This is a genomic window from Acidobacteriota bacterium (genome assembly GCA_016196035.1).
Lineage (GTDB): Bacteria > Acidobacteriota > Blastocatellia > RBC074 > RBC074 > JACPYM01.
Window position 1 is genome coordinate 1 of record JACPYM010000031.1, and the last position, 57,671, is coordinate 57,671.

General features: G+C 58.7%; 36 protein-coding genes and 4 tRNA genes (1 of these 40 running past the window's edge). 16 read left to right on the plus strand and 24 right to left on the minus strand.

Annotated features, from left to right (window positions below; translation table 11 throughout):
• The 9 genes from tuf to hrcA all read right to left on the minus strand — a co-directional run.
• The coding region (gene tuf / locus HY011_10605; GenBank protein ID MBI3423379.1) for an elongation factor Tu at positions 1-141 on the minus strand (141 nt) is incomplete at its 3' end.
• Between the two features lie 49 nt (positions 142-190).
• Positions 191-263 (minus strand) — tRNA-Thr (locus tag HY011_10610).
• Positions 264-273: 10 nt separating this feature from the next.
• A tRNA-Gly gene (locus HY011_10615) sits at positions 274-348 on the minus strand.
• A 44-nt stretch (positions 349-392) separates the two neighbouring features.
• Positions 393-477: transfer RNA gene (locus HY011_10620), tRNA-Tyr, on the minus strand.
• Positions 478-491: 14 nt separating this feature from the next.
• A tRNA-Thr gene (locus HY011_10625) sits at positions 492-564 on the minus strand.
• Positions 565-679: 115 nt separating this feature from the next.
• A complete protein-coding gene (gene nrdR, locus HY011_10630) occupies positions 680-1,138 on the minus strand; it encodes a transcriptional repressor NrdR (GenBank protein MBI3423380.1) in 459 nt (152 codons plus the stop codon).
• Positions 1,135-2,193: a flippase-like domain-containing protein gene (locus HY011_10635; protein ID MBI3423381.1), complete on the minus strand. Its 1,059-nt coding sequence runs from the start codon at positions 2,191-2,193 to the stop codon at positions 1,135-1,137. The genes nrdR and HY011_10635 overlap by 4 nt, the downstream gene beginning before the upstream one ends.
• 161 nt (positions 2,194-2,354) lie before the next feature.
• Complete coding sequence (gene dnaJ / locus HY011_10640) at positions 2,355-3,482, minus strand: molecular chaperone DnaJ (protein ID MBI3423382.1); 1,128 nt, start codon at positions 3,480-3,482, stop codon at positions 2,355-2,357.
• 214 nt (positions 3,483-3,696) lie between these two features.
• A complete protein-coding gene (gene hrcA, locus HY011_10645) occupies positions 3,697-4,773 on the minus strand; it encodes a heat-inducible transcription repressor HrcA (GenBank protein MBI3423383.1) in 1,077 nt (358 codons plus the stop codon).
• A 380-nt stretch (positions 4,774-5,153) separates the two neighbouring features.
• On the opposite strand from hrcA, the gene HY011_10650 reads away from it, so the two are divergent.
• The 10 genes from HY011_10650 (at position 5,154) to HY011_10695 (ending at position 22,328) form a co-directional block, all read left to right on the plus strand.
• Positions 5,154-5,528 (plus strand): BlaI/MecI/CopY family transcriptional regulator, encoded by a 375-nt coding sequence (locus HY011_10650; protein MBI3423384.1) that lies wholly within the window; start codon positions 5,154-5,156, stop codon positions 5,526-5,528.
• Between the two features lie 76 nt (positions 5,529-5,604).
• Positions 5,605-8,316, plus strand: coding sequence for a HEAT repeat domain-containing protein (locus HY011_10655; protein MBI3423385.1), 2,712 nt, complete (start codon positions 5,605-5,607; stop codon positions 8,314-8,316).
• A gap of 309 nt (positions 8,317-8,625) precedes the next feature.
• Positions 8,626-9,849: a HEAT repeat domain-containing protein gene (locus tag HY011_10660; GenBank protein ID MBI3423386.1), complete on the plus strand. Its 1,224-nt coding sequence runs from the start codon at positions 8,626-8,628 to the stop codon at positions 9,847-9,849.
• Between the two features lie 518 nt (positions 9,850-10,367).
• The gene (locus HY011_10665; protein MBI3423387.1) at positions 10,368-12,794 is read left to right on the plus strand and encodes an ABC transporter permease; all 2,427 of its coding nucleotides are present in this window, start codon (positions 10,368-10,370) and stop codon (positions 12,792-12,794) included.
• Between the two features lie 220 nt (positions 12,795-13,014).
• Positions 13,015-14,877, plus strand: coding sequence for a CocE/NonD family hydrolase (locus HY011_10670; protein MBI3423388.1), 1,863 nt, complete (start codon positions 13,015-13,017; stop codon positions 14,875-14,877).
• An 87-nt stretch (positions 14,878-14,964) separates the two neighbouring features.
• Positions 14,965-15,837 (plus strand): PIG-L family deacetylase, encoded by an 873-nt coding sequence (locus HY011_10675; GenBank protein MBI3423389.1) that lies wholly within the window; start codon positions 14,965-14,967, stop codon positions 15,835-15,837.
• Between the two features lie 144 nt (positions 15,838-15,981).
• Entirely contained in the window at positions 15,982-16,806 is an 825-nt protein-coding gene (locus HY011_10680) for an SDR family oxidoreductase (protein MBI3423390.1), read from the plus strand.
• Between the two features lie 355 nt (positions 16,807-17,161).
• Positions 17,162-17,923: a Uma2 family endonuclease gene (locus HY011_10685; protein ID MBI3423391.1), complete on the plus strand. Its 762-nt coding sequence runs from the start codon at positions 17,162-17,164 to the stop codon at positions 17,921-17,923.
• A 62-nt stretch (positions 17,924-17,985) separates the two neighbouring features.
• Entirely contained in the window at positions 17,986-21,144 is a 3,159-nt protein-coding gene (locus HY011_10690) for a glycosyl hydrolase (GenBank protein MBI3423392.1), read from the plus strand.
• A gap of 275 nt (positions 21,145-21,419) precedes the next feature.
• The gene (locus HY011_10695; GenBank protein MBI3423393.1) at positions 21,420-22,328 is read left to right on the plus strand and encodes a hypothetical protein; all 909 of its coding nucleotides are present in this window, start codon (positions 21,420-21,422) and stop codon (positions 22,326-22,328) included.
• 258 nt (positions 22,329-22,586) lie between these two features.
• Here the strand turns inward: HY011_10695 and HY011_10700 are convergent, their stop codons facing one another.
• From HY011_10700 to HY011_10765, 14 genes are all read right to left on the minus strand, one after another.
• On the minus strand, positions 22,587-23,858 hold the full coding sequence (locus HY011_10700) for an acetylornithine deacetylase/succinyl-diaminopimelate desuccinylase family protein (GenBank protein ID MBI3423394.1): 1,272 nt from the start codon (positions 23,856-23,858) through the stop codon (positions 22,587-22,589).
• 168 nt (positions 23,859-24,026) lie between these two features.
• Positions 24,027-24,806 carry an SDR family oxidoreductase gene (locus HY011_10705; protein MBI3423395.1) on the minus strand — a complete coding sequence of 260 codons (780 nt, stop codon included), beginning with the start codon at positions 24,804-24,806 and terminating at the stop codon, positions 24,027-24,029.
• Positions 24,807-24,944: 138 nt separating this feature from the next.
• The gene (locus HY011_10710) at positions 24,945-31,976 is read right to left on the minus strand and encodes a tandem-95 repeat protein (GenBank protein ID MBI3423396.1); all 7,032 of its coding nucleotides are present in this window, start codon (positions 31,974-31,976) and stop codon (positions 24,945-24,947) included.
• 733 nt (positions 31,977-32,709) lie between these two features.
• Positions 32,710-33,543 carry an SGNH/GDSL hydrolase family protein gene (locus HY011_10715; GenBank protein MBI3423397.1) on the minus strand — a complete coding sequence of 278 codons (834 nt, stop codon included), beginning with the start codon at positions 33,541-33,543 and terminating at the stop codon, positions 32,710-32,712.
• A gap of 4 nt (positions 33,544-33,547) precedes the next feature.
• Positions 33,548-34,360: a DNA alkylation repair protein gene (locus HY011_10720; GenBank protein MBI3423398.1), complete on the minus strand. Its 813-nt coding sequence runs from the start codon at positions 34,358-34,360 to the stop codon at positions 33,548-33,550.
• Positions 34,361-34,605: 245 nt separating this feature from the next.
• Positions 34,606-37,074: a leucine-rich repeat domain-containing protein gene (locus HY011_10725; protein MBI3423399.1), complete on the minus strand. Its 2,469-nt coding sequence runs from the start codon at positions 37,072-37,074 to the stop codon at positions 34,606-34,608.
• A gap of 135 nt (positions 37,075-37,209) precedes the next feature.
• Complete coding sequence (locus HY011_10730) at positions 37,210-37,626, minus strand: hypothetical protein (protein ID MBI3423400.1); 417 nt, start codon at positions 37,624-37,626, stop codon at positions 37,210-37,212.
• The gene (locus HY011_10735) at positions 37,623-37,907 is read right to left on the minus strand and encodes a DUF433 domain-containing protein (protein MBI3423401.1); all 285 of its coding nucleotides are present in this window, start codon (positions 37,905-37,907) and stop codon (positions 37,623-37,625) included. Before HY011_10735 ends, HY011_10730 begins: the two co-directional genes overlap by 4 nt.
• A gap of 59 nt (positions 37,908-37,966) precedes the next feature.
• Positions 37,967-39,388, minus strand: a complete 1,422-nt coding sequence (locus HY011_10740) for a DUF1501 domain-containing protein (protein MBI3423402.1) — start codon at positions 39,386-39,388, stop codon at positions 37,967-37,969.
• 146 nt (positions 39,389-39,534) lie between these two features.
• A complete protein-coding gene (locus tag HY011_10745; GenBank protein MBI3423403.1) occupies positions 39,535-40,161 on the minus strand; it encodes a GNAT family N-acetyltransferase in 627 nt (208 codons plus the stop codon).
• A 5-nt stretch (positions 40,162-40,166) separates the two neighbouring features.
• On the minus strand, positions 40,167-40,730 hold the full coding sequence (locus HY011_10750; protein MBI3423404.1) for a lysophospholipid acyltransferase family protein: 564 nt from the start codon (positions 40,728-40,730) through the stop codon (positions 40,167-40,169).
• The gene (locus HY011_10755) at positions 40,730-41,554 is read right to left on the minus strand and encodes a DUF1080 domain-containing protein (protein MBI3423405.1); all 825 of its coding nucleotides are present in this window, start codon (positions 41,552-41,554) and stop codon (positions 40,730-40,732) included. Before HY011_10755 ends, HY011_10750 begins: the two co-directional genes overlap by 1 nt.
• Positions 41,555-41,718: 164 nt before the next feature.
• Positions 41,719-44,898 (minus strand): PSD1 domain-containing protein, encoded by a 3,180-nt coding sequence (locus tag HY011_10760; protein ID MBI3423406.1) that lies wholly within the window; start codon positions 44,896-44,898, stop codon positions 41,719-41,721.
• 300 nt (positions 44,899-45,198) lie between these two features.
• Positions 45,199-45,888, minus strand: a complete 690-nt coding sequence (locus tag HY011_10765; GenBank protein MBI3423407.1) for an ABC transporter ATP-binding protein — start codon at positions 45,886-45,888, stop codon at positions 45,199-45,201.
• A 244-nt stretch (positions 45,889-46,132) separates the two neighbouring features.
• Between HY011_10765 and HY011_10770 the strand changes: the two genes are divergently transcribed.
• Positions 46,133-49,015, plus strand: a complete 2,883-nt coding sequence (locus HY011_10770; GenBank protein MBI3423408.1) for a hypothetical protein — start codon at positions 46,133-46,135, stop codon at positions 49,013-49,015.
• Between the two features lie 126 nt (positions 49,016-49,141).
• Here HY011_10770 and HY011_10775 read toward each other — a convergent pair whose 3' ends face one another.
• Positions 49,142-50,755: an amidohydrolase family protein gene (locus tag HY011_10775; protein ID MBI3423409.1), complete on the minus strand. Its 1,614-nt coding sequence runs from the start codon at positions 50,753-50,755 to the stop codon at positions 49,142-49,144.
• Between the two features lie 530 nt (positions 50,756-51,285).
• On the opposite strand from HY011_10775, the gene HY011_10780 reads away from it, so the two are divergent.
• The 5 genes from HY011_10780 to HY011_10800 form a co-directional block, all read left to right on the plus strand.
• Positions 51,286-51,519, plus strand: coding sequence for a hypothetical protein (locus HY011_10780; GenBank protein MBI3423410.1), 234 nt, complete (start codon positions 51,286-51,288; stop codon positions 51,517-51,519).
• Positions 51,520-51,934: 415 nt separating this feature from the next.
• Positions 51,935-54,793 carry a PSD1 domain-containing protein gene (locus HY011_10785; protein MBI3423411.1) on the plus strand — a complete coding sequence of 953 codons (2,859 nt, stop codon included), beginning with the start codon at positions 51,935-51,937 and terminating at the stop codon, positions 54,791-54,793.
• A gap of 103 nt (positions 54,794-54,896) precedes the next feature.
• On the plus strand, positions 54,897-55,355 hold the full coding sequence (locus HY011_10790) for a DUF1569 domain-containing protein (protein ID MBI3423412.1): 459 nt from the start codon (positions 54,897-54,899) through the stop codon (positions 55,353-55,355).
• A gap of 22 nt (positions 55,356-55,377) precedes the next feature.
• Positions 55,378-56,457 (plus strand): DUF4351 domain-containing protein, encoded by a 1,080-nt coding sequence (locus tag HY011_10795; GenBank protein MBI3423413.1) that lies wholly within the window; start codon positions 55,378-55,380, stop codon positions 56,455-56,457.
• A protein-coding gene (locus tag HY011_10800; GenBank protein MBI3423414.1) for a DUF1501 domain-containing protein crosses the window boundary here: on the plus strand, positions 56,454-57,671 show its 5' portion. The gene runs 273 nt beyond the window's last position; only the first 1,218 of its 1,491 coding nucleotides appear in the window; it begins with the start codon at positions 56,454-56,456; its stop codon lies off the right edge, out of view. Before HY011_10795 ends, HY011_10800 begins: the two co-directional genes overlap by 4 nt.

Consider the following 57,671-nt stretch of genomic DNA (forward strand, 5'->3'; position numbering starts at 1 on the left):
GCTGCGAAACGCAATCTTCGGATTGTGCTTGGCCAGCGTCTTGGTGATCGCCGCCGTCAGCGTCGTCTTGCCGTGATCCACGTGGCCGATCGTCCCCACGTTCACGTGCGGTTTACTGCGGTCGAATTTCTCTTTCGCCATAACGAAATCCTCTTAAAAGTAATCTGTGGATACGCTTTATGAAAGCTGAAGCCCACAACCGGACTTGAACCGGTGACCTCGTCCTTACCAAGGACGCGCTCTACCAACTGAGCTATGTGGGCTTAACCTGTTTGGAGCGGGCGACGGGACTCGAACCCGCAACACCTAGCTTGGAAGGCTAGTGCGCTACCATTGCGCTACGCCCGCTCACTTCGGAATTTCAAAGCTCGCAGCGGAGCCTAACTGCAAAATGCAGGGGGTAGGATTCGAACCTACGTACGGCGTTAGCCGGCCGGGTTTACAGCCCGGTGCCATTAACCACTCGACCACCCCTGCGCAAAGTATTTCAGAGCCGGTGATAGGACTCGAACCTACGACCCTCTGATTACAAATCAGATGCTCTACCAACTGAGCTACACCGGCTTGAATTATTGCCTAGCTGTCAAAAGAGCCTCTTCAGCAAAGCGGGGATAATAACGGCGAGGGTTTGGTTTGGCAAGCCGCTCTGACAATTTTCCTAGTCACGTTTCGATTTCGCTCACTTACGGGCACGAATCAGCCCTTTCAACTCGTCCATAAACTCCGACACATCCTGAAACTCAAGATAGACCGACGCGAAACGCACATACGCCACCTTATCTAGCTCCTTCAGCTTGCGCATGATCATCTCGCCAATCTTGGAGGTCGCGCGCTCGCGTTCCGTCGAATTCTGGACGTAGGTTTCAATCGCGTCCACAATCGCTTCCAGCTTCGCCGTCGGCACGGGCCGTTTCTCGCAGGCGCGCAACAGTCCGGCCATCACTTTGTCACGACTGAACGGTTCACGCCGCTCGTCTTTTTTGACGACCATATACGGGATTTCGTCAATGCGTTCGTAGCTGGTGAAGCGCCGCTCGCACTTCAAGCATTCGCGGCGCCGGCGAATGACATCGCCCTCGCGCGATTCGCGCGAATCCACAACCTTATCTTCCAGGTGACCACAGAAGGGACATTTCATAACTTGTTATCTTGAATTACTGCTTGGGGGGTTGCAGTGGATGCTTGCGCTGTCATTTCTTGCGCCAGCATCGCGCGCAATTGACTAATGCGGACGCCGTCACGCATTAGATAAAACAGGCCAACCAGCAGCGGGGAACCGAAGGCAATCAGGTGATAAACAATCGCGATTGCCGCCGCCAGATTGTGTTCCAGTCCTAAAAATTCAAATCCTTTTGCTGCGGTGGCATGAAATGCGCCTGCCGCGCCGCCTGGCGTTGGCACTAACGAACCAATCAGACCAAAGCCCAAGACAAAGATCACTTGCGAAAGCGCGAAGTGTTGTCCGAAGGCATACAGCACCAACCAAGTGCCTGAGGTTACCAGCGTCCAGACGCAGCCGGTATAAAACAGGCTCAGTGCCAGCGCGCGCAAACTGACCAACACAGAAAGGCCGTCAGCAAGATGCTTAACGAGATTCAGCACAGGTTGGAACCAGCGATAGGTCAAATGCGCTTCCAGCCAGCCAATAATTTGTGGGGCTTTTAAGCGTAATAACGCCAGGGTCGCGATGCCCAAGACCAGCCCAATCAACAGGAACAACCCAATGCCGCGAATCGCCGCCAGTTGACGCACGCGCTCGCTGTCCGGGGTCGGCAAGGTGAAAAAAAGCAGATTGAAAGCAAAAAGTGAGACGACTGCCGCCGTGTCATAAATGCGCTCGATCAGGATCGTGGCCAGCGTTGCGCTCGGCTTCAGATTCTCGCGCATACTCAGCACCAAGGGGCGAATAATTTCGCTGGCGCGTCCGACGACGAAAAGGCTGCCGAAGCCAATCGCGGTTGCGGCCATCGCGTTATCTAATTTGATCGGTGCAATGGGAGCCAACAGCACCTGCCAGCGCAAACTGCGCGCCAGCATGGTCAGATTGATAACGATGAATCCTAACGCCAAGGGCCAAAGTTTGACGCCACTCAAATACTTTCCGACCAACGCCCATTCTGAACTCTTCAGAAACCAGTAAGTAAGACCCGCTGCCAGCAGGATCACGACGAACGCGCGTAACTTCTTAGCCACTTTCCCCCTTGCTAAAGCACCTTGCCACAAGATGTTGTATCTGCCCCGCACACTACGACAAAATCCGCGATGGCGCAAGATTCGTTGCCGCGCCAGCGGTGCCCAACAAAAAGGGCAAGCCCTGGCTTGCCCTTTTGCGGTCAGTTTGTTTGCAACCTGAGTTAGCCAAAGATGTCTTTGACTTTACTGCTGAAACTCTTGCTTTGCTCTTTCTGCTTTTCTTCAAGCTGCGCGAACTGCTCCAGCAGGCGGCGCTGCTCACGCGAGAGCCGCGTCGGCGTCACAATGCTGGTGACGACAAACAGGTCGCCGCGTCCAGGCCCTTGCAGCGAGACAATCCCCTTGCCTTTGATGCGGAAGATCGAGCCGGTTTGCGTGCCTTCGGGAATCGAGAGGGCCTCTTCGCCATCCAGTGTCGGCACCGTGATTTCCGCCCCCAGCGCGGCTTGGGCAAAGGTGATCGGCACGTTGACGTAAAGATTGTTGCCCTGGCGCTCAAAGATTTCGTGCTCTTTGACGTTGACGACGACGTAAAGATCGCCGTGCCCGCCGCCATTCATACCCGCTTCGCCTTCGCCGGCAATGCGCAAACGCGCGCCGGTCTCGACGCCCGCCGGAATTTTGATCTCGATGACCTGCTCGCGATTGACGCGGCCCTGCCCGTGGCAGGTTTTACATTGATTGACGATGACGCGGCCCGTGCCACGGCATTGGTGACAGGTGCGGCTAACCGAGAAGAAACCCTGTTGGAAGCGCACCTGGCCGACACCTGCACAGACATTGCAAACCTGCGCGGACGTGCCGGGGGCGGCGCCGGTGCCTTTACACGGTTCGCAGCTTTCCAGGCGCGGGATATTGATCTGCGTTTTGTAGCCCGCCGCCGCCTGTTCGAGAGTGATTTCCAGATCGAAGCGCAGGTCGGAGCCGCGTTGCGATCCGCCGCGCCGTTGACTGCGTCCGCCAAACAGATCGCCAAAAATGTCGCCTAGAATGTCCTCGAAACCACCAAAATCGCCCGGCGGCCAACCGCCATCCGAGGCAGCAGAAGTACCCACGCCCGCATGGCCAAAGCGGTCATAACGCGAACGGCTTTCGGTATTGGAAAGCACGCCGTAGGCTTCGGCAGCTTCTTTGAATTTCTCTTCCGCTTCCTTGTTCCCCGGATTGCGGTCAGGGTGGTATTGCAACGCCAATTTGCGATAAGAGCTTTTGAGTTCCTGATCGTTGGCCGTGCGACCGACCCCCAACACCTCGTAATAATCCCGTTTACTCACCGAATCACCTCGCAATTAAGAAATGAAAGTTGTCATTCGTAGCTCAACTCTTGGCTTGTGGAAAACAAACGCAGTGACTGCCATCAAGCAAAAATAAGACGCGGATTATAGGCACCGCCCCATGACTTTACAAGATGGCACTCAAGTTTTGTTAGCAATGAGAGCTTAAAGGATGTTCAGGTGGTGGAAATTGTAGCAGGTCAAGCTGGTTGAATGGTCTAGAACAAACTTAGGCGGCAATGGAATGGTCTTCGGCCAAAGCTTGCTCCAGCAAACGTGCTACATAATTAACTACGCTAATCATCCGTGCGTACTCCATCCGTACCGGGCCTACCACGCCCAGACTTCCTTTCACCTGATCACCGAAACCGTAGTACGAAGTGATGACCGCACAACCGCGCAGACTGGGAAGGCTGTTTTCAGCGCCAATGCGGACGCTGACGGGTTGGGGAATGCTCGGTGCAACACACTCGTTGAGAATTTTGATGAGCCTGTTTTTCTCCTCAAACACTCTCAAAAGTTCGCGAATTTTCTCTTTGTCGGTAAAATCGGGCTTCGTGACCATATTGGCCGCCCCTTCGACAAAGATTTCCGGCGCCTCTGCTTCGGTTTCGCGCAAACCGCGCTCACAGAGCAGAATGGCTTTTTGTAAAAGACAGTCGTAAAGGTCTTTTTCTTCCGAAAGCCGCCGCAGCAATTCATTGCGAATCGCCAGCAGCGTCATGCCGCAAAAATTTTCGTTCAGATAGCGCGCCGTCGAATTCAAATCGTCCTGCGAAAAGTCCTCATCAATCCTTACGACACGATCTTGAACCAGCCCCGCGCGCGTTACGGTAATGACGAGAATCCGTTTTTCCGTAAGGCGGACGAAATCAATGTGCTTGATAATGTCCTGGGTGAGCGTCGGCAAGACCACGATTCCAACGCCATCTGAGAAGTAGGAGAGCAAATGCGAAGCGCGCGACATGAGATGATCCGCACTCACCCAACCTCCCCCGAATAAGCCATGGTGCATAGTTGCTTCATCGGTATCCGAAAGATGCGTTTCTTCCAGCATCTGATCCACAAAGAACCGGTACCCCTTGTCGCTCGGTACGCGGCCTGCTGAGGTATGCGGCTGTTCAAGGTAACCTGCTTCTTCCAGGTCGGCGACGGAGTTGCGCACGGTAGCAGGTGAAAGCCCTTGCCGAGTCAGCCTTGAAATTACGCGCGATCCCACCGGCTCGCCCGTGGCGACATGGGTTTTGATCAGTAGCGCTAATAGCTCGCGGCTACGCTCATCCAGCGTTTCTGTGCTTTTCAGCATCGTTGACTCAGCTTAAGTAGTAGGGATGTAATCCGTCGCGTTTCGCATCAGCTTCAGGGAGTGGTGAAGATCGCTAACGCCCTCTCTCGGTCTGTCTGATTTGCGGGCGCAAAGTATCACCGCAGCGGAAAGCGTGTCAAGCTGAGCTTTTCGCCTCGTGTTTGCATCGCCGCGCACCGCCGCCTGGCTTCCAAACCGCTTGAGCTGGAACAAGGCTTTTGATTTAACCGTAGTGATCACCGGTCTTTCGGCTAAAGTTTTTACTGACTACTAATTTTTTAATTGACAGCATGTAGGGGCCGGGCGTAGGCTTGCCACGAATTCTTTAGTAGTTCAATTCGCGGCTTACAAACTAGGCCAGCAAAAGGAGGTGACTCACTTTGGCGCGCAGAAAATCGCCGACTTTGACCGAGGTCGAGTTGGAATTGATGGACGTGCTCTGGGATCGCGGGCAAGCAACCGTGTCCGAAATCGTGGAGGCTTTGCCGGAAGAACGGCTGGCATACAGTTCGGTGCTCACGATGATGCGCATCCTCGAACAGAAGGGTTATGTCGAGCATGAGAAGGAAGGCCGGGCGTTCATCTATCGTCCATTGGTAGACCGGCAGCAGGCGCAGAAGAGCGTGATCGGGTATTTGCTCAAACGCTTCTTCAATAATTCGCCGGAATTGCTAGTGGTCAATTTGCTCGAACACGATGACGTAGGCCCGGATGAGGTCAAACGTCTCAAGCGGATGATTGAAAAATCATCCTAGCCAAACCATTCAACCATTCAACCAGAAGTTGTTCAAGCAGGGCCTCAACCTTAATTAGGTTTGACAGGAGGACTAAATGAATTCAGTGCTTGAAACCCTTGATCCGCTGGCGCGGCTGGCCGTGCAAGCTTTGCTGAATAGTTTGTGGCAAGGCTTGTTGATTGCAGCGCTGGTCTGGGTGTTGTTGCACGTACTGGGCCGCGTGAGTGCGACGACGCGCCATGCCTTGTGGCTGATCAGTCTCTTGACGATTAGTTTGCTGCCGTTGGCCGGAATGTTCTGGGCGTACCCGCGCGCGACCAACTTGCCAAAGCCGGAACCGGAGTCAGGCAGACTGACAGTGACGGCGACTGCCCCGATAGCCAGACCGCCGCAAGTGTTGCCTTTGTCTTCAACCGCAATGCCGTTTCGCAACTCGTCTGTGTCGTTGCCAGCGCAATTGCCCAAAGAATTTGCCGGTGAACCGTTGAGCTTCAGCGTGACGGCCAGTGCCCCCGTCACCGCCGCGCCTGCCTTGACGCCCGTTGCCGCAACGAAGCCGGGCGTCAGTGGCTGGATAGCCCGATTGAACCGGCGTTTCTCGAATTGGTTGGCAGACTGGTTCAACGGGCGCACGCCGTTGTGGTTGGCGGCCCTGTGGCTGATGGCGAGTGCGTTGCTGGGCGGGCGCATTGCGCGCAGTTATGTGTTTCTTTTCCGCTTGCGCCGCCGGTTGGAACCTGTGTCCGAGGCACTGGCGCAGCGTAAAGATTATTTGGCGGCGCGGTTTGGCATTGGGCGCGCGGTCGGTTTGTGCAGTGCCGCAAGCGTCAAGATGCCGCTGACGATTGGCTGGTTACGGCCCCTGATCGTGCTGCCGTCCGATTTGCCGGAGAGTTTATCGAGTGTCGAGTGCGACAGCGTGATCGCCCACGAATTGGCGCACATCAAGCGGTTGGATTACGTGACGAATTTTGCGCAACGGCTGATCCAGGCCGCGCTGTTCTTCCACCCGGCGGTCTGGTTCATCAATAAGCAGTTGGTGATCGAGCGCGAATTGGCCTGTGACGATTGGGCCGTCAAGCTCACCGGCGAACCGCGCCGTTACGCAAGTTGTTTGACGAAATTGGTCGAGTTGTTAAGCGAAAGCAAACCGCTGGCTGCGGCCACGGGAATTCTGTTTGGAAAACACATCATCTCAAGGAGGGTAGAAATGATTCTCAATCGTGACCGCAATGCGACGACTTCGGTGTCGAAGCCCGCGTTAGCCTACGCCATCGGACTGGCGTTCCTGTTCGTTTTTGCGTGTAGCGCGCTCTCGCCGGTGATCGCCGTGCCGCTGGGCCAGAAGCCCGCGAAGAAAGCGCCGGAGGTCAAACCGGCCAAACCCGCGCCTACCGCGCCGCGTGCCGAAGCCACAACGATTTTGCCCGGCGATATTTTGGATGAGCTGCCCGTGCCCGCACGGATCGAATTTGATGGCCCTGATGGAGCGGCTATCGTGATTCCCGCGTTGCCGCCCCTGCCCGCGTTCGCCGAATTGCCGGAGTGGGCTGTGGATGCGCCAGTTGCCTTGCAAGATGGCCCGCGCGTTGCACCAGCCGCGCCGCTTGCGCCGCTTCCTCCTGAAGCTCCGCTCGCGCCATTGGCCTGGGCCGATGCGTTGGGAACTACCATTCCTGCACAAGCCTATGCGCCTGCTACGCCAATGGCATTGGCTGGGACCATTCCCTGGGGACAAAACGCTACGGCACAGAGCAAGACGCCCGCGATTCCCGAAGCAGAATTGCTGAGCCTGCTCACCGACATCGTCAAAAAAGACAGCGACGAGAATGTGCGCCGCGAAGCCCTCCAAGGCATTTACCGCATGCACAACAGCGATGCCGCGATCAATTCGCTGATTTCGTTGTATGACAGCATCAGCGATGTCAAAACCAAGAGCGAAATTCTCAATTACCTGATGCGCCGCACCGGCGACAACAGCAAAGCCATCGCCAAGCTCGTCCAAATCGCCAAGAGTGAGAAGGACGAAAACCTGATGCGCGCCGCGCTGAATCAACTGGCTTATGTCAAAGGCGACGAAGGGGCGGATCATCTGATTGCGATTTACGACGGGATGCAAGACCCGAAACTGAAACAACGCGTGATTCGCGCGCTGGCTTACAACAAGAGCAAAAAGGCTGTGGACAAGCTGATGGCTATCGCCAAGAACGACAGCGATCCGACGGTGCGCACGGCGGCGATCCGCAGCCTTTACGAAATTGACAATCGCCTCTATCTCAATTTCGCCGAAGGCACGCGCCAGAGCCTGCTGACCGAGCCGAAAGTGCTCACTATTCCGCGCGTCAACCTCGAGCGGATGAATGAGCAAATGCTCGAATTGAAAGACCACATGCGCTTCGATTTCGAGGGCAAGAAGTTCGAGTTGAACAAAGAGCAACTCAATGACGCCATGAAAAGGGCGAACGAAGCAATGGAACGGGCGCGCGATTTGAACGGCAAGCTGCATTTTGAATTCGATGGGAAGGCCTTTGAATTGAACAAAGAGCAATTGCTGGAATTCCAAAACCGCGCGCGCGCAGCACAGGAACGCGCCACCGAACAAATGCGCGAGTTGCAAGAACGGTTGCGCGACGAATGGCGCGAGGGCGAACCCCGCGTTTACCGGGTGACGCCGGAAGCCCGGCCACCGCGCAAGGAAGAACGCGACCAGCAGCGCGAAGAGCGCAAGTCGAACCAGGAGCCAAAGCCTGCCAGTAAACCCGCCACAACGCCCAAACCGGCGAGTTACAACGCCGCGCGCATCTGACGAAACCTGGACGAAGAGGCGGCCACTGGGTACGCGCGGCTGCCCGCGTGCGGACTTGGCAGGCTGCCTCTTGCAAACCAGCGGTTCCGGCTTGACGGCCGGCACGCGGGCAGCGCTGCGTACCCTGGGAAACCGCTGAAATACAACACCGTACTCGCACTGGCCGCGACGCTTTTTGAGACCAAACAGGTGTCGCAGGTTCAGTAACTACCCTTGCTAATCCAGCCGCTGATAGACGCAGCTTGAACGCTGATCTGTGTTTGGTCGGCGTGTATCTGCGGCACAGTTTTGAAACGAGAAGGAGTCTTTATGTTGCGTCAACTCACATTCGTTGGCTTGTTGCTGATCTTGTTTGTCGGTCTGTCCACTGCTCAGACCACCGCCACGCGCACCTACACGCGCGCCGATTTCGTCAACGTGGATGGCAGCAGTTTGAATGACAAGCTCGACCGCGCCATTCAACAATTCAAAGCCGCACGGCAAGGCGATTCGTGCTGGGTCGCCTATCATCCGCCGGTGCGCGCCAATGCCAACTATGGCATGCAAAATTGGACATACAGCGACGGCGACGGCATCCGGTTGGAACGGCGCGATGATCCGGCGGGCGCGGCGGTCTTTCTGCTGGCTGACTTGAGCACGGGCAAGACCGTTTACACACGCGTCAAAACGCTCAACGTCAACGAGCCGTACCAGTTTGAAAACCGCCCGGTCTATTGGCTCGGCAATGTTGACGCCGGGCAAAGCCTGGCGCAGTTGGAAACCCTGCTGCGCGCCAATCAAGCCGACACCAGCGAAAAGAGCATTGTGCGCAGCATCGTCCGCGCCATCAGTTATCACGATCACCCGCGCGTCGTCGGCTTGCTCGAAGAGGTCGCGCAAAAAGAGCAGAGCTTTGAATTGCAGCGTTCGGCGATTGCCAGCCTGGGCAGCATCGGCAGCAAAGAGAGCCTGGACGCGCTCGACAAACTGTTTAACAACGCCAGCCCGGCGCTCAAAAAAGAAATCGTGCGCGCCTATCGTTACGCGGGCGACCGCGCGAATGAAAAACGCGTGCTCGACCGGCTGACCGCGCTCGCCAAATCGAATGAGACCGCCGACATTCGCGCCGAAGCCGTGCGCCGCATCGCCAGTTTTCGCGGCGATGCCGTGGCTGACCGCTTGTTTGAAATCTACGACGCGCTCGGCGATCAGCAACTCAAACGCGAGATCCTCCAGGCGGTTTCCATTGGCGACAGCGTCAACGAACGGGTCATCAAACGCCTGATTACGATTGCCAAAAGCGGCAGCGACGCCGAATTACAGCGCGCGGCGGTGCGGCGCTTGGGCGGCGAACGCGGCGACGATCAGCTCGACGCCTTGATCGAGATTTACGACAGCGTCGCGGTGGACGGCGTGCGCGAAGAAGTCATCAATCGCCTGGCACGCAGCAACAACCGCAAAGCCTCCGACAAGTTATTGAAGATCGCCAAAGACGAACCCAATCCGCGCTTGCGGCAGGCGGCGATTCGGCGCTTGTCGAGCCGCAGCAGTTAGAGAATACGGTACCGCGCGCGTCAGCAAGCGGGGCTGCGGGTTGTCAAGCCATTGATCGTTACCCGCTGTGCCGCTTGCTGACGCGCGTGGTACCGGGAAGATTATCGGCAGGAGAAGGACAATAGACTGAGGCTTGTTGGCGAGCGGATGACGCAAGGTCGTCCGCTCATTTTTTATGGCTAAGCGCGTGCTTTGGCAACTGGCCGTTGTCCCATTTCCTCAACTGACCGATCCCAAATTCGAACAGTTTTGTCCAGTTAAGTGCGGCGAGGCTCATCTATCAAGAGAGGCGAAAGAGAGAGTACGGAACAGACGGAAATAACTGAACAAACGGAGCAGCGGCCAGCCAGCCTGATTTCGCCTGTTCCGTAATCGCTCTCTCCAATGATCCGCCACCGAACCACCGAAAGCCTAGCTGTGCTCTGGTGGTTCTGGCACAATGCTTGACTTGCATAGCCTGGATTCCGGCCTGTCTGCGCAGGTTGCGGAACGCATCATCACAATCAGAGGACAAAGCAATGACGACATTCTGGCAAGACTTGCGCTATGCCGTGCGTATGTTGCGCGGCAACCCCGGCGTCACGTTGGCCGCCGTGCTTTCGCTGGCGTTGGGCATTGGTGCGGCGGCGGCAATCTTCAGCGTGGTGGATGCGCTGTTGTTGCGTCCGCTGCCTTACCCTGAAGCGGGGCGGCTGGTCGTGGTGCGCGAAGTCAATACGCGCGGCGGACAGATGTCGCTGGCCGAGCCGAATTACGAAGACCTGAGCGCGCGCAGCCAGAGCTTCAGCACGCTGGCCATGTCGGCAGGCAGCTTTCAGCTTGTCGTGACCGGTGGCAGCGAGCCTAGGCGCGCGCGCGTTTCGTATGCTTCGGGCAGCTTCTTTGAAGTCATGGGCGTGCAACCCCACGCGGGCCGCGTCTTTTTGCCGGAAGAAACAAAGTACGGCGGGCCGAAAGCGGCGCTGGTGAGTTACGAATTTTGGCAGCGGCAATTGGGCGCGCGCGCGGATTTGAGCGCGGCGCGGCTCAACGTGGATGGCGCGCTGTGCAACGTGGTGGGCGTGCTGCCGCCCGGCTTCGACTATCCGGCGGAAACCGAAGTCTGGGTGACGACCGGGATCGAACCGCCGAACACTTCGCGCACCGCGCATAACTGGCCGGTGGTCGGGCGGCTGCGCGCGGGTGTCACGCTACAGCAGGCGCGCGCCGAAGTCAGCGCCATCGGCCAACGGATACGGCAGGAAAATGGCGCGCAACTGGGCGCCGCGCCGGATTTCGCCATGACGGATTTCGCCTTGACGCCCTTGCAGGAACATCTGACGCGCAACGTGCGCGCAGGCTTGTGGTTGTTACTGGGCGCGGTCGGGTTGTTGTTGCTGGTGGCCTGCGCGAACGCCGCGAATTTACTGTTGGCGCAATTGACGGCGCGGCAGCGCGAATTCGCCGTGCGGGCGGCGTTGGGCGCGGGGCGTTGGCAAATCACACGGCAATTGGTCGTCGAGAATCTGGTGTTGACACTCGCGTCAGCAGGGCTAGGCGCGCTGCTCGCCAGCTTTGGCGTGGACGTGTTGTTGCAACTCGAACAGGGCAGCTTGCCGCGCCTGAATCCGGTGGGTGTGGATGGGCGCGTGTTGTTCTTCGCTGGCGCGCTGGCCGTGCTGATCGGCGTCGTGCTGGGTTGTTTACCGGCGCTGCGTTTTGGGCAACAGGATTTGCAGGCGGCGCTGAAAGAAGGCGGACGCGGACAATCCGCCGGCGCACTCAGTCAACGCTTGCGCGGCGCATTGGTGATCGCGCAACTGGCCCTGACGCTGGTGTTGCTGACGGGCGCGGGCTTGCTAGGGCGCAGCTTCATCAAGTTGTGGCAAACCGATCCGGGCTTCAAACCGGAGCGCGCCGTAGTCATGCGGCTCTCGCTGCCTTCGACCGTCACGCCGCAAGAGGATGAGCGCACGCGGCTGTTTTATGTGCAGTTGCTGGCGCGCGTGCAACAACTGACGGGTGTCGGCGCCGTGGGCGGCATCAATTCGCTGCCGCTGGCGGAACGTGGCGCGAACGGCACGTTCCTGCTTGACGGCGATCCGGCGCAACGCGGCACGGCGGATTATCGCGTGGCGAGCGGCGGCTTTTTCACGGCGCTGGGCGTGCCGCTGTTGCGCGGACGATTCTTTGACGAGCGCGACACCGTGAATGCGCCGCACGCCGCCCTCATCAATCAAGCGCTGGCCGCGCGCTACTGGCCCAACCGCGACCCGCTCGGCCAACGCATTCAATTCGGCAATATGGACGGCGACAAGCACATCCTGACGGTCGTTGGTGTGGTCGGCGATGTGCGCGACGCGCTGGATGCGCCGGTCGAGCCGACGGTCTATGCCTGTTCGGTGCAGCGCCCGCAATGGTGGCAGGTCTCGCGGTTGGCCGTCGTCGTGCGCTCGCCGCTCGAACCGGCGGCTTTGATTCCGGCCCTACGCGCGACGGTGCTGGGGCTGCGCGCCGATGTGCCGCTGAATTTCAGCACACTGCCCGAAGTCTTTTCCGCCTCGCTTGATCAGCGCCGCTTTAGCTTGGTGATCTTCGGCGCGTTCGCCCTCGTCGCGCTGTTGCTGGCGGCGCTGGGCGTTTACGGCGTGATGTCTTATGTCGTCACGCAACGCACGCACGAACTCGGCATCCGCCTGGCGCTGGGCGCGGGCGCGCGCGACGTGTTGCGGCTGGTGATCGGACAGGGGCTGCGGCTGGCGTTGGCGGGCATTGCGTTGGGACTGCTGGCCGCGCTGGCAGCCACGCGCTTGCTGGCAACGCTGGTGTACGGCGTGAGCACGACCGATCCGCTGACGTTTGCGGGCATCGCGGTGTTGTTGCTGACGGTGGCATTCCTGGCGTGCTGGTTGCCCGCGCGGCGGGCGGCGCGGGTTGATCCTTTGGTGGCGTTGCGGTGCGAATGAGTGGGCTGGAAGGCTAGAGAACGGGCAAGACCGGAGCCGACCAGCGTGGGGTCGTCATCTTTCACGCAGTTGTTTTTCCTCCTTCTTTTCGCGCTCCCAGGGTGGCGTCTTTTTACACTGCGAGCTTTGTGATTACCGGTCAGTCGTGTAGCCTTACGTCGGCAATCCGCCAAGCACACATCGTCAACTTCATCGGCATCTTCTTCAGGAGCATCAGGCAATGAAAAACAATTCTCTGCGCGCGTTACTGCTCGTTGGTTTGGTCTGCCTGGGGGCGTTCAGCATTTTGCCCGCAGGCCAGGCGCAACAAGAGTCCACCGACATCAAAGCGCGTTACACCAAGAGCGAACATCAAATCGTCATGCGCGACGGCGTCAAGCTGTTTACCTCGGTCTACGTGCCGCAAGACACGTCGCAAAAGTATCCAATCATGATGCAGCGCACGCCGTATAGCGTCGCGCCGTATGGGCCGACCGTCTATCGCACGCAACTCGGCCCCTCGCCGTTGTTTCAAAAAGAAGGCTTCATCTTTGTTTTTCAAGATGTGCGCGGGCGCAATATGTCCGAAGGCGACTTCATGTGGATGAAGCCGTTCAAGCCGAACAAGACCAGTGTTAAAGACACGGACGAAACGACCGATACCTACGACACGATTGACTGGCTGCTGAAAAATATCCCGAACAACAACGGCCGCGTGGGTATGTGGGGCATCTCGTACCCCGGCCATTACGCGGCGCAAGCCTTGATTGATCCGCATCCGGCGCTCAAGGCCGTCTCGCCCCAAGCGCCGATGGCGGACAATTGGCTGGGCGATGATATGCACCACAACGGCGCGTTATTTTTGCCGCACGCCTTCAATTTCATCATTGGCTTTGGCCGCCCCCGCACAGGGCCAAGCGTGCCGCAAGGTGGGCCGCGTTTTGATCACGGGACGAATGACGGCTACAAATTCTTTTTGGAAATGGGCGCGTTGCCCAACGCGCAAAAGTACATGAAGAACGAGATCAAGATTTGGGACGAATGGATGGAGCACGGCGATTATGATCAATACTGGCAGCCGCAAAACGTGCCGCAGCATTTGAAGAAGGTCACGCCCGCCGTCATGACCGTCGGCGGTTTGTTCGATGCCGAAGACGTGCAAGGGCCGCTCGCTATTTACCGCGCCATCGAAAAGAACAACCCACGAGCCTGGAACGTGCTGGTCGAAGGCCCCTGGTGCCACGGTTGCTGGGCGCGCCGCGATGGCACTGCGCTGGGCGGCGCGAATTTCGGTTCCAACACCTCGGCCTTTTATCAGGAGAACATCGAGTTCCCGTTTTTCATGCACTTCCTGAAAGACAAGGGCGAGATGAAGCTGCCCGAAGCGTATATGTTTGAGAGCGGCTCAAACACCTGGAAGACCTACGCCGAATGGCCGCCGAAAAACAGCGCGCCGAAGCAATTGTATTTGCACGCCAACGGCAAACTGGCTTTTACAGCGCCGAGCGACGGCGCAGCCTATGACGAATACGTGAGCGACCCGGCCAAGCCTGTGCCGTTTCAGAATCGCATCTCGACCGGGATGAATTACGAATACATGGTGGATGATCAACGCTTCGCCGCCACGCGGCCCGATGTGCTGGTGTACCAAACCGAGGTGCTGACCGAAGACGTGACGATCAGCGGCGAACTCTTTGCCGATCTATTCGCCTCGACTTCCGGCACTGATTCCGACTTTGTGGTGAAGCTGATTGATGTGTATCCCGACCGCGCCGCTGACACCAGCATGAACGGCTATCAAATGCTGGTGCGCGGCGAACCGATGCGCGCCAAATACCGCAACAGTTGGTCGAAACCCGAAGCGTTGAAACCGGGCGAAGTCACGCGCATCCCATTTGCCATGCCCGATGTGAATCACAACTTCCAGCAAGGCCACCGGATCATGCTGCACATTCAAAGCACCTGGTTCCCGCTGGTAGACCGCAATCCGCAGAAGTTTTTGAATATCTACCAAGCCAAAGACAGCGATTTTCAAAAGGCGACCCAACGCATTTACCACTCGGCGAAGTTCCCAACGAGTTTGAAAGTGAATGTCTTGAAGTAAGCCCTGGGTACGCACCGCTTCCAGCGTGCGGTCTTGACGTCAGACGCGATAATGCCGGAGGGGTTTCCTTCGGCATCCGTCCGTCCAATGCCAAGTTTGCACGCTGGAAGCGCTGCGTACCCAGGTTTGAGGAATCCATTTATGTCACTCCGCATCATCGCGTTCGGCGCACACCCGGACGATTGCGAATTGAAAGCCGCCGGTTCCGCCGCCAAATGGGCCGCTGCCGGGCACAAGGTCAAATTCGTCGCCACCACCAACGGCGACGTAGGCCATTTTGCTCAGGCAGGCGGGCCGTTGGCGTTGCGACGCACGGCAGAGGTCACGCGTTGCGCTGAATTGCTGGGCATCACGACGCAGGTGCTGGACATTCACGATGGCGAGTTGCTGCCGACATTAGAAAACCGCCGCACCATCGCGCGGCTCATCCGCGAATGGCAGGCCGACATCGTGCTGTGTCATCGGACGTGCGATTACCACCCCGATCATCGCTACACCGGCGTGCTGGTCGAAGACGCCGCCGTGTTGGTGGCTGCGCCGTTCTTTGTGACGGACGTGCCGCCCTGCCCGCGTAATCCGGTGATCCTGTATTACTCGGATGGCTTCAAGAAACCCTACCCGTTTGATCCGGCCATCATTGTCGGCATTGACGAGGTGATTGAGGTGAAACGCGCCTGCATCGAAGCCATGCCTTCGCAATTCGCCGATGCCGATTCCTGGCAAGGGCGTTACCTGCCCGGCGTGCCCCAAGGCAAAGATAACGACGAAGGGCGCAAGGCCTTCATCCGCGAATGGCTGATTGCACGCGATGCCGATGTCGCCCAGCGCTATCGTGCGTTACTGGTCGAGCGCTACGGCGAGGCGCAGGGCAACACGGTGCAATATGCCGAAGCGTTCGAGGTTTGCCAATACGGGCGGCAGCCGACGGCAGCTGAGTTGAATGAATTGTTTCCGCGCTAATGGAACATTTCTCCCACGAAGGCACACGCAGAGAGCACGAAGGAAGAAAGTTTTTTGCCTATTCTTCATGTCTACTTTGTGTGCCTTCGTGGGAGAATGCAGCCGGTTCATCTTTTACTGATACTGATTCGGAGAAAGAACACTATGCAATTACTCGAAGGCAAAACTGCCATTGTCACCGGCTCCGGTCGCGGCATCGGGCGCGCTGTGGCGGTGATGTTTGCACAACACGGCGCATCCGTCGTCGTCAACGATTTGGACGGCGAAGTCGCTGAACAAGCCGTCAGTGAAATCAAAGCAGCAGGCGGTAACGCGGTTGCTTGCGTCGGCAGCGTGACCGCGCCCGCATTCCCAGACAAGATCGTTAAGACCTGCGTCGAAGAGTTCGGCAAGCTCGACATCATCGTCAATAACGCTGGCTACACTTGGGACGCCGTGGTGCAAAACATCACCGACGAGATGTGGGACGCGATGATCGAAGTGCATCTGACCGCGCCCTTCAAAATCATCCGCGCCGCTGTGCCTTACATGCGCGAAGTCGCCAAGCAGGAAATCGCCGAGGGCCGGCGCGTCCATCGCAAGATCATCAACGTGTCTTCCACCTCCGGCGTCGCCGGCAATCCGGGCCAGGCGAATTATTCCGCCGGCAAGATGGGCATCGTCGGCGTGACCAAAACGCTGGCGAAGGAATGGGGCCGTTTCAACATCAACGTCAATGCGGTGGCCTACGGTTTTATCGAAACACGGCTAACGGCGGCGAAAGAGAATCAACCCACCGCGCACATCGGCGAGAACGAGATTCAACTCGGCATCCCCGAACAGATGCGGCAGATGGCGCAGAAATTCGTCCCACTCGGTCGCGGCGGCACGCCCGAAGAAGCCGCCGGGCCGGTGTTGTTTCTAGCGTCGCCCCTGTCTGATTATGTGACCGGGCATGTGTTGCTGGTCACGGGCGGGTCGTATGTGTAAGTTGATGCCGTGTCAGTAGCCTGACCGTGAGGCTTGTCATTACCCAAATCTTTTCAGTTGGGCGCTGAAGGCGCGACGGACATTAGCCAGTGGTGAAACCACCGGAACCGCGTCGTTATTGGGGTTGCGTCCCGGCAGGGACGCCGGACTCTGATTTATTCGTAAATCAGCTTCGGTCCCAGCGCCCCTTCAGGGCGCGAAAATGGTGGCATCTTTTCCGGTGGTTCCGCGCAGCGCTTCACCACCGGCTAATATCCACGGCCCTTTCAGGGCCAAAAGCCCGAATCGCTAAACGCGAAAGATTTGGGTAATGACAAGCCGTGAGGGAGGGCGGGCAATCACAAAGTGAGGTGTTATGTCAGCACAACCAAAACTCGAAGCGGAACAAGAGTGGATTCCCAAGCTCGAAGACTTAATCCCGGAGGATGATGAATCCGTGGACAATCTCTTTTCTGAAACCCAGCAACGGCTGTTGACTGAGCCGCTTTACAGTGCGTGGGTGCAGTCAGGCCAGGAACAGACCTTTTTGGCGGCGGCCAATGTCGGTGTGTATTACATGTTAGGCAGTCCGAGCATTGGGCCGGATGTATTGCTCAGCCTGGACGTGCAAGTGCCCGCCGGATTTTGGAGCCGGGAGCAGCGCTCTTATTACATTTGGGAGTATGGCAAAGCGCCCGATCTGGTGATTGAGATTATCTCGAAAACCGTGCGCGGCGAGGACACGACCAAGAAGGACATCTATGCGCGCATGCGCGTGGGCTATTACGTGATCTTCGATCCGAACGCCTATTTGATGCCGGAGGTGTTGACGGTTTATCGCTGGGACAACTTCCGCTATGAATCGCAAGCGACGGCTGATTTTCCTGCCCTCGGTCTCGGCTTGACGCTGTGGGAAGGCGCATACGAAGGCAAGCGCGACCGTTGGTTGCGTTGGGTGGATGCGGTGGGCAACTTGATTCCGACCGGCCAAGAGCGCGGCGACCGCGAGCAGGCGCGCGCCGAACAGGAACACACGCGTGCCGAACAGGAACGCACGCGTGCCGACCATGAACACGCGCGCGCAGAGCGCCTGGCGGAGATGTTGCGCCAATTGGGGCGAGACCCTGGAACTTTATAGCCGCCAAAAGGCCCGTTCTGACTATCACAAACCAACGCAGTAGCCACTTTGGAGAAAATGCAATGCGTCGAATTCACCCCGTCGTCTGTTTCGCCTTGTTGCTGGCCGCGTTGTGCTGCGGCCTCATCGCCGATCAACCTTCTCAGGCGCAATCCGCCGGTAACTATGACCAATCCTTTTTCAACGCGCTCAAGTGGCGCAACGTCGGCCCCAATCGCGGCGGGCGTTCATTGACGGTCGCGGGCAGCGCAAGCCGTCCGTTCGAATACTACTTTGGCGCGGTCGGCGGCGGGTTGTGGAAGACGAATGATGGCGGCACGACTTGGCGGCCCGTGACCGATGGGCAGTTGAAAAGTTCTTCGGTCGGCGCGGTCGCTGTTTCAGAATCGAACCCGGATGTCGTTTACATCGGCATGGGCGAGGTCGCGTTGCGCGGTAACATCATGCAAGGCGACGGCGTTTACAAATCCACTGACGCGGGCAAGACTTGGAAGCACAGCGGCCTGGGCGACACGCAGGCCGTCGCGCGCATTCGCATTCATCCGACCAATCCTGACATCGTGTATGTCGCGGCGCTGGGCCATCCTTACGGCCCGAACGACGAACGCGGCGTCTTCAAATCCACCGACGGCGGCAAGTCTTGGAAGAAAGTTTTGTTCAAGAGCAACAAGGCAGGCGTGGTGGATTTGAGCATGGATCCGACCAATCCGAACGTGCTCTTCGCGGCAATCTGGGATGTTTATCGCACGCCGTGGAGCCTGTCGAGCGGCGGCCCTGACAGCGGTTTGTTCAAATCCGCCGACGGCGGCGAGACGTGGGCGGAGATCACGCGCAACCCCGGGTTGCCAGCCGGCGGCCTCAATAAAATTTGGGGCAAGATCGGCGTCAGCGTTTCAGGTGCAGACGGGCAGCGCGTTTACGCCATCATCGAAGCCGAAGATGGCGGCGTGTTCGTCTCGGATGATGCGGGCGCGACGTGGAAGCGCAGCAGCGAAGACCGGCGCTTGCGGCAACGCGCGTTTTACTATTCGCGGCTGTACGCCGACCCGAAAGAGCGCGACACGGTATACGTGCTCAATACCAGCTTTTATAAATCCACCGACGGCGGCAAAACCTATAAGAGCATCAGTACGCCGCACGGCGATAACCACGATTTGTGGATTGCGCCGAATGACAACAAACGCTTGGCAAACAGCAATGACGGGGGCGCGAACGTTTCGGTCAATGGCGGCGAATCGTGGACGGGGCAGACGTTCCCGACCGCGCAGCTTTATCACGTCGCCACTACTAAAGAGTTGGTTTATCACGTCTGCGGCGCGCAGCAGGACAATTCGACCGTTTGTGTGTCGAGTGAAGGCGCCGGGCGTGGTGGTGGCGGCGGGCGCACGGCGGCGGTGATGTATGCGGTGGGCGGCGGCGAATCAGGTTACATCGCGCCGCATCCGGCGAATCCGAATCTGTTTTACGCGGGCAGCCAAGGCGCATTGCTGACGCGCTTTGACCGCTCGACCGGCCACACGCGCGACATCCAAGTCTATCCGCTGTTCTTTTCCGGCATGCCCGCGCGCGATTTGAAAGAGCGTTGGCAGTGGACGTTCCCGATTGTTTTCTCACCGCACGATGCCAACGTGCTTTACACCTCGTCGCAGCATTTGTGGAAGACGGCCAACGATGGTTTGAATTGGGAGCGCATCAGCCCCGACCTGACGCGCGGCGATCCGAAGACGCTGGGCGATTCGGGCGGGCCGATCACCAAGGATCAAAACGGGCCGGAAATTTACGGCACGATTTTCACGCTGGCTGAGTCGCCCATGCAGAAAGGCTTGCTGTGGACGGGTTCGGACGACGGGCTGATTCATCTGACGCGCGATGGCGGCAAGAACTGGGCGAAGATCACGCCGCCCGACTTGCCCGAATTCGCCCGCGTCAGCATTATCGAAGCTTCACCGCACCGCGCCGACACGGCGTATTTCGCGGCGAAGCGGTATCAACTGGATGACCGCGCGCCTTACCTCTATCGCACGCACGATTTCGGCAAGACCTGGACGAAGATTGTCACCGGCATCCCGGCCAATGATTACGTCCACGCCGTGCGCGAAGACCCCAAACGCGCCGGGCTGCTTTACGCGGGCACTGAACACGGCATTTACATCTCGTTCGATGACGGCGCGCACTGGCAATCGTTGGCGCTGAATCTGCCGGATACGCAAGTCAGCGACATCGTGGTCGAAGAGAATGATTTGGTGATCGCCACGCACGGGCGTTCGATGTACATCCTGGATGACATTGGCGTGTTGCGGCAGATGACGCCAGCGATTGCGGCGGCGGATGTGCAATTCTTTCAACCGCGCACCGTCTATCGCGGCGTGCATCAGGCGGCGCTTGATTACTATCTGAAAAAAGATGCCGATAAGGTGACGATTGAAATTCTGGATGCCAAAGGCGCGCTCGTGCGCAGCTTCATTGGCACGGCGGACGACGACAAGAAGCGGCCTGCCGCTGCTGCCGAGTCCACTGACGAAGAAGGCGGTGGCCCGCCGCGCGCCCGTCCGCCCGCACGAAAGGCGGGGACGAATCGTTTCACCTGGGATTTGCGCTACCCCGGCGCGTCGGTGTTTGAAGGCATGATTCTGTGGAGCGCGCGCGCCGAAAGCGGCCCGTTGGCCGTGCCCGGCAATTATCAAGTTCGCCTGACTGCCAACGGCCAAACGCAAACGCAGAGCTTCATCATCAAGCGCGACCCGCGCCTGACCAACGTCACCGATGACGATCTGGCCAAGCAATTCGAACTCGCCATGCAGGTGCGCGACAAAACCAGCGAGACGAATGACACGGTCGTGCTGATTCGCGATCTGAAAAAGCAGATCAAGGAACGCACCGATAAAGACACCACGCTGGCCGAGGCGGGCGCGGCGCTGGCGGCCAAGCTGAGCGCCGTCGAAGAAGGGCTTTACCAGGTGCGCAACCGCAGCAACCAGGACCCGCTGAACTTTCCGATCAAGCTCAACAATCAAATCGCCGCTTTGCGCCGCAGCATCGAAACCGGCGATGGCCGCCCGACCGCGCAATCGTATGTCGTGTTCAAAGAATTGTCTGACCAGTTGGCGGCGTTGCGCAGATTGTTAGACATTGTGTTGAAAGATGATTTGCCACAATTCAATCAACGGCTGGTGGGCAAGCAACTCGAAGCCGTCAAGATGAATAAAGAAGCAGGGAAGTGATAAGGCTGATGAATACGCAGTTATTGTTTCATCGCCCTGAAAGGGCTTTATCTAATAACCGGGGGCAATGCCTCCGGAACGGCGCGTATATTTCTGCGACCCTGAAGGGGTCGCAGACGGATTCAAATGCGGCCCTTTCAGGGCTGAGGACGCGCGCGTGCCGTCCCAGGGCGTTGCCTTCGGCTATTGAATCTGTCCCTTTCAGGGACAAGGTTGCGCCCCTTCATCGTCGCGTGCAGCTTTTTGGTTTGTGCCTGTGGCTAGCTTGTTCGTGCATGCCGACATTCGCCCAAGCCGACGCCGAAACCTGGCTGGCGCGTCATGGCGCCGAAGCCGCCAAATACGAACAAGTCTTCAAAAACCTGTCCGCCGAAGAGACCAAGCTGATGGAGGTCTTCGACGACAAGGGCAACCTGCGGCAGAAACGCACCGTCATCGCCGAGTTGCTGGTGTATCAATCGGCGCAAGATGAAAACCGCATCGCCGAATTCCGCAACGTGCGCAGCGTGGATGGCAAGCCGGTGGACGGCTTTGAAGAGCGCATGGTTGATCTGTTCGACTATCTCAGCAAGGTCAAGACGCTGCGCGGCGAGATGAGCAAGCTGCACGACGAGTGGCTGAAATACGACATCGGGCGGCGTTTCTGGGGCTACACGATCACCCAGGCGCGGCTGTTCAAAGCGCTGGGGCCGTCGGTGCGGGCGATTCCTTTCGGACGGCAAACTATCGGCGAGCGCGAGACTGTCGTGATCGTCTTCGAGCAATTGGCGGGCAACCACACTACCAACCGGGCGACCTGGGGTGCCGACCCGGACGATGTGGTGCAAGACATTTCCGGTTTGCGCAACCGCATCGGCGTCAAGACGCGCTATCGCGGCAAACTCTGGCTGGACAGGGAAACCGGGCAATTGTGGCGGCAGGAAACCGAATTGGTGGCCGACTATCAAACGCTGGCGCAACCCCAAGTAATGATCCGCTGGGAACAGAGTTATCAAGCGAGCGACTTCGGCATCCTGACACCGAAGCAATTTGTTTTTTCCTGGTTTGCCAACATGGTGGGGCGCGACACGGCGGCGGCGCGCTTAGAGTTGACCAGCCGCACGACGTATACCTACGGCAAATTCACGCGCTTCGATGTGAGCAGCGATGAGGGGCGCAAAGAGTTGTTGAACAAGAAGCCTTAGATCAAATTGCAGATCAGGGTAGGGGGAAAAGCGCCCTCCGGGACAGTACCGCGCGCGTGAGCAAGCGGAACTCAGGGTGTACCGTATGGCACCAGCGTTGCCGCACCGCTTGCTCACGCGCGCGGTACTGTCCCCGCCGCGCTGCCTGTGCATTCAATTGCAAACTGATCCAGTTTTCTTCCCACGAAGACACACAGCGGGGACACGAAGAGTTGCTGATTCAGCTTCGTGTCCCCTTTGTGTGTCTTCGTGCGAAGACTAGGCGTTTAACAGTCGTAGCGTCGCCAGCGCCATTGCTTTGCAGGCTTGGATCAAATGTTCAATCTCGCAGTATTCATCAGGCTGATGCGCCAGGTTGAGCAGGCCGGGGCCATAGGCGATGCATTGCTCTACGCCCGCCAGCCGCGCGAAATGCTTTTGATCGTAAGTGCCGGGGCTGGCAATCAATGGCGGCGTTTTGCCAAGGGCGGATTGGATGGCCGTCGCCATTGTCGCGACCAAGTGCGAATCCGGCGCGGTCATGGTTGGATGCACAATCATCAGGTCGTTCAATTCATAGCGCAAATCCGCATCGTGCCGTTGCAAGTCAGCCAGCACGGCGTGAATTTCAGTGCGCACTTCAGCCAAGTTTTCTTCCAGCAAAAAGCGGCGGTCGAAGATGGCGCGGCATAGATCGGCGACGCAGGGCGTTTGCGGCGTGTCGAGTGATTGTCCGCCGTGGATGGCGTTGACGTTTAACGTCGCGGCGCGTGCGCCCGGCGGTTCGACGGGCATGCGGGTTTGGCGCTGTACCAGCGCAGGTTTTAGCTCGCGTTCGAGTTGCGCGATAAACCGCGCCATCTGCTCAATCGCGCTGACGCCGAGAAAGGGCATGCTGCCGTGCGCGGTGCGTCCGTGCATGACGACTTCGAACCAGTACACGCCGCGATGGCCGAGGCAGATGCGGTCATAATCGAGCGGTTCGGTGATGATGACGTAATCCAGTGCTTCGCGCCGGAAGATGCCGTGTTGGGCCAGATAGGCCACACCCGCGAAGCCGCCGCTCTCTTCATCTACGGTGGCGCTCTGCTCGACCGCGCCGTGTAGGTTGATGCCCGCGCGGCGGATGGCTTCGACGGCGAAGATGGATGCCGCAATGCCAGCTTTTTGGTCAGTAACGCCGCGTCCGTAAATGCGTCCATCACGAATCACGGCGGCGAAAGGCTCAACCGTCCAGCCCGCGCCCGGCGGCACGACATCGAGATGGCCGTTGAAATGCAACGTGGGCCACGCCGCCAACCCGTTCAACCGCCCAATGACATTGACGCGCGGATGTTGCGGCGTGCATTCGGGCAACCCTTCCGCCGTGACGTACTGCGTTGCATAGCCGAACTCGCGCAGCTTGTTGCCGATCAACTGGGCGCAGTCGGCGTAGTTTGCGCCGGGCGGATTGACGGTCGGGATGCGGACGAGCTGTTGCAGGAAGACGATCAGTTCGTCGGCTAGGCCGTCAATGCGGGCGAGTACGGTTGTTTCGGTTGGGGTCAGCATAATCGCTTGGTTCGCGGCAGGCGCATTTTCCATTTGAGATTTGAGATTTGAGATTTGAGATTGTGGGTGGCCTTTGCTTCGGGCAGTCAGGTCAAGCAATGACAAATGAACAATGAACGATGACAAATGAACAATGACAAACCAAACTCCGCGCCCTCGCGTGAGTCCTTACAACGGCGGTGCGAAGCGTCCATCCGCCGCTGTCCATCCGCCATCCACAAATAAGACTGAGCCGGTGACGTAGCTGGCCGCGTCGGAACTCAAATACACAATCGCGCCCGCCATTTCATCCGGCCGCGCCCAGCGGTTAAAGACGCTTTTGGCGGCATACGCGCCGTACCAGTCGGGATTGTTTTTGATCGGCGCAGTGAGGGGTGTTTCGACGACGCCGGGGGCGATGGCATTGACGCGCACGCCGCGTGGCCCCAATTCGGCGGCGAGGGCGCGCACGAGTTGGACGATGCCCGCTTTGGTCGCGGCGTAAACGCCTTGGCCCGGCTCGACGACTTGCGAACGGATCGAAGAGATGGCGAGCAGGCTGCCGCTGCCTTGGGCGGCCATCAAACGGCCTGCTTCACGAAAGACGATGAGGGTGCCTTTCAAATTGACGTTGATGACGCGATCGAATTCATCGTCGGTGTATTCGAGCAGCGGTTTACGCACGTTGATGGCGGGCGTGGTTACCACTGCGTCGAGCTGCCCACGTTCAGCGAGCACGGTTGCAAACAGCGCGCGCACACTGACGGCATCAGTCACATTCACTGCCAGCGCCGTGCCTTGCGGCAGCGTTTGGACAGTGGTCTGGGCGGCCTCCAAACGGTTGTCGGCGCAATAGACAAACGCGCCTTGCGCGGCCAGGGCTTGTGCGCCGGCCTGGCCGATGCCGGAACCCGCGCCGATGACGACGGCAGTGCGGTTGTCCAGCCGAAAGAGGGTTTCAAAATTCATGTGTTGCGTCCTTATGGAAGAGAAATGGTTGGGGCGGACTTTAACATAAACAGATGCGTTTGAGCGGAGGACAAAGAAAAAGGGCGTGTCGCAATTGTTTGCGACACGCCCTTGGCAATTGAGTGATGCGGCCCGTTGTTACAGCGGGCGAATGAACACCCGCCCATCATCCGTGGCCGCAAACAGCTTCGTGGTTTGCCCGCTGTTGGCCAGCGACGTGATGCGGCTGAACGGGAGGCAATCGTTGAGCAACCCCCAGGTGTCGTTTTGCGCATTGAAGCGGAAGACGCCGCTATCGGTCGCCGCATAGAGATTGCTGCCCGCGAAGTGCAGATCGTTCACGGTCTGGTTATCCAACCCGATGTTGATCGAACTCCAGTTGGCGGCGCCCAACAACGTCGTGCGATAGACGCCGCTGCCGTTGAAACCCGCAAACAGTGTGTTGCCATCCGGGCTGACTTCGAGCGCCTGCACGCGGGTTGTCGGCAGGCCCGCACCGACCGCCGCCCAGGTGGGGCTGGCGCCGCCCAGATCGCTGACCAACAGCGTGTAAACGCCATTGGTTTCAGTGCCCGCATAAATGCGCGCATTGTTATCAGTGCCCGCCGCCGTTAAGGCGTAAATGCCCAGATCACCCAGGCCGCCATTGACTTGCGCCCAACTGGTGCCGTCATTGGTGGTGAAGAAAATACCGCCGCCCTGGGTACCCGCGAACACCGTGCCGTTACTGGCTACCGCCAATGAACGGACAAAGCTGTTGCTCAGCCCATTGTTGACCTGCGTCCAGTTGATGCCGTTATCGGTGGAGCGATAGACGCCACCGCCCGGTGTGCCCGCAAAGAGCGTCGTCGTGGTGCCCGCCGTCTTCACTACTAGCGCGCGAATTTCAGTGCTGGTCAGGCCCATCTGGTCTACGCGCGGCCAGGTTTCGCCATTGTTGGTCGAGAGGTAGAAGCCGCCGCCCGCCTGCCCGGCATACAGGTTCGTCCCGTTGTTGAGCAGGGTGATGACGGTGCCTTGTTTCGGCAAATTGGTGGGTTGCCAACGCGCGGGCGAACTGGGGATCGTCAACGAGAGATTGACGGTCTTGGTCATGGCCAGCGCATTGCAATTGCCGGTGGCGGTAAAGGTGACCGTGAAAGTGCGCGCTTCGTTGAACACACTCGGTGTCCAGTTAAACGTGCCCGCGGCGGCCGCTCCGCTGGTGTTGGTTTGCGTGAAGGTCGCGCCGGACGGCAAACCTTGCGCGGTTAGGGTAATGACGGAATTCGCGTTGGGATCGGTCGCCGTGACGTTGAAGGTCACCGGCTGGGCGACCGGATTGGTCGCGCAATCCTGCGGAATCGTCAGGTTGATCGTTTGATTCGCCGGCACGGTCAGCACCGGCGCTTGGCAAACGGAGGTGACGCCGATTTCCACCGTCGCGGCGGGGCTGTCCACCTTGCCGTCATTGACTTTGAAGGTGAACGAGTCGGTGCCGCTGAAATTGTTCGCTGGCGTATAGCTCAGATTCGGCGCGCTGCCCGACAGCGAGCCGTGTTGCGGCGTGGTGAGGACGGCGAACGAGATGGTGTCGTTGTCGGGATCGCTGCCCGTCAACGTCACGTTGACCTGCGTGTTTTGCAGCGTCGTGACGCGGCCCGTGCCGGTTTGCGGATTGGCGACCGGCGCGCGATTCACATCGGCGATGCTGATCGAAACCGTCTTGGTGTCGTTTTGCTGCGCCGGCGAACAGTTGTCGGTCACGTTGAAGCTGACGGTGTAACTGCCCGCTTGGTTGAACGCCGGTGTCCAGTTGAACGCCTGTTGAATCGTGCCGCTCGTGCTGGTGGCAACCGGGAAGGTTGCGCCCGCCGGCAGATTGGGCGAGGTCAAGGTCAGCGTTTCGCCCGTGTCCGGATCGGTCGCCGAGACATTGAACGTCAACGGTTGACCTTCGCTGCCGTTGACCGTGCCCAGCGGTACCGTCAAGACCGGCGGACGGCAGACGTTGGCGACGATGATGCGCACGACCTTGTTGGCCGTCACCCCGCGTGTGGCGGTGAAGGTGATGTCAAAGGTGCCCGCCTGCGAGAAGTCCGGCGTCCAGGTGAAGGTCTGACTGATCGAAGAGCCGTTGCTGGTTTGCGCGGGGAAGACCGCGCCCTGGGGCAAGCCCGCCGTCGCATTCAGCGTGAAGGGTTGTCCCTGTGTGCCGCCCGCCGCCGACACCGTGAAGCTCACTTGCTGATTCTCGGTGGCGTTGAGCTGGCTGGGCGCGTCAATCGTGATGTTCGTCGTTTGCGGACTGACAACGATGGTCACGGTATTGGTTGCGCTCAGCATGGGCAGTCCGTTGTCCCTGACCGCGAAGGTCACGGTGAAGCTACCCGCTTGCGCTTCGGTGGGCGTCCAGGTGAATTGACCTGTCGTCGCGTTGGTTTGCGTGAAGGTCGAACCGGCTGGTGTGTTGGTCGCGGTCAGCGTCAGCGTGTCATTCGCGTCAACGTCGGCGGCGGTGACCGTGAAGCTGACCGGTTGGCCGGTGATGACGCTTTGCGGGCCGGGCACGGTAATGGTCGGCGCATCGTTCACCGACGTGACGATGATGCCGATGACGGCCTCATTGCTGTTGGTCTTGCCATCGCTGGCGCGGAACCGGACTTCATCCGTGCCGAAGAAGTTCGGGTTGGGCGTGTAAATCAGATTCGGCGCCGTGCCGGAAAGCGTGCCATTGCTGGGTTGTTTGGTGATCGTGAAGGTGAGCGGGTCACCATCTACATCACTTGCCTGCAAGATGAGATTGCCCGGCGCGTCTTCGCTGATCGCAATGTTGGAGCCTTGCGCGACCGGCGCGTCGTTGACCGGCGTGACGGTCAGCGACACGGTGGCGATGTTGCTGTCGAGCCGCCCGTCATTGGCCTTGAAGGTGAACGCATCCGGGCCGTTGAAATTGGCGGTCGGATTATAGGTCACATTCGGCGGCGTGCCGGTCAGCGTGCCGTGTTGCGGCGCTTGCAGAATGCTGTAGGTCAGCGTCTGGTTTTCAGGATCGCTGGCCACCAGCGTGAGCGCCTTGGGCGTGTCTTCGTCGAGCGTGACCGTTTGCGAGGCCGCCAGCGGCGCGCGATTGGCCGCGACGGTGATCATCACCGGGCGCGTGATCACACGCGGCGGCGTGCTGTTGTCCGACGCCGCAAAGGTGATGGTGTAAGTCGCCGCTTCGCCGATGTTGGGCGTCCAGTTGAATTCGCCGGTTTGGGCGACAAAGGTGGCCCGTGGCGGCAAATTGGTTGCGCTCAGCGTGACCGTTTGTCCCGGACATTTCGGCGCACCCAGCACAGTGAAGCTGACGGGCAGCCCTTCGACCGCGTTCACGATGCCCGGCACGGTCAGCAGCGGATCGCACTCGCCGCTGACAATGATGATGACCTGACGGCTGACCGTGCGTTGCGGCTGGCCGTTGTCGGTCGCCGTGAAGGTCACGGTGAAGTTGGTCACCTGCGCAAAGTTCGGCGTGAAGGTGAGCGTGCCCGTCGCCGGATTGCCCGGCGCGGTGTTGAACGTTGCGCCCGCCGGCACGCCCGCCGCCGTCAGCGTCACGGTTTGACTGGCGTCCGGATCGGTCGCGCTGACGTTGAAGATCAGTTGCTGGCCGACGTTGACGGTCAACGGCGTCGCCGGGGCGTTCACCTGGGGATCGAGGTTGAAATCCACCACATTGATCGTCACCAGCTTGGTTGAAATCGCGTTGGCGTCGTTCCCATCCGCCGCCGTAAAGGTGATCGGATACGTGCCCGATTGCGTGAAGTTGGGCGTCCAGCGGAACTCGCGCGAAACACGCGGGCCGTTCTGAACCAGTTCGCCCAACACCGAGCCGGACGGCAGATTGCCTGTGTTGATGGTCAGGTTCTGATTGGGACAGCCTTGCAAGGCCGTGATGGTGAACACGACCTGCTGGCCTTCAGAGATGTTGTAGGTGTCCTGCGGCGTGCTCACCGTGGGTGGCACGCTGACGTTGTTGACCGTGATGGCCAGGGTGCGCGTTTCACTGCGCGCCGGATTGCCGTTGTCGGTCGCCGTGAAGCTGGGCAGATAGCCGCCCGCTTGCGTGCAACTGGGTGTCCAGGTGAATTGGCCGGTGCTCGCGGTGAAGTTCGAACCGGCAGGCAGATTGGCCGCCGACAGCGTCACGGTGTTGCCCTCAGGATCAACCGCCGTGACGGTGAAAGCGAGCGTCTGTCCTTCATTGACCGTGGGCGGCGCGGGCAGGATCAGCGACGGCGGACAATTGTCTTCGGTGACGGTGATCTGCACCGTCTTGGTGTCGCTGAGCGGAATCGGGCTGCCGCTATCCACCGCGACGAATGTCACCGTGTAACTGCCCGCCTGCCGGCAATTGGGCGTCCAGGTGAAGCGGCGCGTGGATTCGATAAAGCTCGCGCCTTCCGGGCGCGCGGGCGCGGTGATCGAAACCGTCTGGCCCGTATCCACATCGGTGGCCGAAACCTCAAAAGTCAGGTTCGTGTTCTTCTTGACCGTTTGCGGCCCCGGCACAATCAGCACCGGCGGGTCATTGACGGGGTTGACCGTGATGGCGACGACGGCGGTGTTGCTATCGGCCTTACCGTCATTGACCTTGAACGTGAAGTTGTCCGTGCCGTTGTAATTCGGATTAGGGGTGTAAATCAGATTCGGCGCAACTCCGCTGAGCGTGCCGTTCGACGGCTGCGTCAAAACATAGCGGATCGGATTGCCGTCCGGATCACCCGCTTGCAGGAAGATGACTTTCGTCGTGTCTTCATCCAGCGTCACGCTTTGCGATGTTGCTGACGGCGCGCGATTGGCGGGCGACGACAGCGAGGCAAAGAACAGATCGGGCGTCAGCGCCGTCACGCCGCCGAGTTTGATGACGCCGCCGCTGACCGTGCGCAAAACGCTGTCCGCGCGTCCATCGGGCCGCAGCAGACGCGCCTCGACCATCAAACTATCGTTGCTGGAATTCACCGGCACATAGCGAATGACAAACGCGCCATCGCCATCGGTATACCCCGCCTGGCCGCGCACCTGTACCATCGCGCCGATCACCGGCAGGCTCACCGTATCGCTGATGCGTTCGACCACGCGGCCCGTCACGCTGGTCATGTTTGAGGTGGAGAGGGCGACGAAATAAATGCCGCCTTCCGTAATGGCGCGGAAGCCCGTTTCAATGCGCGGGCCATTGACGGTCGCCGTGCCCGCTTCGATAAACGAACCGAGCGTCGGACTGTCGCTGCGCTGATCCAGCCGGTAGAGCGTCAGTTGCGTGCCGCCCGCCAGGTTGTCGGAATTCGGGAAGCTCAATTGCCCGCCCGGATTCAAGCGCGTGCCCAGCGGCGTCAATTGCACGATGCGCGAACTGTAGATGCTCGCAGGCAGCGGTTTCGGCGTGCGGCAATTCTGGATTTGCGAAAGCGTGATTTGATTGGTGAGCGCATCGTTGGGGAATTGCGCCGCCGCGCCCGCTTCCAAGGTGAAGATGACATCCCCCGCCGTGGCGTTTTGATCGCCGCCGCACGGGAAAACCGGCAGCGTGAGCGTGATGGCATTGCCCAGGCCGCTGCTGCGGCCATTGGGCGAAGTCAGCGAAATGGGCGCGGCCAGGCGGTTGTCCCGCTTCGTGTTGACCTCGACACGCTGGGAGATCGAACCGTGGGTTTCAAATCCGCGCACACCTTGGGGCGTGATGAGCAGCGTCGTGAAAAACGTATTCGGCGGCGTCGTCAGATTGATCGGCAGAATGAACGAGCCGTCTGGTTTGGTGGTGGTTTGTTCGTTGGTGACCAGCGCCTTGACGAGCACGCCGCCCAGGGGCTGCCGGTCGCTGGTTTCGACAATGCCGCTGACCGAAGTGCCGACCTGCAATTGATTGGTCGAAGTCGCCTCGCCGCTCGGCGTATTGACGGTGATCCGGCCCGTTTGAATGCCGAAGGGCAGTTGCACGGTCAACCGATCCGTCGCCGCCGAGATGACCTGCGCCTGCTGGCTGCCAATGCGCACGCGATTGTCCACCAGATTGCCTGCGAGGAAAGGCCCGCCCGTGATGACCACATTCTGACCGGCCAGGAAGGTTTGCTGGGTTGGTTCGCCCACCGTCGGCGGCGTGGTTAGCCGCAACCCGGCAATTTCGACTTCGGCTGTGTTGGAAAGCTTTTGCGTGCCGGTGGTCGGATCAATCACCGCGAGCGAGAAATTGACCAGCCCGCGTCCGGCCAGCCGCGTGCGCACGTCGCCGCGATTGATGGGGCCGATGTTGATTTGATCTACGCCGACCAGCGTGCCCTGCGCTTGGGCAAAAGTGACTGGCAGATTCGGCGCGCCTTCCAAACCGCCCAGCCGCACACTCACATCGTTGACGCTGGCGCGGCCCCGCACACCCGTGGCAAACATAATAATGAAGACCTGTTCGGCCTCCGTGCCCAAATCAATCGGTTCCGGCACAAAGCGGTTTTGATCGGGTTCAAAGCGGGCCAGGCGCTGCGTCGTCTGGGTTCCATTGGCCGCCACGCGCAGGATAATGGCCGCTGGCAAGCCCTTGCCTGAAGCATTGGCCGTGAAAATGCCAGGCGACACACGCGCAATTTGCAAGCGGCCCACCGAAGTGATGCCTTCGCCTGTGATGATCGTAATGGTCGCTTCGCCCTGGGTCGTGCCGGTCGGAATGACGAAGTTGACTTGGGTCGGCGCCACAAAGAAAAGCTGCGCGAACCGTTCGGTATTTTGGCTATCGCGTACACGCACGGTCGTGCCCGCCAACGAAGTCGGCAGCGGCACCGAGGTACCCGTTTCAACGCGCGTCGCCAAATTCGCGCCAAATGCCGCGACGACAGAATCCGCCGCCACTGCGCCCGCCTCGAACGTCGCCGCCGAGACGGCAACCAAGGGCTGTATCTGAAAAGCGGCTTTGGCGGATAGAGAAGCTGGCCCTGCGTTCGTGCCGGCTGCCAAATCTGGTTGTATCGCTTGAGTTAACGCTGGTTGCGTAGACAGGCTGATGGACGGTAAAAGCTTGCTGCGGTGCGCCCCTACCGAGGGCAGTACGCTTAAGCACAGCGCGCAAGCAAACAAACCAACCAGCAGCGCCGCACGGCGATTCACGAATAGAGCATTGAACAGTTGCACCAAAGAGAGGCCGCGATTGGGCAACGACATAAGGCACCTCCAGATAAACCGAAATCTATCTTCTGATCCAAGTCAGGTGATTCAGGTCAGGTCGTTGGGGGGAGGACTGTACGGGCAGCCTTCCACGTCAAACATACGCTGGACATAGGCTGGATAAACAGCTATGCCCAGTGTGCAAATAACAAGTCCGGATTACTGGGCTGGTGAAGCGCTTCGTGAATACCGGGAAAAGAAGCTATGGCTGGCCGCCGCACGCGGCTGCCGAGCACAGCGAATGAATGGAAAAATGCGATAGGGTGATAGCGAGCAGTTAAACATCGCGCGGCAACGGTGCGCCCTTCACCGACCTCAACCAAAAATACTCTGATAGGGAATTGCGAACAGACTTCAAAACGGGCGAATTCGGCTAATAGATTGAATTATTGCACCAGGGGTCTTGATTGGAATCACACAAAGCTAGTGGAGTTAGGGATCGTCATATGCCCTGGGAACGCTGGAAACCTCTCAGGCAGGGCGGCGTCAATCTAATGCTCTGTGCGCTTGGCAGTCAACAAAAATTTCTTTCCAGTGGTTTTACTGCAATAACTTAGCAGTGCGGAACGTTACGGGGCTTGTGGTTTTTGGGGTACTGCAACTGAAACGACGGGCCTTTGATACCATCCCCTTGGGTTGGGTTGCTTGAACGCTTTACAAAGCTGAGCCACTCCTCCAAAGGCGTCACAAACCGAACCTTGCTGCGGTGTGCGCGTTAATAAAAGACCCGCTACTTCCGTTGCGCCTTGACCGTCTCCCAAGCGATTGCTTGCAACAGACTTGCCTCAGCCATGTTCAAGCGTGCCAATTCGCCGGGCGGTCCTTCTTTCGCTTTGCCAGTGGTTTCAATCAAGGCGCCTGTCACCGCGTTTGGCAAACCCGCCGGCGTGCGGCCAGACAACGTCGCGTAAAACACACAGGCGGCTAGATACGTCCCCACTGCCGTTGGGTGGCTCTTGTCCGCAATATGCAGCGCCAGCTCTGGCCGTTTCTGCAACGCCGCTTCCCAGGCCAAGCCGACCGGCACGAGCAGCGCGTTCAACTCTTTAGCAATGGATGTGTAGGCCGCTGTTAACTGCGCCTGTGTTTCCGGCGCGTTCTGCCGCGCCCAGGTCAGATAGAAAACCGTTTGTGCCCCCGCCTTTTTGATCTCGGCGTCGAACAGCCGCGCATATTCGTGAAAGGTTTTCGGGTCGGCAATCTGCGGCTTGCCATCCACGATTGGAGCGTTGCCGAGCGTGCTTTGCTCTTGCAAGACGACATAATTCCAACCGCCTCGTTTAATCGCGGCGAGCGCCTGGCCCTCTTCCCATAAGCGTTTCAGCGTTGCTCCGCCCACCGTCACCATTTCCGCTTCCAGCGGTTGCGCAGGCTTGGCCGCTTGCGCCAAGCCCACCAGCATCTGTGGCAGGTTGTTGAAATAGGTGTAGCTATTGCCAATGAATAGCACGCGGCGGACAGGCACAGCCTTTTGCGCAGCCTGCTGCGTCGTGACGGGCACAAGCACGGCCAGCAGCGTGAAGGCCAACAAGTAAAGTTTGGAGAGCGGTTTTAAGTAGCGCATGTAATCAACCTTTCCGAATCGTTCGTAACGCCTTGTTCACAATATACGCCGTCTCTTTGGTCGGCGAAGTTTCAGCCCAATGAGTGCAAACATCTTCTACCCAACCAGGCTGCGATTTACTGGCGTCGTTCAGCCAATTCGCCACCGAATCGCGCACGTATTTGGCCGGATCGCTGTGCAGCGGTTCCAGGATCGGATAGCCAAGTTCAGGATTCTTCTTCAGCGCATCAATGTGTTTGCACCACACGCCGCGCGGGCGCGTCGCCTCGCTGGCAAAGCGGCGGATGTTTTCGTCCGCATCCGTCGCCCATGCGCTCAGCCCACGAATCGCCGCTGACAGTTCACGCGCCAGCGCATCGCGCACCGCCATCCAGGCGATTTCGCGCACGCCGAAATGCGCATCGGCGGCAAACGGGCGAATGGCGTCGAGCTTTTGCGCGAGCGGCAATTCCGCATCGCCGCCGACCACGTGACAGGCCCAACTGCGCACCACATCCGACGGATGAGCCGCCAGCCCGGCAAAGCTGGATTTACGTTTGGCTTGCGCTTTGACCACCGGAAGCAAGGCGCGGCCAATCACCGGAATGAGTTGCGCCGCGCTTGGCTTTTTGAGCCGCGCAATGGCCGCCAGTGTAGCGGGAATGGCCGCCTGCAAGCCAAGCTCCGGCAGTACTGCCTGCAACAACAGCCTTTGATCCAGCGCCAGCCACTCGACCAAATTGGCCGTCGCCAACTCGCCCCGGTTCAATTGCGCCAGGACGTCGGGCGGGATTTCGTTGATGCGGCGTGCGCCTTTGCGTTTCGGTGAATCGGTCATACTTTTTTGCCCGCCGCATTTTTCGTGTCTATGCCTTATGCGTCAAGCTCGCGCCAAGAATGCTCTATAGTCAAAACCATCAAGGCGCGCAGTGCCGGAACGGTACCGCGACAGTGATGGAGCGGCGGTCGTGTGCCACGATATTGTTCCGGTAGGTTTGCTGCCCAAGTTTCCGCTCCATCACTGTCGCGATACTGTTCTGCTGCGCGCTTCTGCCGGGGACTAAGCTTGGGCTTCGACACAAATCAGCGGCGTGCTTGCTTCTGCTTCCATAACTCGCGGGCAACTTTCTCGATCCCATCCGCTACATTGCGCCAAGCTGAATCTTTCTTCAGCCACAAATCCACTGGCTTGCCGTCTTTTGGCAACGCTTGCAGCTTGGCGAACAGCGCGTCACGCCAATTGACATCACGAATGATGATCGGAATCACGCGCGCCTCGCCTTTCTCATGCCGTTCCAGCGCGCGTTTCAATTCAACTTCAACGCAATAATCCGAAGCCATAAAGTCCACGCTTACCAGCAACAAGATTATTTTCGCTTGTTCCAGGTTAGCATCTATAACGTTGGCCCACTCCGCGCCAGGTTTGATCAAGCGGTCATGCCAAGCTGTGATCAGCCCTTGCTGTTGCATGATTTTCAAATACGGGTCCAGTTTTAGGCGGAACCGCTGCTCATCTTTGTGTGCGTAGCTGATAAACACGCGGATGGATTCCTCGCGCATTTCCGCCAAGGCTTCACGCCGGGATTCGCGGCGGCGCTTGCCTTCGAGGTCTACGCCATTGAGCAGTTGTTGCACATCTACCTCGATCACTTCATCACCAATGACTTCAGTAAAGTTGGCGACCCCTTTCTCCTCCAAGACTTGCAACTTCCTGTATGGCACTGAGAAGTCAGGATGGGAAGGCAAGGGAACCAGTTCGGTTGGTTTGAACTTCAGGTCGTTGTGGATGCGCTCAAAGTCCGAACGAATAATTCCCAGCAAGCGCCGCCGCGCTTCCGCCCTGCCTGTCACGTGAATGAAGACTTTCTTGTCCACCACATCGGCCTTGACCAGAGCGCGGCCTTCTTCAAAGCGCAGAATTACGCCGGTGCGCCAGCGGTGTTCGTCTTCGATCAAGCCGTGCGTGCGCACGATGAAGCGCGGCAGCAGGCCTTCGGGCAGCACCTCGTATTCGTAGCGGAAGTTCAGACATTTGGCCGGATCAAATTCGCTCGCCGCTTCCGGCTCCTGAATGTCGAGCAGTTCGGGGATCAGGTAATGCGTGTCACTGTCGGGGAAGGTGAAACACAGCTCGAACTTCTTCATCAAATCCATCACGAAGCCGTGCATGTTCACCGGGTATTCTTTGGCGGGCAGGATGCGTTGCAGATCGCGCAAGCGCAGTTCGCCTTTCTGCCCGGCCAGCAGCGCTGAATTGAGGATCGTGTAAATCCCTTCGGTCACCCACTGTGGTTTCAGCACGTGTGTATCGTACAAGCGTGCGTCCTCGCGGAAGTTGAGCATCACACCCAGATCGTGCAGGTAACGCCCCAGCAGGTTCTGCTCGGCTTCGGATTTCACCTTCCAGCGGCGGCAGGCTTTGCGGTATTCGTCAAAGCTGATGAAGCTCTTGCGCGTCCGGGGCAGCTTGTCTTTGACCTCGAACCATTCCGCCGGGAAGCCATCGCGCAAATGCGGCAGCGCGTTGATCTCTTCGCAAATGCGGCGCTGCAATTCGTCCAAGCCCAGCCGGTCGGCGCAATCGGTTTTGATAAAGCCTTTGATGAACGGATATTTGCCCTGCAACTGGCGCTGGTTCACGTCGAAGAGATGTTCGTGCTGTTTGTTGAGCACAACCAGCACGGGCGACGCGCCGCCGAAACTCTCAATCAGCTTCAACCAGTATTCGGCGTCCTGATCCTCTGTGCCCCCGCGCCCGCTCAACACCAGCAAGTACAGGCTGCGACGCGTCAGAAAGAACTGATGCGTCGCGTGCATAATCTCCTGCCCGCCAAAATCCCAGACGTTCAGATGCGCCTGGTCTGGGCAGTGCGGCAGCGGCACATCCCAGCGCGTAATCTTGATGCCATCGGTCTGTTGCTCTTTGCCGAAGGTGTTGTGAATGAGGCGATTGATCAGTGAGGTTTTCCCGACTTCGCCGCGTCCGACAAGGATAAGTTTGGATTCGAGCAGCGGACGTTTGGGACGGAAGTAGTAGTTGAGGATTTCTGCTGGGTTTGCAGGTGGCCCTTGGTGTAGGAAATGAACTGTCACCCACGTTGGCCCCAGAATCTCTCTTGGAATACCTATATCAGGATTTCCATGTAAGTAGAGTTCCGTCAACTTAGTGCACTCTCCCAGCGTGGCAGGAATTTCGTTTAGTTCATTGTCGCTGAGATAGAGAGTTCGAAGCTCCTGTAACTTGCCTAGTGATCCTGGAATTTTCCCAATTGGATTCCCACTCAATACAAGATGTTGAAGTTGCCGTAACTCGCCCAACCAAGTAGGTATTTCTCTCAATAGATTCACGCTCAAATCAAGTGCTTCAAGATGACGAAATCCGCGTAGTTCGTTGGGAACCTTTTGGAGATGGTTGCTATTGAGGTAGAGGCCTCTAAGGTGTCGTAATGATCCAAGCGCGGCAGGTACTTTTGTTAATTTGAGACCAGCCAAATTCAACTCAGTGGTTTTCTGCTTAACAGCCTCAGCAATCCGCCTTTCCGCTTCTGCCATCAGAGCGGACGTAGCTGTACTAGCGGAAGGTTTGGTCTGGCGGGTGGTCTTTTTCGGCATGGCTTCTGGCTTCCTCCTGTTGCGGTGGACGGTCTGGGCGTTTCCGCTGGATGTGTAGGCAACTGCTGGCCGGTATCAACGCTCAACGACAGGCCAGCCGAAAATATGAACCAGTTCACTGGCGACGTTGTAATACTGCACGCCGCGCTGGCTGACCAAGGCGACTTTGCCCATCCTCGTGCGTTTGGTTTTGAATTCGGCAAGTTTGAACAAGCGCCGCAGCAAGTGCTGTAACTCGGCAGTTTGGTCAGCCGTGAGTTTCACGCAAAGCATGCAGAAGGCCGTTTCGGCAGCGGCCCGCCGCCAGAAATCGCTGTGATTGATCGTGACAAACGTCGGGTGTTTGGCTTGGCGTAAGAGCGCGGGAATGGCTTCGTCTTTGATGATCGTGCCGGGCCGCAGAGCTTTGATGAGAACGACCGGGCCGCGATACCAGGTTGAGATGGCGGCTTCCAATCCCAGGCCCTGCAACTCTTCATCAAGGACGATCATGCTTGTGCGGCCAATTCCTTGCTTTGTTGGTCGAAGGCTTTGGCCGCCAATGCCAAAGCTTCTTTCACCGCTGCCACGGGAACTTGATAGCCTTCGGCGACTCGCTCCACCGTGCGCCCCGCAGCCAACAGCTTCAACGCATGTCGCACATCGATCCGCGTGTACTTGAAGGTCGGACGCCCGCCGCATACACCCGGCGCCATCACAATATGACGGCTGACCGCGTAGTATTCATACAGCTCGCCGCCCACCATTTCACGAATCAGTTTCTTTGCTTTCATAGCGCACGCATTCTACCGATGAATTTGATCTTTGACCACGACAGTGAACCTACACCACTTCACGCCAATAACTTCTGCACCACATTTCCATGCACATCCGTCAACCGATACTCACGCCCCTGAAACTTGAACGTCAGCTTGGTGTGTTCGATGCCCAACAGCCGCAAAATCGTCGCGTGCAAGTCGTGCACATCCACGGGGTCAACGACCGGGTTGTAGCCAATTTCATCCGTTTCCCCGACCGTGACGCCGCCCTTGATGCCGCCGCCGGCGAGCCACATGGCGAAGGCGCGCGGGTGGTGGTCGCGGCCCAGCAGTTTGGAGCCGCTGCGGCCTTCGTTCATCGGGGTGCGCCCGAATTCGCCGCCCCAGATGACGAGGGTTTCGTCGAGCAGGCCGCGTTGTTTGAGGTCGGTCAGCAGCGCGCCGATGGGTTTGTCTACTTCGCGGCAGAGGCGCGGGAGCTTGGAGACGATGTCGGTGCCGACGCTGTTGCCGTGCGTGTCCCAGCCCCAGTGATACAACTGCACGAAGCGCGTGCCGCGTTCGACCAGCCGCCGCGCCAGCAGGCAGTTGTTGGCGAACGAGGTCTCGCCGGGCCGTGTGCCGTAGGCTTCGTGAATGGCTGCGGGTTCCTTACTGATGTCGGTCAGTTCGGGCACGCTGGTTTGCATGCGGAAGGCGAGTTCATAGGCCGAGATGCGTGTGTTGATTTCGGGGTCTAGGGTTTCCTGCTGTTGCAGTTGATTCAAATCGCGCAACGCATCTAGCGTTTGCCGCCGCGTCGCGCTCGATACGCCGTCGGGATTGCTGACGTAAAGCACCGGCTCGCCTTTCGAGCGGAACTCTACGCCCTGATGTTGCGTCGGCAGGAAGCCGCTGCCCCAACAGGTCTTGCCGCCGTCGGGGTTGTTTTCGCCGCTGATGAGCACGACGAAGCCGGGCAGGTCGCGGTTCTCGCTGCCCAGACCGTATTGCAGCCACGCGCCCATGCTCGGACGGCCCGGAATCTGGTGGCCGGTGTTCATGAAAATCTGCGCGGGCGCGTGGTTGAATTGCGTCGTGTGCATGGTGCGGATGATCGCGATTTCATCCGCGTGGCTCGCCAGATGCGGCAACAGGTCAGAGATTTCCTGTCCAGACTTGCCGTAGCGTTTGAAATTGAATGGGGAACCGAGCAGCTTCGGCGTGCCTTGAATGAAGGCGAAGCGTTCGCCTTTGGTGAACTCTTCGGGGCAGGGCTGGCCGTCGTATTTGCGCAGCACCGGTTTGTTGTCGAACAAATCAATCGTCGAAGGCGCGCCCGCCATAAACAGGTAAATCACGCGCTTGGCTTTCGGTGCAAACTGCTGAATGCGCGTTTGCGCGAACAGCTTTTCATCCAGCAGCGACGACAGCGCCATTGCGCCGAGGCCGAAGCCAGTCTGTTTGAAAAAGTGGCGGCGCGTGCTGCGCCGCAAGGTTTCGAGCGTCTCATTCATAGCTTTTTCTCCGTTGCATCTCTAATGCGGTACAGGGAGCGGTAGCGGCCTGGCGCTTCCGACTCGCGCGCACGCGGAGGTGCCAAGTCGCTTGTATGTTCGACAAGCTGCCAGCTTGTCGAAGTTCCGGCTGTCAACCTAATGGACTAACGACCACGCTTCGACAAGCTGCCAGCTTGTCGAACAACCCGGTCGCTACCGCTCCCGTACCGCATGAATTCATCCGGCAACAGCGCAAACAGCAGCGTCGTGCGCAACGCGCCGTCCGCCGCAATGCGTTCGTTGCGCAGCGTCGCTTCCAACCGATAATCCGCGCGTTCGGCCACCCGGCGGCTGCGCACGTTGCGCGCGTCGCAGCAAATCTGGATACGATTGGCTTTCAATGTCTCGAAACCAACGCGCGTGAGGGCGCGCACCGCTTCGGTCACCAGCCCGCGTCCTTGCGCTGACGTGCGACACCAATAACCGATCTCGAATTTTGGCACCGCCCAATCGTGCACGAATAAATCTGTCGCCAGCACGAACGTGCCGGACTCTTTCAAAAAACCAAAGAGCGGAAAACCCGCGCCGGTTGCAAACGTTGCTGCGGCTTCCTGGCAAAATGCTTCCGTCTCCGCTTCACTTGGCAACACCCGCGCCCACGGCATCCATTGGTGCAATTCGGCGAACGACTCGCGGATGGCAGCGTTCACTGCGACACCGTCGCCGGCTTGCGGCGCGCGCAACAGCAAGCGTTCGGTTTCGATGGTTGCGGGGAAGACATTGGCGCTCATTGCTCTTACTTATGTCGCGTGAATGGCGCGTAGAACGCGCGAATCTCCGCCATATCCTTTTCGATGTCGCCCGTCGGCGTAAAGGTCGGCCCGAAGCCCGTCACCTTATTTTCGTAATCAAAAAAGCCCAACACAATTGGCACCTGCGCTTGCGCGGCGATGTAATAAAACCCGGTCTTCCAGTGCGTCACTTGCCGGCGTGTGCCTTCGGGCGGGATGCCCAGGATGAGCGCATCGTGACGGCGGAACTGCTCGACGCTTTGCGCAACCAGGTTGTGGTTGGCTGAACGTTCGACCGCGATGCCGCCCAGCCAGCGCGCGATGCCGCCCAGGGGCCAACGAAACAGCGTGTGCTTACCCAGCCAATACACTTTGAAGCGAAAGGCGAAAGCCACGCCCATTGCTAACAGGAAATCCCAATTCGACGTATGCGGTGCGGCGATGATGATGTACTTCGGGCATGCCGGCAGCGCTCCTTCCAAACGCCAGCCGCAGAGTTTGAACAAGCTGTGCGCACTGCGTTGCAACAGCTTGTTCAAAACGGGCGTGTCGAAGATGGTCGTGCGCATTACAGCGGGCGCACCCAGATGTTACGGAAGCGCGTCGGATTGCCGTGATCCTGCAATTTGATTGGGCCTTTGGGGCCATGCGGGATGTATAGCGGCGCGCGATCGTTATAGGTTTCGCCGTAAATTTGCACGTTGTTTTGCACCAGCACGCCGTTATGAAAAACGGTGACGCGCGCGGGCCGCGTGACGTTGCCGATTTCATCAAAGCGCGGCGAGGTGAAGATGATGTCGTAGGTCTGCCATTCGCCCGGTTTGCGCGAAGCGTTGACCAGCGGCGCGTGTTGTTTGTAAACCGCGCCCGCCTGGCCGTGGAAGTAGGTCGGGTTTTGGTACGAATCGAGCACCTGCACTTCGTAGCGGCCCATCAGGAAGATGCCGCTATTGCCACGGTTTTGGCCATCGCCTTTGACTTCGGCTGGCGTGGCCCATTCGATGTGCAATTGGTAATCGCCCCATTCGCCTTTGGTGACGATGTCGCCCGTGCGCGGCGCGACTTGCAGATAGCCGTCCTGCACCGCCCACTTCGCTGCGCCGCCGTCGCGCAGGCTTTTCCAGTTCGATAGGTCTTTGCCGTCGAAGATGATGATGGCGTCCGAGGGCGGATCGCCGGGTTTGGCGCCGGGCGTGACGACCGCGGGTTCTTTTTTGGGCGCTTCGTGCGGCGGCAAGAGCAGGCCCATCTCCAAGGCTTTTTTGCGTACTTCTTCGATTTGCTGCGGGGTGTATGGCGCGGGCTGTTGTTGGGCGCTGGCGCAGGCCGGAACCAACACGATCAGTGCGATGGCCGCAAAGGCCAGCCAGGGGCGCGTATTCAGTTTCTGCATGGTTGGTGTTCTCCTCGATTGGGTTGAGTGATCGAAAGTCACGAAAGACTGAAGCCAGGGAAGAGATTACGGAACAGACGGAAATAACGGAACAGACGGAAGAAACCAGTTAGGTCAATCAATCTTTTCTGTTTGTTCCGTAACCTCTTTCAACCTCCGCTTCCTCACTGCTTGGTTAGTGTTTCATCCAGATTGAGCAGCACATTCGCCACCAACGTCCAAGCGGCCATTTCCGCCGTGCTGCAATTGGATGCGGGTTTGATCTGTTGTTTGACGACGCGCTCGGCCTCGGCGGCGTGCGCGTTGAAATAAGCGAGTTGTTGCTGATAGAGCGCCGTCAGTCGCTCAAGCTCAGCGGCCTTGGGCTGACGCGCGACGCACAGCCGCAAGCCGTAGGTTAGCCGCGTCCGCGCATCGCCGCCCGCTTCGTTCAGCATGCGCTGCGCCAAGGCGCGCGCCGCCTCGAACATTGCTTCGTCATTCAAGGCATTCAACGCCTGCAACGGCGTATTGGTGCGCGTGCGGCGCACGGTGCAAAATTCGCGGCTCACGCCGTCGAAATTCAACATCATCGGGTGCGGCGACGAACGGCGCACAAAGGTATACAACCCGCGCCGGTACCGGTCTGCGCCCTGACTCATCTGCCATTTCTCGCTGCTGTAGGGCGCTTTCCAAATACCTTCGGGTTGCAATGGCATCACCGACGGGCCGCCGATTTTGCGTGCGAGCAAGCCGCTAACAGCCAGCGCATTGTCGCGCACCAGTTCGGCTTCCAGGCGAAAGCGCGGCCCGCGCGCGAGCAGGCGGTTGTAAGGGTCTTTTTCGAGCAAGGCTGGCGTGGCGTTCGAGGCTTGCCGATACGCCGAAGAAGTCACGAGCGTGCGCACCAGCTTTTTCATGCTCCAGCCGAAACCGCCTTTCTCCATCGGTTTCATGAACTCGACCGCCAGCCAGTCCAGCAATTCGGGATGCGAGGGCGGCGCGGCTTGCGCACCGAAATCCTCGCTGGTCTCAATGATGCCGCGTCCGAAAATCTGCTCCCAGAACCGATTGACCGCGACGCGCGCCGTCAGCGGGTTGTTCTCGTTGACCAGCCACAACGCCAGACCCAGGCGATTGGCGGGCGCGTTGTCGGGCAGCGGCGGCAAGACGCTGGGCACGGCGGCGAAGACCTGTTCGCCCTTGTTCATAAAATTGCCGCGCTCACGAATGAACGTGGAAGGCCGTTCATAGCTTTTCTGTTCGCCCAGCACCAGCGCGGTCACGATGTTCAAAGCTTTCAATTCATCGCGCAGCTTTTCCAACCGGTCGCGCGTTGCTTCGAAAAGCGGCGCGCTGCTGCGGAAGCGGTCGGTCAGCGCTTCCTGCTGTTTGACGGTGCGCTCAGCGACGGGCCTTTCCAGCCAGCGGCGCTGCGCGGCGGATACATTCACAATGTGCGCCGGATTCGCCGCATCGGTTGCCGACAGGCGGAAGCGGCCAATGCTTTGACACAGCGAACCGCCTTGATGTTTGAGTTTGATGGTCAGCGTGATCGGGCCAGTCAGCGTCAAGGGTGTCGTGGGCATGAGCACGAGTTGGCGCGTCAAACGTTCGCCTTCGTCACTGGTCGCGTTGATGAACCAGCCGGCGGGGCGGTCGGTCGCGGCGGTGCTGCGACGATCCACAAAAAAGTCTTTGGCGTCGGGGCGAATGGCGGCATCGTCTACGCGGACGTCTTTGAAGGTCACTGGCTGACCGCCGTTGATGCGCACCTCCATCCCGGTCAGCAAAAAGTTGCCGTAAGGATCGCGGCCCGGCCCGCATTGCGGCAAGCTGCGGTCGGGCAAGGCTTCGACGCGCAGGCCCGTGAGTTTGGGCAATGCCGTTTTCGCTGTCAGCGTGTAATTGTCGTATTCGGCTTGCGCGCCGCTGACCAGCCAGGACTGGTCGGCTTGTTTGGTCAGTGTCGCGCCGCCGCTCGCTTTGGCGGCGGTGATTTCGAGCGGCGTCCAACGTTGCGGTTCGGCGGCCAGTTCGCGTTCCCATTCGGTTTGGGCGGCGCTGGCCGCGGCGCTGGGCGCTTTCATTTGCGCCTGCAATTGGTTGATCTCGGCAGTGATGGTTTGGCGTTTGGCGTCCTGTTCCGGCGTCGGCAAATCGAGCACCGGTTCGAGCACGTAGCGCGTGAAGGGATCGTTGTTGTCGCCCTGATGCGCAATCTCGTATTCGGCGTTCTCAAAAAAGGCGAAGAGCCGGTAGTAGTCCTTTTGCGTGAAGGGGTCGTATTTGTGGTTGTGGCATTGCGCGCAACCAATCGTCGTGCCCAGCCAGACGGTGCCGGTCGTATTCACGCGGTCAACGATGGTTTCCCAACGCGCCTCAAACGGATCAATCCCGCCTTCCTGATTGACCATCGTGTTGCGGTGGAAGCCGGTGGCAATGCGCTGTTCGATAGTGGCTTCTTTGGTCGCAGCGGGCGGCAGCATATCGCCCGCGATCTGCTCAAGCGTGAATTGGTCGAAGGGCTTGTCCTGATTGAGCGCGTTGATGACCCAATCGCGGTATTTCCACATCACGCGCAGGTTGTCTTTTTCATAGCCGTTCGAATCGGCATAGCGCGCCAGATCGAGCCACGGACGCGCCCAGCGTTCGCCGTATTGCGGCGACGCCAGCAAACGATCCACGACCTTTTCGTAAGCGTCCAGCGTCGTGTCCGCCAGAAAAGCATCCACCTCTTTCACGCTTGGTGGCAGGCCGGTCAAATCCAAATAGACGCGCCGCAAGAGCACCGCACTGTCGGCTTCCGGCAGCGGTTGCCAGCCTTCTTTTTCCAGGCGCGCCAGAATGAACGCATCCACCGCATTGCGCACCCAGGCTTGGTTTTTGACCGGCGGCAAGGCCGTTTGAACAGGTTTGATGTAGGCCCAATGCTTTGAAAGTTCTGAGTTCTGAGTTCTGAGTTCTGGGTTCTCTTCCGGCCAAGTCGCGCCTTCATCAATCCAGCGGCGGATGAGTTCGATCTGTGCGGCCTTGAGCGGTTCGCTGTTCAGCGGCATGCGCTGTTCGCCGCCCTCGCCTAGAATGCGCGCGAGCAGGCGCGCGGCTTTGGCATTGCCGGACGTCAGAATCGCGCCGGAGATGCCGCCTTTTAGCGCCGCCTGTTTCAAATCCAGCCGCAATTGCCCGGCGGCTTTCTTCGCGCCGTGGCATTGCACGCAGGCCGTCGCAAAGATCGGTTCAATGTCGCGTTTGAAATCAACTTTGGGTTGCTGGAAAAAAGCGGACGCCGCGTGCGGCCAGACAGTCAGGCCGCACGCCAGCAGGAAGGCGGCGCAAATGATGAACTTCGACACTCGGTTCATAGGTGCTGTCCGATGCTGGTTTGAAGTTGCTGTTATGAATGCTGGCGCAGCCAGCGGGGAATCAAAAGCGCGGGAAAGATAGCACAGACGTTTTGGGAAGAGTAGGCAGATGCAAGCCGAGGCGATCCGGCGCTTTTGGCGGGAATGAAGTTACAGGCAGTTTAGTCAAAGTAGCGCAACCCGCCGAGGTTGCGCTGTTTTATCAAGCGTGCCACCGCGCCAACTGCAACCAATTTTGGAGTTGATGAAGCCGCGCAACCTCGGCGGGTTGCGCTACTCTGGCGGCGAATTCTGCTCGGCTCAATGCTCGCGCACGATCTTGCCGTCCAGCATCTTGACGCGCCGGTCGGCCAGATGCAGAAAGCGTGTGTCGTGCGTGACCAGGCAAATTGTCGTGCCCGCCGCGTGCAGTTCTTTCAACAGCTTCATCACGGCCTCGCCGCTGGCCGAATCGAGATTGCCGGTGGGTTCGTCGGCGAGCAGGATGGCCGGTTTGCACACGATGGCGCGCGCGATGGCGACCAGTTGTTGATGGCCGCCCGAAAGCTGCCCCGGGCGCATGCGCGCGCGGTCGGCGATGCCGACACGTTCGAGCGCGCCCGTGACGCGCTCTTTGCGCTCGCTGCCTTTGACGTTCATGTAACTGAGCGGCTGTTCGATATTCTCAAACACAGACATATCGCCGATCAGGTTGAAGCTTTGAAAAACGAAGCCGATGTCCTGGTTACGCAGCCGTGCGCGGTCGGCCAGTTTCAGGCTTTGCACCGGCTGGCCGCGAAAGCAATAGACACCGCCCGAAGCTGAATCGAGCAATCCCATAATCGCGAGCAGTGTGGATTTGCCGCACCCGGAAGGGCCGTGGACGGCGACGAATTCGCCGGGCTGAATCGCCAAGTCAACGCCGGTCAACACGGGGGTTTCGACACTGCCGTTGCGAAACGCTTTGGTCAGGTCTTCCATCATCACAAAAGGCAAGCCTTCAACAGTCATAGTTTTGCTGTGCTCCTATCAAGTTCGGTTTTCATGGGCGGCAGTATGTGACGTTGCGACGGTCTACGTTTCAAACTACTAAATAGTTCGTACTTTGTTTTTTGAACTTGGCAATGGTTGACGGCAGCCGCAGCCATCGCGCACAATCCGCACGCTTTTTAACACCCCTGAACGTTGCTCATCCCTCACGGCTTTTCCTCAATGCATCCCCCGCAGACACCTTCATCTTTTTAGGGAGCGTTTCATGGCTATTGCTTTGGTCACCCGCGGCAAACGTTTGTTCATCTTGCCGGTACTGCTCGCCACGATGTTTGGGTTTCACTGGTTCATACGCGGAATCGCCCCGGCGGGGGCGCAAAATGATTTGCCCGCGATCATGTTTGTGACCCAGCCGCCCTTTGGCGCCGATTTCATCTCGGTCAACGCCGTCTTTGGCAATCATCTGCCACGCACCCAACTGGCGCCGCGCGGCGGCGATTTGTGGATTCGCTACAGCGATGGCGCGCTGCGCAATCTGACGCAGGAAGCGGGCTTGGGCACGAAGGCGGGCGAAGAGATCATCGTGCGCGAACCGAGCATGCATTGGTCGGGCGTAAAAGCGCTGGTCGCCATCGCTAGCGGCGGCACGACCAAAGACGACTATTCAGCGGTCTTTTATCAGCTTTACGAAGTCACGGGCTTCGGCAAAGGCGAAGCGGTCAAGTTTACGCGCCTGCCGCAACCGGCGGACAACAACAACGTCTCGCCGCTTTACGGTACCGACGACCGCATCATTTTCACCTCGGATCGCCCGCGCAATGGCGACAAGGCCAGCTATCCGCAACTCGACGAATACGAATCGCAGGCGACTAACACCGGCATTTGGTCAATGAACTCCGACGGTTCGGATGTGCGCTTGCTGGATCACGCGGTGTCGGGCGATTTCACGCCGAGCATCGCGGCGGATGGGCGGCTGGTCTTTACGCGCTGGGATCACCTGCAACGCGACCAGCAAAACGAGTACGACCCTGACGTATACAAGCCGTTCAATTTCACTTCGGAAAACAGCGACGAAAAGCTGAGCAGCGCGCCGGAGGTTTTTCCCGAACCGTTGCGCGTGCCGAGTGGCAGTTACAATCACCGCCACACGATCAACCAGTTTTTCCCCTGGCAGATGAATGAAGACGGCACCGAACTGGAAACGCTCAATCACATCGGACGGCACGAATTGCTGAGCTACTTCGATGCATCGCACGACGGCCTGCCGGAGTTCATCGCGGCTGAAACGCGCCGCACCTCCGCCAGTTTTTTGCAGATCAAAGAAGACCCGCTGCGCCCCGGCTATTTCATCGGCACGAACGCGCCCGAATTCGCCACGCACGCCGCCGGGCAGATCATCGCACTCAACGCGCCCAAAACGGCCAATGCCGAGCAGATGCAATTTGAATATCTGACCGACCCGGTGACGCGCTCCTACGTTGCCGACGCCCAACAGCCGCCGCTCAATCACGTGGGCCTCTTTCGCAACCCGACGCCGCTCTCGACCGGCACGTTGATCGCCGTGCATACGACTTCAACGTATGCCGATAAAACCGCCGGACAGCCGCTCAGTTCGCGCTACAACTTTCGGCTGGTGCGGATGACGCGGCCCGCGCAGGGCGGTGGCTATTGGTTACCGGGCGAACGCCTGCTGCCCAACGGCATCAACAAGACGATCACCTACTGGGACAATCAGACTTACACGCAACTCAATTTCAGCGGCCAACTCTGGGAACTCGACCCCGTCGAAATCCGCGTGCGCCCGCGTCCCGCCAAGTTGCAGACGCCCTTGCCTGAGATTGAAGCCAACATCCTGCAACAGGAACTCGGTGGACAGGCGGGCATTGACCAATTCAAAACCTTTCTGGAAGCGCGCAATCTGGCGCTGGTCGTCAGCCGCAACGTCACGCGCCGTGCCGACAAACAGCAGGATTACAACCTGCGCGTCGTGGGCGGCGTGCAAACCGCCGAAGCGAACGCGACGCCGGTGGACGTGCAGTACATTCAATTCCTGCAAGGCGATTTGGTGCGCGGCTACAACGGCTACACGCGCGGACGGCGGCCCATCGCGCAAATCCAGCACGACAGCCCGTTGCCGAATGTGCCCAACGCGCCGTTCGGCAGCGTGCAGGTTGCCAGCGACGGCAGCATCGCGGCTTTCGTTCCCGCACGGCGCGCATTGTCCTGGCAACTCACCAAACCCAATGGCGAAGGCGTCGTGCGCGAACGGTACTGGCTAACCTTCCAACCGGGCGAAATGCGTTCGTGCACGAATTGCCACGGCTTGAATACGACTGACGTGGTGCTGCATCAGCCCGCGCCGACCAATCCGCCGCAAGCCTTGCGCGACCTGTTGCGCTGGTATCGCACTGCGTTCCCGACGCCGGTCAAACGCGCGGCGCATCTATCCGCCGCCAGTTACAGCGAAGCCTTGCTGGCCGCCGAATCCATCGTCGCGGCGTTCGGCGGCAATCTGGCGAATACGACCGCTTCGGCGACCGCCGCGTTGCCGACGACCTTGGGCGGTACCTCGGTCAAGGTGAAAGACAGCTTGGGCGTCGAGCGCGCCGCGCCGCTCTTTTTCGTCTCGCCCACGCAGGTCAATTACCAAATTCCGGCGGGCACAGCGCGGGGGTTGGCGACGATCACGATCACCAATGCCAGCGGCGAAACCAGCTTGAGCACGGCGCAAATCGGCACGACTGCGCCGGGCCTATTCACCGCCAACGCGACGGGCAAAGGCTTGGCTGCGGCGGTGGCGTTGCGTGTCAAAGCCGACGGCTCGCAGAGTTACGAAGCCATCGGCCAATTCGACGCGCAGCAAAACCGGTTCGTGCCGCGCCCGATTGATCTGGGCGCGGCCAGCGATCAGGTGTACTTGGTGATGTTCGGCAGCGGCTGGCGCGCGCGGGCAGCGCTGGACAATGTCGAAGTAAAAGTCGGTGGTGTGAATGCGCCGGTGAATTTTGCGGCAGCACAGGGCGGATTGATTGGTGTGGATCAACTGAATGCGCGCTTGCCGCGTGCGCTGCTTGGGCGTGGCGAAGTCGAAATCACTGTGTTGGTGGATGGAAAGGCGGCGAATGTGGTGCGCGTGAGTATCAAGTAGACCTGGGTACGCATCGCTTCCAGCGTGCAGTCTCGGCGTAAGACCGAGTAATGCCGGTAGGGTTTTCCTTCGGCATCATTCCGTCTGTTGCCGAGTCTGCACGCTGGAAGCGCTGCGTACCCAGGGTTATTGCCGAGGCGCTGCCGTCGTGCCATTGCCGCTGGCGGGCGCGTTCTTTTCCGTCGCCTTGGCCGTCGCGACCATCTTTTCGACATCGGCCAGTAGCTTCTTGGCGTCATACACGATGCCGTCCTTGATCGTGTATTTCACGCCGCCGACGCGCTCGACTTGGCCGGTCTGGTCATTCAGCTTGATCGCGCCCGTGCCATAGAGCACCTTCAAATTCGCCACCGGGCTTTCCGGCACCAGAATCAAATCGGCCAGCTTGCCAGGACGAATCACGCCAAATTCCATCGGACGGTTTTGCTGTTGCGACAGCAACTCAGCGCCGTTGAAGGTCGCCGCGCGGATGACTTCGAGCGGATGGAAACCAGCTTCCTGCAACAGCTCCAATTCGCGGATGTATTCAAAGCCGTAAGTTTTGTAGATGAAGCCGGAATCAGAACCCGTTGTGACGCGCCCGCCGCGATTTTTGTACTCATTCACAAACGTCATCCAGAGCCGATAGTTGTTCTTCCATTCGATTTCGTCCTGCGTCGTCCAGTTGAACCAGTAAGAACCGTGGGCCTCGCGGCTGGGCGTGTAAAAGCGCCAGAGCGAGGGCAGTGTGTAACGGTCGTGCCATTCGGCGCGCATGGCCCGCATCAGGTCGCGGCTGGCTTCGTAAATCGTAAAGGTCGGATCGAGCGTGAAGTTGAGTTTGATCAACTCATCCATGATCTCGTTCCACTTCTTGCTGCCCGGGGGCGCGGCCTGTTTCCACAAACGCCCCGCCTGGCCGAAGCGGTGCGATTCGTCGTTGTAGTTGTAATCGAGCGGGAAGTCCTGCACCTGACGATCTGCAAACAGCGATTCGGGCAGACCGTACCAATGCTCCATCGAACCCATGCCCATGCGCGCGGCCTGGATGACGTTGGTGCGCACGACGCCGGTTTGCGCCATGTGCGTGGTCGAACCCATCTGCTGTTTTTTGGCTTCGTCGAGCAGCGCGCTCAGGATTTCGGGGTCGAAGATTGCATCGCCGCCGATGATCTTGAATCCATCCGCGCCTTTCTGTTTGGCCCAGCGCACATATTCGCGGGCCTTTTCAGGCGTCAGGATTTGGCCGCCTTCCCAATTCATGCCGGGGCGCACATAGACGAAAATGCGCGGCGCGACGATTTTGTTTTGCGCGCTGCGTTCGCGTTCCTTGAGCGTCCAGTCAATGCCGTTGCCCGAACCCGGATCGCGGACGGTCGTGACGCCGTGCGCCAGCCAGAGTTTGTACACATATTCGGCGGGCGTGCCTTGGGCGACACCACCAATGTGCGCGTGGCAATCCACCAGTCCGGGCAGCAGGAACATGCCCGTGGCGTCAATCTCCTTTGTGCCTTTGGCGGGGCGACTGGCTTCGCGGATGGGGACTTTGGGGTAACCGACGCTGCGGATTTCGCGGATGCGGTTGTTTTCGATGACCACATCCATGGGGCCGAGCGGCGGCGCGCCCGTGCCGTCAATCAAGGTCGCGCCGCGAATGACCAGGCGGTCAAAGGGGCCTTCGCCTTCGTCAGCACGGCGGTCGGGGGCAGGGGTGATCGAACGTGTTGCTTGAGCGATTGCCAGCGTGGCGAAAAGCGCCATTACCAGCCACGCCAGTGTGCAAGAAAACAACAAAGAAGCACGGGTTCGCATAGGTCGTCTCCTGAGCATGAAGTTTGGAAGCGGATTTAGGAGGGCCAAGACTACTCTGGCAGAATGCCTGAGTAAAGATTGCCTTGAAGAGTGCAGGCCGATGCACCATATCGTTCAGACCTGCCTACCGAATCGGGCAAACCGCCTTGCGCAACTGTGCCGCTTGGTTTGGACGGATTGAAATAACTCAAGCGATACCGTGTGTTAGCCCGTCTGCCGGGATTCGCGATTCATCTGGCACATTCATTGCTCTAAGCCGTCACGAGAAAGAAAGGGCTGGCAGCAGCAGCATTGAAGTTGCGCGCGCCAAGTCTTGGAAAGTTTGCTAAGATCGCTGCGGCTTGATCGCGGCGCGCAACACTGAGAAGGAAACGCAAGCAGCGGACGTCCCCTTGCCCGCGATTCCCCGGCAACTCAATAACGGATTGCCGGGCTGTCATTTGAGGCTACGAAACGCAAGTGGGGCAGGGGAGGTAACTATGATGAATGTATGCAAAATTCTGGTCGGTTCGTTTTTGCTCAGCGCGCTGCTCACGGTGGCGAGCGTGGCCCAGCCGGTCAGGCTGGCGACGAACGAGTGGACGGTGCTGCAAAAAGACAAGCAGAAGGTGCCAGAGCGGCCCGTCGAACGCGACAAACCGAAAGACGACCGTGATAAGCCGCGCGATGAAAAAAAAGATGACAAAAAGAAAAAGCCGGATGAGCAACGCTAAGCCGGTTCGCTTGCGCCCAAAAAAGATTCAAAGCTACTTAAAACTTTTCTCTCTCCTTACCTATAACCCGCTGTTACCAACGTAGCAGCGGGTTCTTTTTTCTTTGCCAGCCAAGGGGCCTTGGCTGGCAATCTTGAAAAAAACCCTTGCTGTAAATAATGCGGGGCTGGCAAGGGCGCAAACGTTCAGAGTTCACGCTGTGGCGTGTTTGCGGGCCGCCATACACACGCTGTAGCGTGAACTCTGAACTTCTCTCATCGAATTTTTTACAGCAAGAAAAATCCTATTCATCCAGTCGAATTGTTTTCGGTTCTTCAAAAGAGGTCAGACCAATTGCTTGACTGCCGCGCGCGGCGCAGTTATACAGGCATCTCCGATCGAACTCTTTTTCACACACAGGCGAGCATGTAGAACTATGCGGATGAACATTCGGCAGTTGAAACTTTTCGTGCTGACGTTGAGCGCCGGTTTGGCGTTGGCGGGAACGTTGGTGCGCTTACGTCCGGTGGCCGCGCAAAGCAGCGATCCGGCTGAATTTTTCGAAAAACAAGTCCGGCCCGTGCTGATCGCCAATTGCGCCAAGTGCCATAACGCCAAAGCACAAGTGGCCAAACTTGATCTGACCTCGGCGGAAGGCTTCGCCAAGGGTGGCGAGAGCGGCCCGCTGATCAACCAAGAGCAGTTCGCAGAGAGCCGCTTGCTGAAAGTCATCGGCTATAACGAAGCGCTGAAAATGCCGCCTTCGGGCAGACTCAAAGACGCTGAGATCAATGCCATCGCTACTTGGGTGAAAATGGGCGCGCCCTGGCCCGCTGCCGGTGCCGTCGCCGCTGCGCCTGGCGAAACGAAAGCCGCGCCGAAGAGCACGCGCGAATTCACCGAAGAAGAAAAAGCCTATTGGGCCTTTCAGCCGTTAGCCAAAACCACGCTTCCCACGGTCAAAGATACGGCTTGGGTCAAAGCGCCGCTTGATGCTTTTGTGCTGGCGAAGCTGGAAGCCAAGAGTGTCAAGCCCGCGCCGCCTGCTGACAAACTGACGCTGTTGCGCCGCGCGACGTATGACCTGACCGGCTTGCCACCGACCGAAAAAGAGATGAGCGATTTCCTGGCTGACAACGCGCCCGATGCCTTTGCCAAAGTCGTTGAGCGTTTATTGGCGAGCCCGCGTTATGGCGAAAAGTGGGGACGCCATTGGCTGGACGTGGCGCGCTATGCCGATTCGACCGGCAATGACGAAGACCATCGCTATCCGCACGCCTGGAAGTACCGCGATTATGTGATCAAGGCCTTCAACGATGACATGCCCTACGATCAATTTACGCGCGAGCAGATCGCCGGTGATCTGCTGCCTGCTCCTGATGGTGGCGAAGTGAACCGGCGTGGCATCATCGCCACCGGCTTCCTGGCGCTGGGCGCGAAAGCCATTGCCCAGCAGGACAAAATGAAGATGCTGTATGACGTGTGGGATGAGCAGGTGGATGTCACGTCCAAAGCCTTCCTGGGCATGACGCTGGCCTGCGCGCGTTGCCACAACCACAAGTTCGATCCGATTCTGACCAAAGATTACTATGCGATGATCGGCATGTTCGCCAGCACGCGCAGCTTCACCAATCCCGATTCGCATGTTTCGGTCGTGCTCGAAAAACCGTTGGTGCCCAAGGCCGAATGGCAGCAATACCAGGCGGCGAAAAAGGCGCACGGCGAAAAAGAAAAACGCCTGCGGCTGGCGCTGGATGAGATCAACGATGCAGTGAAAGACGCGCTCGTCAAAGCGAACGGCGCACGCTTGGCCGATTACATGCTGGCGGCGCGGCAGGTTTATCAGGATGGCGAAAAGGTGGAAGCCGTGGTGTTGCGCACCAAACTCAACCTCGCTTTGCTGCAAAAGTGGGTCAGCTTCCTGAAGCCTGATCCGGCGAAAGTGCGCGGTTATTTGAATGAATGGAACGCTGCGTCTTTAGATAAACAGGCCGAAGTCGCCGAAGGCTATCAAACGCGCTTCCTGAAACAACTTGAAGAATGGAACGCGACGCTGGCGGCGTGGCGGCCCAAGTATCAGGCGGCGCTCGCCGACAATAAAACCCTACCCGACAAGCCCAAGTTTGAAGACGGCGATGACCGCTTTTTCAACGATGTTTATATTGACGCTGGCCCGTTCGGTGTTTCTGACAAAGACAAAAAGGTTTTCAACGCTGAGCAATGGACGGCGCTTGAGAAGCTGCACAAAGAGCAGGCAGAGTTAAAGAAGCTTGCGCCGCCCGAACCCGAACTGGCTTGCGCCGTAGAAGAAGACACGCCCGTCACGCAACCCGTGCTGATTCGCGGTGATTACAACAACAAGGGCGAAGAGGCCCCGCGCGCGTTCCCGGCAATCCTGGCGCGCTATGACACCAAGCCGCAATTCGCCGGCAGCGGGCGTTTGCAATTCGCCGACTGGCTGACGAGCGCGGACAATCCGGTGCCCAAACGCGTGCTGGTCAATCGCCTTTGGCAATGGCATTTTGGCGAAGGCATAGTGCGCACGCCCGACAATCTGGGCAAGATGGGCGAACGCCCCACGCACCCGGAATTGCTGGATTATCTGGCCGAACAGTTCGTCAAGCATGGTTATTCGATCAAGGCGATGCACCGCCTGCTGATGCTGTCGAGCACCTATCAAATGGCTTCGGAGAACCCTGCGGCGTTGGAAACCGATCCTGACAACCGCCTGCTCTCGCGCTTCAACCGCCGCCGTTTGAGTGTCGAAGAAATGCGCGATGGCTTGCTGGCGATTGACGGCACGCTTGATTTGACGATGGGCGGTTCATTGCAAAGCGGGCGCGGCACCGATGGCGAAACCAGTCAGGGCCGTTTGAGCATCAATCCTGATAAGCAGAAACGCCGCACGGTTTATTTGCCGCTGCGGCGCGCCAATCTGCCGACGCTGTTGAACCTTTTCGATTTTGGCGATGCCACGACGATGAACGGCAAACGGCAATTGACCAACGTCGCGACACAGGCCCTGTTCTGGCTTAACAGCGAATTCCTGACGGAGCGTTCGACCGATCTGGCAAAAGCGTTGCTGGCGGATGCGGCCGAAGATGACGCGGCGCGCCTGGCTGCGGTTTATCGGCGCATCCTGAATCGCCCGGCCAGTCAGGACGAATTGGCCGCCGGGTTGAAATACATCACGGGCTACCAGCAGAAATTCGCAGGCGCGCGCGCCGCGCAGAAAGCCTGGCAAAGTTATTGCCGTGTGCTGATGGCGTCGAATGATTTTTTGTACTTGGATTGAAGGCGTACCGCGCGCGTCAGCAGGCGGCGCTCGACTGATAGCCTAACCGCGCTGCTTGCGATGACTCCGCTTGCTGACGCGCGCGGTACCGTCTCAAAGACTGATGAAGAGTCTCAATAACTTTGCTGACTTAAATGAAATCCTGACGCGCTTGAGCAAGCTGCGTCCCGATAGTCCGCGCCAATGGGGCAAGATGACGCCGCACCAAATGCTGTGTCATCTGAGTGATTCCTATCTAATGGGCTTAGGCGAGCGGGACTCGACCTGGCGGGGCAATTGGTTCACCAAATACGTGATGAAATGGTTGGCGCTTTCGTTACCACTACAATGGCCGCACGGCATCAAAACGGTCCGCGAGGCTGATCAAGAACTGGATGGCACGCCGCCGGCGGAATTTGAGCAAGACCGCCAAAAGCTTGAACGATTGATCCGGCGCTTTGCCATGCCACCGCCTGCGTTCCAACCCGGACGGCACTCGATGTTCGGTGTGATGAGCGAAGCGGAGTGGCGGCGTTGGGGATACCTTCACGCCGATCATCATTTTCGTCAGTTTGGCGAATGAGCGGTTCCACAGGCGATTGCCGATGAAAAACAGCCCGCCCAAGCCAGTCGAACCCGTGAAAGGCGCGCCGGATGATCAGGACAGCGCCTGGAAGGAATTGTTGGACGCGTGTCTGCCCGACTTTTTGGCGTTCTTCTTCCCGGAAATCGCAGGCGCGGTGGATTGGACGCGACACTATGAACCGCTGGACAAGGAGTTGGCGCGACTCAAACCGGAGCTACGAGGCGGGAAGTTATATGCGGATAAGCTTTACAAAGTCTGGCTCAAGGATGGGCAGGTCAAATGGCTGCTGATTCATATCGAAGTGCAGGGCCGTGCGCTGCGTGGTTTTGCGCGGCGGGTCTTTGATTACCATTACCGTATCAGCGCCAAACATCCCGGCACCGAGGTCGTCAGTCTGGCCGTGATCACCGAGACAAAACGGCGTGTCGAAGCGCGCTATGCCGTCTCGAATTGGGGCTGCTCGTTGTCCTTTACGTTTCCGTGTGTGCAATTGGCCAATTACCATGCGCGCTGGGCGGAACTGGAAACCAGCCAGAATCCGTTTGCAGTTGCGGTCATGGCTCAGTTGAAAGCGTTGGCGACGCGCGGCGATAATCAGGGCCGCTTCGCGTGGAAGCGGCAATTGGTGCGGAGCTTGTATGCACGCGGCCACCAACGCCGCCAGATTGTGGCGCTGTTTAAGTTTATGGATTGGGCGATGCGCCTGCCGGCAGAGTTGGAAGCAGAAATCAAACAGGAAATCCATGCAATCGAGGAGGGTCGCAAGATGCCGTATGTCACTTGGATTGAACGAATGGGAAGACAGGAAGGTTTGCAGGAAGGTTTGCAACAGGGTTTGCAACAGGGCTTGCAACAGGGCTTGCTGATCTCTGTGATGTTGCAGCTTGAGCAACGCCACGGCGTGTTGAGCGCTGCCGCGCGCGCCAAACTGCAAAAACTTTCGGCAGAACAGTTACGCGCGCTGGTGATCGCGGTGCCCGACTTCAAAACCAAAGCTGCATTGCTGTCCTGGCTCAAGCAAAATCCACCCAGGCAGGTTGCCGCTACGCCCCGCAACGGTAAATCCACTAAGAAAGCAGGCAAGAAAGCAGGCCAATGAATAATTTGACGCTCAACGCGCTACAGCAAATTTATCGCCGTACTGAAAACCCCGTTTCGCGCCGCGCCTGGTTGCGCGCCGCTGGCTTAGGCTTCGGCTCAATCGGCCTAACGGCCATGCTGGCCGAAGAAGCGCAGCTTTTTGCCGCGACCAATCCGCAATCCGCAATCCGCAATCCGCAATCGGACAATCCGCTCGCCCCGCGTCAGCCGCATTTCGCACCGAAAGCCAAGCGCGTGATTTTCCTGTTCATGCATGGCGGCCCGTCTTCGATTGATTCGTTCGATCCCAAAGAACGGCTGATCCGCGACAACGGCAAACCGCTGCCGATCAAACGCCCGCTGGCCTTTGCCGATGGCAAGATGGGCCCGTTGATGAAACCGCTCTGGGATTTCAAACCGGGCGGCCAGAGCGGCATTCCCGTCAGTGACCTCTGGCCGCACGTGCGCGAGGTTGTAGATGATCTATGCATGATCCGCTCGATGGTTGGCGAGGGCGTAGACCACGGCGCAGCCCTGTTGCAAACCTTCACCGGCAGCTCGACCTTTGTGCGGCCCAGCATGGGGTCGTGGGTGGTGTACGGGCTGGGTACTGAAAATCAGAACCTGCCCGGCTTCATCACGATCAAACCGGCGCTTTCGCACGGTGGCGCAAAGAACTGGTCTTCGGCGTTCCTGCCCGGCGCGTTTCAGGGCACGGCGATTGGCAATTCGGGCTTAAAGGTCGAAGAGATTCAAAAAGAGCCGATTGAATATCTGTTGAGCAAACACCTGTCGGGCGATGAGCAGCGCTACGAATTGGACATGCTGCAAGCCATCAATCGCCGCCATCAGGCGCTGCACCAGCAAGACCCGCAACTCGAAACACGCATCCAAACCTTCGAGATGGCCTTCAAGATGCAGTCGCAAGCGCCCGAAGCCTTCGAGGTCAACAAAGAATCCGACGCGACCAAAAAGCTCTACGGTTTGGATGACCCCATGACCGCCGATTTCGGCTGGCAATGTTTGCTGGCGCGTCGTTTGGCCGAACGCGATGTGCGCTACATTCAATGCACGCACAGCTACAAATGGGATCAGCACAGCGATCTCTATAATCTGCACACCAAAAACTCGCGCGAAGTGGACAAGCCGATTGCCGGGCTGATCAAAGACCTCAAAGCACGCGGCCTCTTGAAAGACACACTCGTCATCTGGGCCGGTGAATTTGGCCGCACG

Bases quoted from the DNA above. Each gene is read 5' to 3' on its own strand.
- HY011_10775 (MBI3423409.1), bottom strand. From the start codon at position 50,755: ATGGCGCTTTTCGCCACGCTGGCAATCGCTCAAGCAACACGTTCGATC.
- HY011_10695 (MBI3423393.1), top strand. From the start codon at position 21,420: ATGCCGACATTCGCCCAAGCCGACGCCGAAACCTGGCTGGCGCGTCAT.
- HY011_10715 (MBI3423397.1), bottom strand. From the start codon at position 33,543: ATGCGCTACTTAAAACCGCTCTCCAAACTTTACTTGTTGGCCTTCACG.
- HY011_10785 (MBI3423411.1), top strand. From the start codon at position 51,935: ATGCGGATGAACATTCGGCAGTTGAAACTTTTCGTGCTGACGTTGAGC.
- HY011_10790 (MBI3423412.1), top strand. From the start codon at position 54,897: ATGAAGAGTCTCAATAACTTTGCTGACTTAAATGAAATCCTGACGCGC.
- HY011_10735 (MBI3423401.1), bottom strand. From the start codon at position 37,907: ATGAAAGCAAAGAAACTGATTCGTGAAATGGTGGGCGGCGAGCTGTAT.
- HY011_10755 (MBI3423405.1), bottom strand. From the start codon at position 41,554: ATGCAGAAACTGAATACGCGCCCCTGGCTGGCCTTTGCGGCCATCGCA.
- HY011_10675 (MBI3423389.1), top strand. From the start codon at position 14,965: ATGCCAAGTTTGCACGCTGGAAGCGCTGCGTACCCAGGTTTGAGGAAT.
- HY011_10665 (MBI3423387.1), top strand. From the start codon at position 10,368: ATGACGACATTCTGGCAAGACTTGCGCTATGCCGTGCGTATGTTGCGC.
- hrcA (MBI3423383.1), bottom strand. From the start codon at position 4,773: ATGCTGAAAAGCACAGAAACGCTGGATGAGCGTAGCCGCGAGCTATTA.
- HY011_10745 (MBI3423403.1), bottom strand. From the start codon at position 40,161: ATGAGCGCCAATGTCTTCCCCGCAACCATCGAAACCGAACGCTTGCTG.
- HY011_10725 (MBI3423399.1), bottom strand. From the start codon at position 37,074: ATGGCAGAAGCGGAAAGGCGGATTGCTGAGGCTGTTAAGCAGAAAACC.
- HY011_10680 (MBI3423390.1), top strand. From the start codon at position 15,982: ATGCAATTACTCGAAGGCAAAACTGCCATTGTCACCGGCTCCGGTCGC.
- HY011_10700 (MBI3423394.1), bottom strand. From the start codon at position 23,858: ATGCTGACCCCAACCGAAACAACCGTACTCGCCCGCATTGACGGCCTA.
- HY011_10765 (MBI3423407.1), bottom strand. From the start codon at position 45,888: ATGACTGTTGAAGGCTTGCCTTTTGTGATGATGGAAGACCTGACCAAA.
- HY011_10730 (MBI3423400.1), bottom strand. From the start codon at position 37,626: ATGATCGTCCTTGATGAAGAGTTGCAGGGCCTGGGATTGGAAGCCGCC.
- HY011_10670 (MBI3423388.1), top strand. From the start codon at position 13,015: ATGAAAAACAATTCTCTGCGCGCGTTACTGCTCGTTGGTTTGGTCTGC.
- HY011_10660 (MBI3423386.1), top strand. From the start codon at position 8,626: ATGTTGCGTCAACTCACATTCGTTGGCTTGTTGCTGATCTTGTTTGTC.
- HY011_10780 (MBI3423410.1), top strand. From the start codon at position 51,286: ATGATGAATGTATGCAAAATTCTGGTCGGTTCGTTTTTGCTCAGCGCG.
- nrdR (MBI3423380.1), bottom strand. From the start codon at position 1,138: ATGAAATGTCCCTTCTGTGGTCACCTGGAAGATAAGGTTGTGGATTCG.
- HY011_10705 (MBI3423395.1), bottom strand. From the start codon at position 24,806: ATGAATTTTGAAACCCTCTTTCGGCTGGACAACCGCACTGCCGTCGTC.
- HY011_10760 (MBI3423406.1), bottom strand. From the start codon at position 44,898: ATGAACCGAGTGTCGAAGTTCATCATTTGCGCCGCCTTCCTGCTGGCG.
- HY011_10720 (MBI3423398.1), bottom strand. From the start codon at position 34,360: ATGACCGATTCACCGAAACGCAAAGGCGCACGCCGCATCAACGAAATC.
- HY011_10685 (MBI3423391.1), top strand. From the start codon at position 17,162: ATGTCAGCACAACCAAAACTCGAAGCGGAACAAGAGTGGATTCCCAAG.
- HY011_10740 (MBI3423402.1), bottom strand. From the start codon at position 39,388: ATGAATGAGACGCTCGAAACCTTGCGGCGCAGCACGCGCCGCCACTTT.
- HY011_10690 (MBI3423392.1), top strand. From the start codon at position 17,986: ATGCGTCGAATTCACCCCGTCGTCTGTTTCGCCTTGTTGCTGGCCGCG.
- HY011_10750 (MBI3423404.1), bottom strand. From the start codon at position 40,730: ATGCGCACGACCATCTTCGACACGCCCGTTTTGAACAAGCTGTTGCAA.
- HY011_10655 (MBI3423385.1), top strand. From the start codon at position 5,605: ATGAATTCAGTGCTTGAAACCCTTGATCCGCTGGCGCGGCTGGCCGTG.
- HY011_10710 (MBI3423396.1), bottom strand. From the start codon at position 31,976: ATGTCGTTGCCCAATCGCGGCCTCTCTTTGGTGCAACTGTTCAATGCT.
- HY011_10770 (MBI3423408.1), top strand. From the start codon at position 46,133: ATGGCTATTGCTTTGGTCACCCGCGGCAAACGTTTGTTCATCTTGCCG.
- HY011_10795 (MBI3423413.1), top strand. From the start codon at position 55,378: ATGAAAAACAGCCCGCCCAAGCCAGTCGAACCCGTGAAAGGCGCGCCG.